This is a genomic window from Occallatibacter savannae, assembly GCF_003131205.1.
Classification (GTDB): Bacteria; Acidobacteriota; Terriglobia; order Terriglobales; family Acidobacteriaceae; genus Telmatobacter; species Telmatobacter savannae.
In genome coordinates, this window is the sequence record NZ_QFFY01000001.1 from 1,498,129 (window position 1) to 1,555,799 (window position 57,671).

Consider the following 57,671-nt stretch of genomic DNA (forward strand, 5'->3'; position numbering starts at 1 on the left):
AGCGCCCTCCGTGCATTCGGCATCGCTTCTTACCTCGGACGGCTGGAGAGCCGCACGGAGCGCCCCTGCGAGTGCGTGCACCGCATCTAGGCGCAGTGCTGAAATCTCCGGGAGGGTTTAAGTTCCTGAGCCAGCCTCGTCGCTTTGCATGGGGTTCATCTGCTGTTTTTTCAGGCATTCCCCACCCCCGTACCCTTGCTCACGGTTCCCACAATCGCCTGTCCGCCAGCTTGGACGGTGACGTGTTCCACGGTCATCTTTTGCTGTCCGCCTCCCCGGTACGTTCTGAGGCATTCAGAAATCATCGCAAACGCCCTTAGGAGCTTCGTGGCCCGATTGACGTTACGATCCACTCCGTCTGTAGTCTGGTCGTCCAACATTCCTCTTCGCATGAACTCCATACTCTGACTGTGCAGCGCAACCAGTTGCGAACACAGCATTACTTCCATCCCATCACGCGGAGAGAGAGCTTCCACCCCATCCAACGCGAGATTCAGTGCCTCTGGAGTCTCGCCTTTGCCGCGTGTGTGCGGCAAGGACCGCACGAGTTGAGCATGCCGAATGTTGTCTAACGACGTGTTTTCGTACGTCGTGGACTCAGACTGCCTATTTGAACCTAGGAACACCTTCTCAACCCTTCGCGCCCCAGCAACGTTTATCGCCAGCTCACCCTGATCGTTCAGAAAGTATCTGGGAGAGGCGGACGAAGCCGAAGTATCACGTGGGCTCAAAGCTGATTTCTTGTCCTCCGCAGACGGCTCACTCGTGCAGACTTTCCGCTCCTCTTTTAGTTTCGATCTCGTCATCGGAGTCCTACTAGCATTTTAGGACAATTGACGTTTCGATACGAAGGCAAATCACTCAGGGCTAGAATATGAGACAACCGGATAGCTTTTGGCTGATCACCTGAAGTGACAAGGTGGGGCGCCTTCCCGCCCCGCCTTCCTGTTTCCTTGCAAACCGGGAAGGTCACGGAAGGGTGACAAATGCTGAGGGTTCCCGACGATAGGAATCCGTTCAAGTGGACTGAAATACACTTGCTGGCAAAAGCTAAGCTGGCATCGCTTGACACGGCGATTCGCAAAGAAATTGATGAGTGCCCCGACGAACTTCCACCCAATCTCGGCGGAGCAAGACACCAGTTTTTCGTTCTCCTCAAGGAGCGCGCGGTTGACTGGACCCTACGGGCCAAAAACGCCTACTTAGATTGCCTTACTGAAGTTGGCCGCGAACCCTCTCAATCCATCCGGCTTTCGATATGGCAGAACGGATTGCGTTGGTTTGTCTCTGAGAATGTGAATGAGTATCTGATCCTTGCCTGCGGGATCACGAAAGAGGAACGGAAACGGGCGATTGGCCCAGAACCTGAACGTAGTACACCCAAGATGAAAGAGGTGATCTTCACGCTCCATCAGATCGGAGGCGTTGTTCAGGCTGTATTCAGTCAGTTTCAGGCGGAGATGAAGAGCACTGGAAATTGGCTAGCTGACACGCAGCAACTCATGATGGACATCCGAAAGAACAATCCTCATCTGAAGGAGGACATCTTTGTAGCCGGACGGGGCCGCGCGTCAGTTCCGCCAGCTCATCCGGAAGCGCGTCTGAACACTCCCGACCTGCCCGCCAGCTCACCGTGGGAACAGCTTTCCCTCGAGTTTTCCAGACTGGCCAGCGTGGAAAAGAGTGTGCGCGTGGCTCCTATGAGCGTAATTGGCATCCCTGAATTGAACGCTTCGAGTGACTTGTCGGAATGGACCTTTAACGACGCACTTTCAGAGCATTTCAGAGCGCAATTCGAAGTTCTAGCTTCGAGAGCGGGAAATGCGCTTGCACCTCTTCCAGTGAATGCGAGTCCCTTTCAGTATTGGCTGCATCGGTTGTATCAGCACCTCCGTCAGCACAGAAGCAAATACAGCCGCTATTACACCAGCTCAGAGATGGAAGCGCCGCTCATCGATAGCGTGTGCGAAGCATCAAGCACGTTCTGCCTTCGGCTTCAACAGCAAAAACTAGAAGGCAAATCAAACAATATGGAACTGGCTGAGTACTTTCAGCAATGGATCGAGAACAATTCGGTCAGCGTGTCAATTCCTTCCAATGTCTCAGACCGTCATCGAATTTCGACGGTCGCACAGTGCGCAACCGTTTCGATTCCCATCCATTTCCTTTCCATTCGACTGCTCAGAATCAGCTTGCCACGCGGAAGTACAGTCTTCCCTTCACCCCGGAGATTGTTCGATCAAATAGCAGAGAATCATGGACTGATTTGGGTGATTACGCGCGATGGCCTTTGGATGGCTCAGCAGCCTCCGAACGAAGAGTATATCGACGCTCATGGAATGCCCAGATGCAGCACTCCCATGGAGAAGCCCACTTTCCAACCACCTCACCGCCCGAAGCCGAAAGGATCGCATTCAAGCTTTTCCCGCAAACCAGCCGGGCGAAAGCCGACGCGAAATCCAGGCTTCGTCATATTCGTTGCGGGATTATGGAAACGGCATCAGGATTCCTCTAGGCGCGTCAGCGATTCTTCGCTCAAACAAATCGCGACAGCGTTGGACCGTTCCCTTTTCTCAGATCCAGCCGAATGGCTTGAAGGAACCGCGGCGAGAAACCTAAGAGAACACAACCGGAACTTCGGCAACTCAAGAAGGTTGATCAAGAACTGGGTTGAACTCGTCGCGAGCAACGAGCCGAACTTCAAACCCGCGATGCGAAAGCTTTTATCCAGATGCGCTAATGCGCCCGGAAATCAATTGCCGGATAAAAAGTGAGTTCCCACCGACAAGTCAGTATTTCGCGGATTTCCGCATGCGTTTTCATCCGCAATTGATTCGCGGATGATCTCGGAGATTTTCAGGACGTATCGCTTTGGAGTCTCGTTTTCTCAAGGCATAGAAAAACCGCCCGCTGCAATGAGGACGGTTCTTCAATTGCCGAACTAAAGTTCCCGCGCTGATCCCTCGACAAGACGGGCGGAAACGGAATCGAGCTTCCAATGCAATTAGACCCCAAATTGAATCGTGCCGCAAGCCTTCGTCTTGCGCGTGCAGTCTCCCACATCCAAAGGGCCGGAAAGCAGCTTTCAGCCGCTACGCATGCCGTCCCCAACCGCTACCATCAAAACCAACTCCGTCGCCTCGCCATCGACTTGCGAAACGTATCGTCACCGATTGCCGGCCTTGCCTCCGTTCTCAAGCGCGGAGGTGATCGATGAGCAAGTTCTGGCGGGAACATCCCGCGACACCTCACCAACAGGCTTTGCCGTTCAACAAAGAACGGAGACGGCGAAAGAGCCTGACCCAGGCAGATGTGCTGATCGGAATGCTTCGAGATACCCGGTCAAAGCGTATCGCCCTCGAACTTCCCGAAATCATGAAAGCCGGAATCGCTCAGCATGGCGCACGGTTCAAGGAAATCAGGGAACAAGGGTTTGAGATTCGCAATGAGATGGAGCGCACCTCGGAAGGGGTCATCCAATCCCGCTATTGGCTCACATTCGACCCGGAGGTGGACGCGCGATGAGTAACCTCTCGGATCGAGTCGAATGGGAGGATTACCCCCGGATCGTACCGGGGGAATACCTCGCCCACTGCTACTGGGGGAAGAGATACCGTGACCCAGGGTTCAAGCGCTGGACGTGCTTGCTGCGTTGGGACGTGCTCTCAGAAGATGCGCAGCGCATCGTTTGCGAGTGTGTACCACTCTGGTTTGCGCTGGGGGTCGGAGAGAAGCCTCGCGCATCTCGACGGGGAAAATACCTCAGCGAGTGGGTTCGCGCGAATGGCGGGCCACCAGCGCGCGGGGATCGCCTGTCTCCGAGCGTATTCACCAAAAGAATTGCGCGCGTCGAAATCGGGGATGCAAAAAGCTCTGCTCCCTATTCTGTGGTGCGCCGCATCATTCATTGGGAAACCGGCCCTTCCCGTCAACTCGTCAGAAAGTCAACCAGTCAAGGGAAGCAAGGGAAAAAGGGCCTAGAAACAGGGGGTTCGCGATGAGGTGCGCAGCGTTTTCCTGTCTCTGTTTCGCTGTCTTCTGTCGATTTGTGCTTCGGCCCTTGCCGGGGTCGAGGGTGAACCTCAACTCAGAACACACCCAAGGGGCAGGCATCCGTTCGCGCGGCGTGCCTGCCAAAGGCAAGATACACAGGATTCAATATCCGCCGTCTGTTTTCAAACCATCAGGCAAGCTGCTCAATTGCGCTACGGTTACGGTAACCGCTGCTCACCTGCAAATCATTGATTTCATAGTTAGTAAAGGAGGCTGCTGCCCGAATGCTGCCCGATAACGAGAAAAGCCGCCCTAAACTTGCGACGGACAAACTTAGCTTCTTTGAGGTAATCGACGCGGCGGAACTTGCAAGTCGCTGGAGCATTCCGAAGACCTGGATCTTGGAGCAGACGCGTTCCCGTGCTTCCGAGCCGATCCCTTGCGTACGTCTCGGGAGATATGTCCGCTTCGAATGGGACTCTCCAGCGCTGTTGAAGTGGTGGCAGAGTAAGCGGAGATAGTTCACTCCAGTTTAATTTTCTTCTTGTCTAACATAGCGGTAAGTTAGATAATGACTACGTGGCAAAGAAACCGAATCCTCACGCAGTAGCCCTCGGAAAATTGGGCGGAAAGGCACGGGCCGCAAGGTTGTCCGCAGAGGAACGCGCTGCAATTGCCAGCAAAGCGGGAAATGCGCGAACAGAAAGTCTCACGGCCGTCGAACGCTCGCGCATTGCAAAGTTGGCAGTGAAAGCCCGAGAAGAAAAAAGAGCAAGAGAGTCAGGAAAGGAGAAGAAATGAAACGCAAGAGAGAGCAATCCGGCCAGATCTTCCAGAGTCATGGAGCTTGGTTTGTGCGCTTCTATGAGAGCCGCGTAATCGATGGCGAAGTAAAGCGCGTTCGAGTATCGAAACAGCTGGCAGAGGTGACAACACGCGGGAAGGTCCCGCCGCACGCCGTTACAGAGCAGGCGAAGGATCTTGTCGCCGAGGTCAACCGTCCGCGGTGCGCTCCTCAGAACGTTGTGAAACTCGGGGATTTCGTGGAAAAGGTCTACTTTCCCAGAGTCGAACAGCGTTTGCGTCCGTCGACGCTCAAAACATATCGCGACATCTGGATGATTCACCTTAAACCCCGCTGCGCGCAGGTCTGGATCAAGGACGTCCGGACCTATAATGTTCAGAACTGGATGGATGACATCGCGCTGCCGAGCCTTCTGGGGCGCCACACTTTGAAACACATCAAGAGTTCCCTTAGCGCTATTTTTAAACTCGCCAAGCAGCAGGGATACTTCGCCGGGGAAAATCCCGTTCGTGACACTGCGATCGACCCCGCCGTGAAGGAGCCGGCAGAAACCTATGCATACAGCCTAAGCGAGATACGCGCAATGCTCGCCGTCCTCCCCGAGCCGGCGGCTACCATCTTCGCTGTCGCGGCGTTTACAGGGCTGCGCCGCGGGGAGATCCGCGGGATGCGGTGGGAGGATCTTCGCAACGGCGAAATCCATGTCAACCAGTCGATCTGGGAAGGACACACGACGAAGCCAAAGACAAACCTGAGCATGGCTGCGGTCCCGGTTATCAAGCCGCTTGGAAGGATGCTCGAAGCTCATCGGATGCGCAGCGGAAGCCCTGAGTCTGGTCCGGTGTTCGCCGCCGTTAATGGCAAGGCAGTGAGTCTCAACAACGTGCTGACGCGCAGTATAAAGCCTGCTCTGAAGGGCGCCGGGCTCGGAGAACTTTGGCACGGGTGGCACGCCGCCAGACGCGGACTAGGCAGCAACCTGTATGCCCTGGGCGTACCGGAAAAGACAATCCAAGTCATTCTCCGTCACGCGAACGTCAGCACCACATCGACGTATTACATCAAGTCCGCACCAGCCGATGCTGTCGCCGCGATGGACCGGCTCGAAACTGCCCTTCCTGAATTGGGCAGCGATTGGGCAGCAGACGAAAGCGATATCCGCGCCTCTGTCGCCGTAAATTAAAGAACAGTAAGTCTTTGGAATGGTGACCCCGGGAAGATTCGAACTTCCGACACGCAGTTTAGGAAACTGCTGCTCTATCCACCTGAGCTACGGGGCCACTGGAGGTCAGCATGTCCAGTCTATCGCGGTCGACACGACCAGAAATACATGGACCCAATGAAGAATGCTGCACGGCTGCCATCCGCGATCCGCGAGAGCCATGAAGGCATGCTTCTCCGGATCACGGCGCTTCCACCGTCCTCTTCAACTGCCCGCAGGCCGCGTAGATATCGCGCCCGCGCGGCCGGCGGAGATAGACCGGAACGCCTTCAGCCCCGAGCGCTCTTCGAAACGTCTCGACTGCATCTTCAGAAGGTGTTGAGTAAGGAACGCCCGGCCCTGGGTTCCACGCAATCAGGTTTACCTTCGCCGGCAATCCTGTCCGTCGCACCAGCCGAGCCACCTCTGCTGCATGCTTTGGCTGATCCGTCACGCCTCCCAGCAACACGTATTCAAAAGTCACGCGCTCCCTCGCCCGCAACTTCACTCCGCGCACGGCATCGACCACCGCCTCGATTGGCCACTTGCGATTGATCGGCATCACCTCGCTGCGCACCTGATCGTTGGGCGCATTCAGGCTGATCGCCAGCTTCGGCCTGATTTCGGCCGGCTCCTGCGCGAACCGTTCAATCCCCGGCACAATGCCCGACGTCGAAACCGTCATTCGCTGCGGACTTAGCCCGACTTCTTCTACCAGCAGACGGACTCCCTGCATGAAATTGTCGTAATTCAGAAACGGCTCGCCCATCCCCATGAAGACGAGGTTCACGCGATCTTTTCCGATCTCGACTCCGTGCCGGTCCAGCACAGCGACGACCTGGCCCGCGATTTCTCCCGCTGTTAGATTCCGCTGCAAACCAAGCTTGGCGGTCAGGCAGAACTGGCAGTTCACCGCGCATCCGACCTGGCTCGAAACGCAGATCGTAGCGCGATCCCAATTCCGGCCACCCCCCTCCCCGCCGGCCTCCTCGCCCGTCGTGTCCCCTGCCTCGCCCTCATCCCCCTCAGGCATCCAGACGGTTTCCACAGTCAGCCCATCAGCTGGCCCCTGAACCAGGTACCTCTCCGTACCATCTACTGAGGTAAAGACCTGCACGAGCGAAGGACGCCCTACCTGCCACCCTTCTTCCCGGAGCTTTTCGCGCAGCGCTTTCGGCAGCGGCGTAATGCCCTCAACATCAACAATCCTTTGGCGATAGATGGCCTCCGCCACCTGCTTTCCGCGCCACTTCGGCTCGCCGAGCGAGCCCAGTACTTCTCCCAATTCGGCAACATTCATGCCGAAAAAACTTCTCAGGCTTCCACCAGCCCGGTTTGTAGCGTCTAATGGGATCAGTTGTGGGTCTGCGGTCACGGCTGGTTTCAGCATAGAGCTTTTCTATATCCCTTGCAGCCTCCCGCAACCCTTAGCTTTCAGCTCTTCTTTTTCGTTAGACCACGGCCGGTGAACGGGCAACCATCTACGCCCAATTCGCCTTACAATCAGAATCCGACTGGATACGATGAACACACAGCGAAATCTTCGCCGTACTGTATTGCCCAATGGCCTGATCGTTCTGACCGAGCGCATGGAACATGTCCGCTCCGTCGCCATGGGTGCATGGATCAAATCCGGCTCGCGCTGCGAGGCACCCGAAATCAACGGCATCTCCCACTTCGTCGAACACATGGTCTTCAAAGGAACCCGCTCGCGCTCCTCGCTCCAGATCGCACGCGAGATGGATTCGATCGGCGGCAACCTCGACGCCTTCACCGGCAAAGAGACCATCTGCTTCAACGTCAAGTCTCTCGCCGATCACGTGCCCATCGCGCTTGATGTTCTGGCCGACCTTGTGCTGAATCCGACTTTCGCGTCCACTGAGATCGAACGCGAGCGCGGCGTCATTCTCGAAGAAATCAAAATCGACGAAGACAATCCCGACGTTCTGGTCCACGAACTCTTCACCCAGAACTTCTGGAAAGACCACCCGCTGGGCAAGCCGATCCTCGGCACCACGCAGACCGTCGGCCGGCTCGATCAGCAGAAACTCTTTGACTACCACGCGGGACGTTTCCGTGGCGGTAACATGATCTTCTCCGCGGCGGGGGACCTCGAGCACGATCAGTTCGTCGAGGCGATTGCGCAGAAGTTCGCTCCGCTGATGCCAGGTGAGCCCGCGTTCGAGTCGCAAACTCCCCAGGCAAGCGCGCGCATCCTGCTACAGAACAAGAAATCGCTCGAGCAGGTTCAGCTCTGTCTGGGCGTGCCGGCGCCGCCCATCACCGACGACAACCGCTTCGCCACGCTCATCCTCAACACCATCCTCGGCGGCGGCATGAGCTCCCGCCTCTTTCAGACCATTCGCGAAGAGCGCGGCCTGGCCTACGCCATCTACTCCGACCTCAGCCCGTACAGCGACACCGGCTCTCTGTGTGTTTATGCGGGAACCTCCGCTGGCAAGGCTCTCGAAGTCGTCGACCTCGTCATGGCCGAGTTCAACAACCTCAAAGAGAACCCGCTCAGCGATGAAGAGCTCCGCCGCGGTAAAGACCAGCTCAAGGGCAACATTCTCATGGGCCTCGAGAGCTCCAATTCGCGCATGGCCAACCTCGCCCGCCAGGAGATGTATTTCCACCAGTTCTTCACTGCGGAAGAGGTCATCGCGCGTATTGAAGCCGTCACAGCCGAGCAGATCCAGACCATGGCAAAGCGTCTCTTCGTTCCCGACCGCATCGCCATCACTCTCCTCGGCCGCTTGAACGGCATCAAGCTAACGCGCGACCGTCTCGTGTGCTGAAGAAAGCTCTCAGCCATTAGCTTTCAGCCCTCAGTTCTAAACGACTGCCGCAAAATCGTCGCTCATTCAACACGCTGAAGGGTGACAGCTGAGGGCTGATAGCTGGCGGCGCCCTCGAGCGCTCCCTTCCCCTCCCGCGTCTATAAGTTGTACGATTTCTCGTGTGGGCGGCCACATCCGTCTGCCTTCAGAGGACTGAGACCAATGAACAGCAAGTTTTTCGAGTCTGCCAGGCAGCGCTTCCGGCGTGCCCGTGTCGAAGAAGACGGCTTCACGCTGATGGAACTTCTTATCGTCATCTCCATCATCGTCATCCTGATGCTGATCGCCATACCGACCGCCAACACGATCCGCAAACATACCGACGAAGTGTCCGCTCAGAAATCTCTCCAAACCATCGAGCAGGCCGAGTCGATGTACGTCACGAACTATCCGGTGCAGGGCTACGCCTGCTCGCTACAAGCCCTGGCCGGCGAGCCCAATGCAGGACCGCCGAGTCCTACCAGCGCCCAGCTTCTTAACGGACAAATCGCCACCGGCATCAAGGATGGCTACATCTTCAACATCACAAATTGCGTGAAGTCCACCTCGAATAACAGCGAACGCATCACCAGCTACACCATCACGGCGACTCCCGCCACCGTAGGGAAAACCGGCGACCGTGGCTTCTGCGTTGAAGCCGGCGGCGCTATCAAAGCCGACCCTGCCGGCGGCACTAACTGCACCCAGACGGTGCAATGACAAAATCGGCACAACTGCTGGTCAACAAGAATCATGGGTGTCCCATCCTAAACGCGCCTTTTGCGTTTAGGGTGGGATACAAAACACTCATCCTCTCCGTCTTTCTTCTTTTCGGACTCTCCATCTCCGCCCAGCAACCCTCCACCCACGACCTCGCCCAGCGCGTCGACCGTCACTACAACAACCTCAAATCCCTCAAAGCCGACTTCACCGAATCCTACGAGGGCCTCGGCCGGATGCGGAACGAATCAGGCACGCTCCTTCTGCAAAAACCGGGGCGCATGCGCTGGGACTACTCCCGCCCCGCCGGCAAGCTCTTTCTTCTCGACGGCAAGTACGCCTGGTTCTATTCCAAAGGCGATCCGCAGGTGCAGCGCATCGAAGCCAAAAAGCTCGATGACCTTCGTTCCCCGCTCCGCTTCCTCCTTGGCCACACCCAGCTCGAAAAGGAAATCGACCACCTCGCAGCAGCGCCCGCTCCCAACGGCAACTTCACGCTCACGGGTATCCCACACAATCAGGAAAACCGCATTCAACACCTCTCACTGACGATTACTCCGGAAGGCACCATTACCGGCATCGAGATCCAGGAGACCGATGGTGCGGTCACCCGTTTCGCCTTCTCGAACGAACAACCCAACGTCCCCATCCCTCCCTCCACCTTCCGCTTCACCCCACCACCCGGCATCCCCGTAATCAACGCCATGGGGCCTGCGTAGAGCATCTCCCCCAGGAATTGCCTGTCCCGCACCCCGCAACGCGTGATATGTTGCACCCATCCCCGGCAGTTCGATGGCAACGCACGATTGCCTGCAAATCGGAGAGGTCCATGGCAACCGACGCAGTTCTCTCATCCGCATCCCCGCGGCCCCGCACATACAGACCCGTCAATCGAACGCTTGAGCGCGTCTTCTATTCCGGCATGGCCGCCCTGCTATGCATCTGCGTCTACATCGGCTTTGGCCCGACTTACTTCCGCGCGGGAATGATGCGCGCTCCTCTTCCCAGTCCGATCCTGCACATCCACGGCGCGGCCTTCACACTCTGGATGCTCCTGTTCGTGGTTCAAGTCGCGTTCATCTCCGCGCACCGCGTCAGGTGGCACCGCTCCCTCGGCACTGTCGCTTTCTGCCTTCCGCCCATCATGATCGTCCTCGGAGTCATCGCCGCCATTGACGCCCTGCATCGCGGAGTCCGCATCGGCCCACTCGACCCCGCCGTATCCTTCGCCATCCCGCTGATCGGCATCTCAGGTTTCACGGTCGTCATCTTCGCCTCTTGGCGAGCCCGTCGACGCCCCGACGCACACAAGCGACTCATCCTTATCGCTACGATGGGACTCGTCGCCGCCGCCTTCGGCCGCTTTCCGTGGGATCGCGTCGGTTTCCCGCCCGCCGCCGGCGCTGTCACCGGACTCGGCGTTCTCCTCCTGATCCTCATCGCATTCGAGTTGATGACACTTCGACGCGTTCACCGCTCGACCATGTGGGCAGCACCTCTGATGTTCGCCTCCGTCGCACTCGCCGTTCCCATTGGAATGACGCACGCCTGGCACGCCTTCGCCGCGCTCCTGTGAAACGGCACGGGCCTCCACATCTCAATTCTGAGATGCGGGATCGGTGCTCCGTTCATAGCGACAGTCTCGCGATAAGCGGGCGAGAAATCCACCTACATTGATCCCCTGCTACAATCCCCGCATGACCGATGAGTACCTCGCGAAGATGCTTGGCGTCGCATGCGAGCAGGCTGAAGCGCAAGGTGCCACGCTGTTCGTAGTAGATCAAGACGTTCTCAAGCCATACATCATCTACAACCTTCCTGCCGAGTACACGAAGGGAATCGGAACCGTTCGCGTAGGCGAGCAGTGCTGCGGCCGAGCCGTAGCCCACAAGCGTCCTTGGATCGTGACCGACATGCTCACCGATCCGCTCTTCACCGACGGGCGCAAAGGAGCCACCGACTCCCCCATTCGCGCCGCCTTCTCCGTCCCCGTGATCGACGGTGACGACGTGATTGCCTCGCTGGCCTGTCACTTCACCAAGCCGCACACGCCCTCGCCCCTCGACATCGAGCGCAACGAGGTTTTTGCCAATCTCTTCGCCATCTCCCTCCGCGGCCGCCGGCCCTTCGTCATTGAAAAGCCGATTCACGTGCAGTCACCTGATCGCCCAGCGATCGCCGCGGACTGATTCCTATCTCATGCCATGCTCTTCATCGCAGCATCCTCGCAATGAGCGGGATCCGAGCCGATCGCTTGCGTCATTCGATCGTTCGGACTCCCCTCCCGCGAGTCATACCGCTTTCGGAGTAGAATGACGTTCTATCAATAGAATCAATTCTGCGGATCGCAAGTCACAATCGCTCGGATGACCTCAGTTCTGCAAAAGCGAGCATCGCGAAGAATCGGATCGTGGTTGAAGCGAATGCTGGCTTCGCTTTTATGGACGCCGATCTGCGCCGCACCGGCACGCGCTGATTCTGTATCCCCTGAATATCGCAACCCCCTCCCCGTTCAGCTCGTCAGCTACATCGACGTACACCATTTCCATGCCGGTTCCACCTTCTTCGTGAAAGTCCTCGACGACTGGTCGGGACTGGGTTGTTCCTTCAGAAGCGGTCAGATCCTCGAAGGTAAAATCGTTCTCGCCACCCCGCGGCGCAAGCACGAGAATCCCTCGCAACTCGCTGTCTCCTTTGATAAAACTCCCTGCCTTTATGACAAGGTCACGATCGATCTTGTCCTCGCCGCCGCCTTCTTCGACGCGAGTGCAAATACTTCCACCTCGTCTTTCCCCATCATGCGCTCTGGCGTGGCTCAAGGATCAGGGAGCGTCGCCCAGAAGACCTACAACATCGGTGCGCTCGAGCTGGCCTCAGTAGGCAAGGGTCGTGAGCGTCCCAATCTGAAGGCGGGTGACGTCAAAGGACTGAAGGGCATCACTCTCCGCATGGGCGCCGGTCCCGGCAGGAGTTCTATCCTCGAATCAACCACAAGCGATGTATGGCTCGACAAAGAAGCTGTATTGATTCTCGTACCCCCGTCTGTCGCGTTCCAGCGCGCCTCTGCTCCGAATGACGAAGTGAATCGCTCACCGGCCAGCACCCCGGTCGCTGAACCCGGCGAGGGCCACAGCGTCAGCAATATCGCGACTAGCATCGCCTCGAAGGCACCGGAACCTCCTGCGCCCCCGCGCGAGTTCCTGCCATGCAATCCGCCAGAATGCACCGTCGACTTGCCGCTGACTCCATCAGAGGGCAGGGCGTCTCAATCCATCGCGATGCAGCCGCTGGGATACGGCCCTCGGCCACAAATGGAGATCGGAGAGCTGGACAACGACGATGCGCTCGCATGGCTCGGCGACCATCAGCTCATGGTGGCCTTCAATCCGCACAAACTCATTCAGCGCGATCCCGCGAAGGCCTGGTCAGATACGCTTCGGCGCATCCACGCCGTTGTCTTCGATCTGAACACCAGAAAGGTCGTCAGCACCGCCGACTGGAGCCTCTCCGATCGCCAGCCTTATCTTTGGCAGCTGTCCTCCAATCGCGTCCTCGTGCACGTCGAGAACGAACTCCGCATCCTCGACGAAGAAATGCAGGTAAAGGCGCGCATTCCGCTCGACGGTCCGCTGGCCTTCGTACGCGTATCACCGAACGGCGAGTTGATGGCCTTTGCTGTGACGCACGAGCGCCACACGCCCGAACTCCATGCAAAGCTGCGGGAGGCTCTCGCGAGCGATCCGGATGAAGACGTCTCCATTCGCATCCTCGACAAGAACTTCGAGACAGTAGCTCAGGCCGCGTCGTCTCGGGCAATCATGCCGCCCATCCTCCTCAACGAAGGCCAGGTCCGCATGCTCGCTGCCCCTGGCGCGAAATATCGCCTTGAGATGATTCCGTGGCGGGGCGAGGCCAAAACGATCGCGCGCTTCAGCTCAAGCTGCCTGCCTTCCGTGTCGAGCTTTGCCCCTGATCTCCTCTTTGTCGGCACGTGCTCGCCGCAGAATCGCGAGCATGAGTACCGCGTGCTCCGGCCGAGCGGAGAAGTAGTTCTCCGCGGCAACTCCGATCTGCAGAACTTTGGCCAGACAGTGATCGGAACAGATCACATGTTCGCCGTTAAAGTCCTTCATGCCGGCCGCACCATCGTCGATGGCTCCGCATTTCGTGGCGACGATCTCGATTACGCGGAGGTCCGCATCTTCAGCCGCGACGGCCGGAACCTTAAGTCAATCCAGATCGCGTCGCCGCCGCCAAGCCGCGGAGCGTTTGCGCTCTCTTCCGATGGAACGCAACTGGCTGTTCTCGCTAACTCGGCCGTCAGTCTCTACCCGGTACCGTAGAAATTTGCCTGCCCAAGGCTTTTGCCATAGTTAGCCTTACCTCTGCTTGCTCCAATCCATCGGCCCTTCGACAAACCGCTTATGCAGCGTAGCCAGCAACTGCGCATTCCCTGCAAGCAGATATTCGTACGCCTTCGTCCACTCATCCCCGCTCTTCCATCCTGATTGCGTCAGGCGGACCACCGTTCCGCTTCCGCGTGGTTCGAAACTGAAGACAGCACGCGTTCTCTGCGCCCGTACCGCCGGAAACTTCTCGGGCGCCAGAGCGGCGATCACTAATTCCTTTTCCGGCACAAAGCTCTCAATGGTCCCCCCACCTGTCCCTCCGCCCGGGAAGTGCACCATCCAGTCTCCACCCGGTTTCAAATCGACCGTCGCGTTCGGAAATAGCCACGAGCTTAACCCCTCGCTCGTGGCAAACGCATGCCAGACGTCGCCAACAGACGCCGGAACCTCCACCTCGATCGCAAACTTCTGCGGCGGTTCGCTCACCTTCGCCTTCGCATCCTGGGTCAAGGCGAACTGGGCCGGAACAACGCTGATCAACAGCAACATGAGAAGAATCTTTGTTTTCATCATGGCACTTAGTTGAACGATCAACTAAGATACTGTCAAGAGAAAAGTCATGGGAGCCCCTAAAAACGCCGCCACCCGCGATCGGCTCATCGACTCCGCCCGGTTCCTCTTCTGGGAGCGTGGCTACGCCGGCACCAGCATGTCAGAGCTTCTCGCCCACGCCGAGGTCAACTCCGGCAGCTTCTACCACTTCTTCGACAGCAAAGAAGCCCTCCTCCGCGCCGTTCTCGAGCAGTACATCGAGTTGCTCCGCCCGGTGGTCGTCAATCCGGCTTTCTCCGCGAGTCCCCGGCCACTCGAGCGCATTTTCGCCATCCTGGCCGGATACCGTGAGAGCATCCTCACAACCAAGTGCACTTTCGGCTGCCCGCTCGGTCGCCTCGCTCTCGAAGTCGGCCCCGAGAACGCGCCGGCACACAAGCTGATTGCACAAAACTTCCAAGGCTGGATCGAGGCGGTCCGCGAATGTCTTGTCGCGATGAAGCCCTCACTGCCCCGGGGCACCGACCTGGACGCGCTCGCCACGTTCATCCTCGTCACCATGGAAGGCGGCGTCATGCTCTCGCGCTCCTACCGCTCCGTTGATCCTTTCGATCGTGCCGTTGAACAGCTCCGGGAGCACTTCCGACTGCTGCTGGCGGCCGCAAAAACAAAGAAGGCGCGCTGAGCATCAGCACACCTTCTCGTTTTCGCAACACCTGAATGAATCAAGACAACTCTGCCTCAGGTCCCCGGCTTTCGGGAACCTGGATGCAGCGAACTGCGCAGTTAGTACCCATACCCGTACGGTCCGTAAGACCCAAACGGCCGGTAAGCCGCAATCGTGTTCGGATAATACGTCACCCGCGGCGGCGAATACACCGACACTGCCGGCTGCGTGTACATGTACACGTGCACCGCCGGGGGAGGCGGCGCTGAGTACACATAGACCGTTTGCGGTGGCTGCGCATACACCGGCATCACCGGCACGTAAACCGGCTGCACATAACTCTGCTGCGGAGGCGGAGCGTATGCCTGCTGCTGAGGTGGCGCATATTGCGGCTGCTGATACTGCTGCGAGGGCTGATATTGGGGCTGCTGGTACTGCTGAGGAGGAGCATACTGCTGCTGTTGCTGATACTGCGGTGGCGGAGGCATCTGGTTATCGGAGAACCTCTGCTGGGGCTCTTCTCTAGGAGCGTCGTCATAGGCGCTCGGCCTGCGATACAGCCCTGAAGGATCGCGATCCGGATCGTCCACGATGGGAACCTCTGTATCGTCCATCACCTTCAGCGTCAGCCGCGTCTCTGCCTTCAACGTCGGCTTTGGACCGCGTCCCGGAAGCATCAGCAGATCGATCGGCCACAGAATCGGAAGCGACCACAGCACGATGTCCCGTGTCGCGTGTCCCTTGCCCAGGATCCGTCCCTCCCGGTCCACCTTGAACCCTGGCGCATCCACGACCCGAGCCGAAAGAGGAAGAACCGTTCGGGGCTCGATCACCATGCGATCGAACTTCAGCTCCATCCATCCCTTGCCCACAAAGTGCCCGGGATCCTTGTAGTCTTCAAACCGTCCCTCAAGATATGTGTTGAACGGCAAACGCGCGCTACTGTTCCTCGTCATGATGCTGGCCTGGCAAAGCACGGGATCGCCAACTGCCGCCGTTCCCGAAGACAGCCTCGTCTCGGAAACCGTGCAGTTAATCAGTGCGCCGGCAGGTAGAATCTGCCGCGCTGCGTATGCTGCAAACGCTGGAGACAGCAACAGCGCGCAGAGAGCCAAATGAGCGCTCCTCATCGAAAGCCTCCTGGTACGAAAGCTCGCGCCCGGCGGGCAGACTCGCTCCTCCGGCGGGAGCCGGCTACGTTTCTATGAATTTGCTCACCGCAACAGCCGAGCAGTCTTGCCCGCGCGTTGATACGAGAAGTCGTCCCGGATCGTCGCGATCCGGCCTCGTCAAAATAGAGCGCCGCTCAACAGGTGAGTGCCGAATTGATCAGTCGAATTTGAAATCGATTCCGAAGTGAGTCAGTGGTTCTGGCCGCAGAAGACCTCTGCCCGCCAGATCGGAAGAGAGATGATCCGTCGCGCTCGATGCGTCTGTGGCTGATACCGGATCCACATGCGCTCACGCAAACCCGGTTCCCTCCGCAGACCCCGGTACTTTTCCAAAGTTGCGCCGGCCACCAGAATTATTTCCGCCCCCCGCTCACTTTCCGCACTCAAACCAGTCCGCCTTGCCCCAGACGCCTGTTCTACGGCGCAAGCTTTCCATCAAATGTCGGGCAGCTGTTCACTTCTCCGCCATCGAGGCCGCGCTTGAACCACTCCTGCCGCTGCGCGCTGGATCCATGTGTCCAGCTCTCGGGGCTCACCGCTCGCCCGCTCATCTTCTGCAGATGATCGTCTCCCACCGCGGCAGCCGCTCGTAGAGCTCCAGCGATATCCTCTTCGTGGACAATGTTCCGCTGCTCTGTGCTGTGGCCCCACACGCCCGCGAAGCAATCCGCCTGCAACTCCAAATCCACCGAGAGCGGATTCTGCTCGCCCTCATCCTGCGAAGCCAGCCGTCGCATCCTCTGTTCAATCCCCAGCAGCTTTTGTATGTGATGTCCAAGCTCGTGGGCAACGACGTAGGCCTGCGCAAAGTCGCCCGTGTCTCCGCCAAACCGCTTCAGGTCTCGCCAGAAGCCCAGGTCGATGTAGACCTTTTCATCCTCCGGGCAATAGAACGGCCCGGTCGAAGCTTGCGCGGTCCCGCAGCCTGACGACGTGATGTCGCGGTAGAGGACGAGTTTGGCTCGGCGGTACTCACGGCCATGCGCCGCGAAGATCTGGCTCCAGGTTTTCTGAGCGTCATCCAGAACGAAGCTGATGAGATGAACGTCGCGCTCTTCTCCCGCAGACTGTTCGACGGGTCCTGCCGAGGGCCCCGGCTCTGGCCCCGCGTCCGACGATCCACCGCCGGAGGAGAGAAAATTCCGCCCCGTGACTACACTGAGAATCAGCAGAAGGATGAACCCGCCGATTCCCATGCCGCCGCCGAATCCAAACCCGCCGCCACCACCCCGGCGGTCTTCAATGTCTGAACTTATCCCGTTATCCTGCCATTCCATGGGTCGTACCTCTATCTCTCAGATGCAGTTTGGCATATCCACCGGCCCTGGTGCGCTGCAAGACGATTAACTTCGGAATTGATATTCTTGCTGGCAGGTGATCTCCTCAGTTTTCAAGCGTCGCAGCATGCGGAATACTGCACTCGCCGCGACAGGTATCTTCGGCCTTCTTGCTTCCGCACACGCCGCGTGCAATGGCCCCGCTCCCCTGGCTTCCAGGCTCAGGGCGCACCCCACAACTGACAACGCGGTTGCACTGGGCAGTTGGTTTGCCGGGCACAAGCAGTTCGCATGTGCGATCGACACCTTCCGCTCCGCACTAACCAGAGATCCGAAATCGGCTCAGCTACATTACCTGGATGGTCTGGCTTTGCTCGCGCTCAGGCGGACAGATGAAGCGCTGGCTGAGGTTGAAAGCTCCGCCCGCCTGGAGCCGGGCGTCATCAAGCCCCATCTCCTGCTCGCTTCCATCTATCTGGAGACGGGCAAAGCGCAGGCCGCGGAAGACCAGTGGCACCTCGCACTCCACATCGACCCGAACTCGGAGGCCGCTCTCGAAGGCTTAAGCTCCGCTCTTCTCGCCCGCCAGGACTACCCGCAAACCATCATGCTTCTCCGCGATGCTCCCCGCGCCGAGCATCTGGCCATCAACCTTTCGCGCGCTTTTGGACAACTCGGCTATCTGAATGACGCGGAGAGAGTGCTGCGAGAGGCGCTCGCCAGCCACCCGGAGTCGATCGCCTTAACCAAGGCTCTGACCGTCGTGCTGGTCCGCATGCATCGTAATTCCGACGCGATCAAGCTGGTGACTGATACGGCCAATGCGCATCCCGGCGACATCGAAGAGCAGATCGAACTTTTCCGGGTGCTTGTCCTACTAAGCCAATATGAAAAGGCTCGTCCCATGGCGGCCAAACTGCTGGCGGCAAGGCCGCATGATTCCGAAGTGCTCTATCTGAGCGGAATCATCGAGAACGAAGACGGCAATCCCGAGCAGGCCCGAACCCACCTGGAAGAGGCGGTAAAGCTCGATCCCGATAACAACAACGCGCACTATCACCTTGGTGTCGTCGAGGTGCAGCTTCATCAATGGAAAGAAGCCGTCGAGAACCTCCAGAAATCGATCGACCTGCAGATCCCCCTTCCGGAAGCCCACTTCGAGTTGGCCAAAGCTCTTCGCGGTTCCGGCGAGCCCGCCCGCGCCGCGGAGGAGATGAAAACATACCAGCAGCTGAAAAAGGCCCACGACGACTCAGTGGCAGCGGAGGCGGCCATCGCCCTCGCGGACAAGGATCTCGATGCGGGCAAGACTGACGAAGCCATCGCGAAGTATCGCGAGGCGCTACAGACTCAACCCAACGATGCGCTCGACCACTACAAGCTCTCTGTCGCGCTGCGCAAGGCGGGTGACTCCGACGGCGAGCGCACGGAACTGGAGACTGCGCTCAAGCTCGATCCAAAAATGGCCGCCGCTCATAACGAACTGGGGTTTCTGCTGGCGCGCGCCGGAGATGCTTCCGGGGCTGTCGACCACTTCCGCCTTGCAGTGCAATCGGCTCCCGCCTGGACGGACGCTTGGGTGAACCTCGCCGCTGAACTCGCCGTGCTGTCCCGCTTCGCAGAGGCGCGTGACGCCGTCGGCCGCGCTCTCTCGCTCGATCCCGACAATGCAGAGGCGCGAGCCCTCAGCGATCAACTCGCCCGCGACCCGGCGGCACAGAGGCCCGAGGGAACGGTACCGCCCTCCTAAAAAGCAGCGTCCTTATCGCTGGCAAATACGCGGGCCGGTCCTCCGGCTCGTGATCCAGCGCAGACCTATACCTGACGTGCAGTGATCCGAATCACTTCTGAACATCCACGCTGGGCGTATTGTTCTGTGAGTCGAACTCCATCTTTCGATGGAGACCGATTTCAGACCATGGTAGTAGAGCCTTGATCATGTGGATGGCCCGAAAGAGTGATCTGAATTAAAGGTTGTCGAATCTTGGCGATAGCGAATAAACGGTTTAGTAGGGTCTTTTGGAACCATTTAGCCACTTGCCGACGATGTATTCCGTATGTTATCGATACCGAGGTTCCACTAAATGGGTTTCTGGCGTCGGCTACCACCAAGACGTTGGTGTCAGGCCGAGTCAGAGTAACAAAAACAAGAACAACAAACGCTTCAGGAGGCTGGTCAATGTATTCAAACCAACTGGTGGCATCCTCAGTGATGTCACGGTGGGTTAGGCGTGTGTCATGGCTGGTAATTCCAGTCATGCTCCTGTCCTTTTCCATCGCCTACGCGCAGCAGCTCACGGGTACTCTGAGCGGTATCGTTACCGATCAGACAGAAGCCCGCGTGCCCAGCGCGCAGGTTGTTGTGAAGAACGATGCGACAGGCGATACGCGTACAACCACCGCGGACAGTTCGGGATTCTGGTCGGTAACGGCCCTTATCCCCGGCAACTACACGGTTCACGTCAGCGCAACCAACTTCGCTCCATGGGAAATCAACGGCGTGGTCCTGAACCAGGGCGACAGCCGTACGGTTCCCAACATCCGCCTCAAGATCGGTGGAGAGCAGACCGCGGTTACCGTCATCTCCGGGCAGGACGCGGAAATTCCCGTAGATACCGCTGAAGTCAGCGCAACCCTCAATAACGAGCTTGTCGACACAGCGACCCTCACCGGTCGCAACGCTGCTGAGCTGATCAAGATGATGCCTGGTGTCGTGTTCAGCGGCGCCACGTCGAGCTACGGCAGCAGCCAGGCAACTGGCACCAACAACGGACCCGCAGGACAGTTCTCGGCAAACGGAACCCAGCCCTACGGCTCCACCGACGTCTACCTGGACGGCGCCAACCTGATCGATCCGGGCAATGCCGGAACGCAGGTCGCCAACATCAACCAGGACATGACGGACAGCGTCAAGTATCTGTCCGCCTCCTACGGCGCTGAATACGCCAAGGGACCTGCTGTTCTCCAGGCCTTCTCAAAGAGCGGCGGCCAGAAGTTCCATGGCGAAGGATATCTCTACGCCCGCGACTCTGGTGCTCTGTTTGCGAATGACTGGAACGGTAAGTCACAACAGATCGCGAGCAAGAAGCCAAACGCCGTCTCTCCATCGTACTTCTATTACATCGGCGGAAACATCGGTGGCCCGGTCTTCTTCCCGCACTTCAACAAGAACCGGGACAAGCTCTTCTTCTGGGGCGGCTACGAGAACATGATCCAGCACCCCTACAACTCCCCGTACAACATCAACGTCCCGACCACGGCTCAGCTCGCCGGTGACTTCACGAACGCGGGAGTTGATCCGGGCGTTCTGAATGCCTGGCCGAATGCCTACAAGACGCCCAACGCAACGAGCGTCGGCACTGCCCCTCTCTCAAACCTTACTTCGACGTTTGATCCCGATGGAGTGAAGGTCAACAACCTCAATCCGAAGCCGAACCAGACGCCAAACAGTGCGAATGGCTGGGCCAATTATGGCTTTGTTCCGAATACGCCGACCAACCGTTGGGAAGCGACCGGCAAAGTCACGTATGCGTTCAGCGACAACACCAAGATTTGGGGTTCGTACGCGTATCAGAACGAGACCGACAATCACCCCCTTTCCATCTGGTGGGAGCCTTCATACGCGATTCCGTATCCTGGCAAGCCCTCTGGAAAGGAAACGGCCAACGTCTACCTCGCTAACGTCACGCACGCCTTCAGTGCGACTACGACGAACGAGTTCGTCTTTGCCTACTCCAAGTTCGTCAACGCCAACAAGCTGAGCGATCCTGCTGCCGTGAGCCGTACAGCTCTCGGTGTCGCGACAACCGGCATCTTCGGTGACGCGCACAAAATGAATCAGATGCCCGACTTTTTTGATTCATGGGCTGGCGCTGGAACTACCGACATCCGTCAGTTCAGCTTCGACGGAGGCATCTACGGCCCGAATAGCTTCGGCAAAACCTCCAAGGCACCATCGATTGCTGACACGTTCACCAAGATCGTCAAGTCGCACAGTGTGAAGGCCGGCTTCTACTGGGATGCCCAGGAGAACCTGCAGTCTTACAGCAGCTGGGACGGCAACGGTGAGTTCAACGTAAACCCGTGGGGCAACAACTCCAGCGGAAACCTGGTGCTCGATCGCTTCCAGGGACGCAACAATTCCTACAACGAATCGATCTCTCAGCCGGTTCCTGACGAACTCTGGCACCAGTGGTCGATTTGGGCGCAGGACTCCTGGAAAGCGACCCGCAAGCTGACCATTAACGCCGGCCTTCGTGCCGACCATATGGGTCAGTGGTACGACAAACTTGGCGGCACGCAGGTTTGGGACGCCTCTTCCTACGACAACGCACCGAATCCGGCTCCCAACACCGGCCTTGCATGGAACAAGATCAATCCCAAGGTTCCGGTCTCCGGCTGGGGCAGCAAGCTGTTCACCTACAACCCGCGCCTGGGCGTTGCCTATGACGTGCGCGGAAACGGCAGAACCGTTGTTCGCGCCGGCTTCGGCACCTATCGCTATCAGGTGTCGGATAACGACGCAGGCTCCGCAATGAACGGTCCGCTTGGCTCGTTCCAATACAACACTGCTGGCTCGCTCGGTGCCGGATTCTATGGCTACAATGTCGCCAACGGACTCGTGTACACGGACGCAGCTCGCACCAAGACAACGCAACTTACTGTTCCAAAAGCCCTCAATCAGGTCGGCGGCACCATCAGCGTTGACAAGTTCGGCGACAAGGAAGTCCCCTATGCGGACACCTACAGCTTCGGCGTCGCTCAGGCCCTGCCTGCGCACACGGTGGTGGAGGTTTCCTATGTGGGCAGCGCAAGCCGCAACCAGCTCCTGAATGGCAACAGCAACCTGTTCAACGTCAATCCTGTTGCGCTCGGGGCCTTTTTCAAGCCAAACCCGAATCCATACAGCGCGAACTACGGCAAGCTGGAGAACCCCAACCCGATCAACGGCAGTGGGGATATTTCAGCAAACGCCCAGGATTTCCGGCCGCTGCACAACTATCAAACCATCAACCTCTACCAGCATGGTGGGTACGCGAACTACAACTCGCTGCAGGTTTCCGGTCAGAAGCAGTCCGGCAATCTGTACCTGTTCTCGAACTTCACCTTCGGCAAGGTTCTTGGTACACGGGACGGAAGCACCTCAAACGGCAACGGCAATGGAGCTCTCGTAGATCCATTCAACCTTGCCAACAACTACGGACCTCTCGGTTACGATCACACCAAGGTCTTCAACCTTTCGTTCACCTACAAGCTGCCAAGGCCGATTCACAACAATTGGGCGCTCGGTCAGCTCATCAACGGTTGGGAACTCTCCAACTACACAACCTACCAGGATGGTGCGCCTTACCAGTCGAATACGGACCGCAGCATGCGTGCCCAGTATAACTGGAACAGCAGTCAACCTGATATCACGATGCCAAGCGGGTTGAAGACTGAATCGATCAACGCCAGCACCTGGTTTGGATCGGGCGAGGCACCTGCGCTTCTTCCTCTGATTGTTTGCGATCCTCGCAAGCACCTCTTGAAGAACCAGCAGTTCAACCCGAACTGCTTCGCAGCTCCGCTTCCGCCCACTGCGAACTCCGTCGGGCAGCAGGGTCAGTTTGTTTGGCCCTACATCCGTACGCCGCATTACTTTGGAAGCGACCTGGCCGTATTCAAGGCCTTCCGCGTCAACGACAGCCAGCATTTCGAAGTTCGCATCTCGGCAACCAACTGGCTCAACCACCCGAATGCTTCGTTCAGTATCAACGGCAACTCCGACAACCAGCTGAGCTTTAATGGTTACTCAACTGGACAAAGCTATTCGTATAACACCAACAGCGCAACCACCGGTATCCCCGCTGCCAAGCAGGGCTATCGTTGGGTCCAGTTCGCGGGCAAGTACTACTTCTAAACGCGAACAGCCTCAAACTCGGAGGGCGGCTTCGGCCGCCCTTCACTTTTTCCCGCTCCTCGTTTTTGCTCTGGTTCATCAAGCCGCTCGAGCGCTGCTTCGCCTGGAGCCTCTGCTCGCGCCCTGAGAGAACCGGTTCAAACCGCAAACAAGATAGACTACTCGTAGCTCCTCCGGTCCGATCTTCCTTTCTATGCCGAAGCCCCTGTCGATCGCAGTTTTCGTATTGCTCCTGCTTTCTGCTGTCTCCGAAGCCACCCGGATCGTGGCCCAGCAACAATCCCCTTCCCCCATCAAATTCGAGCTCAAGTCTCTTCCCTTCCGTCTGGATAGCGACGAAAGCAGCACAGCAAGAAATGTCCCGGAGACGATGGCTGGCGGCGTAGCCGTCTTCGACTACAACAGCGATGGCCGCCCCGACATCTTCTTCACCAACGGCGCCAGCCTTCAAACCCTGAAGAAAACCTCGGACAAGCAATCCGACCGCCTTTACCGCAATGACGGGAACGGCGTCTTCACTGACGTCACCGCACAGGCCGGTCTGCACGGCCGCGGCTTCGATTCGGGCGTTGCCGCCGGCGACTACGACAATGACGGTCATCCCGATCTCTTCGTCATGAGCGTTCACGGCAACACCCTCTACCACAACAATGGGGACGGCACCTTCGCCGACGTGACGAGGAAAGCCGGCCTCGACAAATCGGTCGATCCTGACTTCGGTCCCCTCTACGGCGTCGCTGCCGCCTGGGTCGACGTAAACAATGACGGACTCCTCGATCTCTTCGTCGTCAACTACCTTCAGTGGACCTGGTCAGACAAACCGCTCTGCACAATCAACAACGTCGCTGAGTACTGCCACCCGCGCTACTACAAGGGCCTCCCCGACCAGCTCTTCCTCAACAACGGCGATGGCACCTTCAAAGACGTATCCAAAGAGTGGGGTATCCGCGACCATGTCGGCAAAGGCATGGGGGTCGGCGTAGCCGACTTCGATCTCGACGGCAAACCCGATCTCTTCGTCACGAACGACGCCGGCTATAGCTTCCTCTTCCATAACCTCGGAAACAAGTTTGAAGAGATCGCGTTCCAGGCGAACATCGCGCTTCCGGAGGAGGGCGCCTTCATCTCCGGCATGGGCCTCGATTTTCGCGACTTCGATAACGACGGCTATCCGGATGTCGCCTATGTCGCGCTCAACCGGCAAACCTTTCCGCTCTTCCGCAACACAGGCAAAGGCGACTTCACTGAAGTCACCGCGCCCAGCGGCATGACCTCAGAGAGCCTTGGAATGTCCGGCTTCGGTCCCGCACTGTACGACTTCGACAACGATGGCTGGAAAGACCTCTTCGTCTCACGCGGCCACGTCTCCGCCACGCACCCTCCGGGAGCAGAGGTCAAGCAGCCGAATTCCGTCTTCCGCAATCTAGGCGCAAACGGCAAATGGCAATCACTGACAGAGCAGGCAGGCTTCGCGCAATCGACCGCAGCACGTCATCGCGGCTGCGCACTCGGCGACTTTGACGGCGACGGGCGCATCGACATCGTCGCCACGTCCATGGACGCCAACGCCGAGCTCTGGATGAATCGCAGCCCCGCAGGACATTGGCTGGACATCGCACTCCACGGAACCAAAAGCAATCGAGATGGCATCGGCGCCCGCATCAAGGTCGTTACAAAATCAGGCACACAGTACAACCACCAGACCTCAAGCGTCTGTTACGCCTCGTCGAGCCTTGGCCCCGTACACTTTGGTCTCGGCCCGGAGTCGAAGGCCCAGACAGTTCAGATCACATGGCCCAGCGGAGTCGTGCAGACACTCGAAGACGTCGACGGTGATCGCATTCTGAAGGTCACGGAGACCGCGCCGGCAGCGACGCCGAAATAGCTAGTTGTTTGTCGGCCCTGCCTGCTGCTGCTTCGCCTGGATGTCATCGACAAGCTTGCGCTCGCGTTGACCATCGTCGGCGCGATGAAGCTTGTAGTAGAGCGGCGCCAGTTCCACGTGCGGCTCAAGCCAGTTCGGATCCGCCTTCTCCAGGGCTTCCAGCAGCGTGACAGCATCGGCATTTTTGCCCAGCATCGCATCCAGCTTCGCCATCTGCAGCTGTGCCTGCCGATTCTCCGGCTGCAGCTGAAGTGCCAGTTCCAGCAGCGGCTGCGCTTTCTGCACCTCGCGCTTCTTTAGCAGGATCGCACCGAGATACAGGCTCGCGACAGGATCGCGCGCATCAGCCTGCAACGCGGATTTAAACGCAGCCTGGGCAGCGTCGGTATCCCCGAGAGCATCTCGGGCCTGCCCCGCCATCGTATAGAGGCCGGGAATCTTTGCATCGAGTCCGAGCGCAGCATCCAGATCCGTCCTGGCCTGCTTGAACTCTCGCGAGTGCAGCCGCGCCGACCCCGCAATCGCATACGCCTCTGCAGACCGCGTCGTCTCCGCAACGCGCTCCATACGGGTGCACCCTTCCGCTTCCTTGCCCGACTGAATCATTGCGGATCCGAGCACGTACTCGAAGTCCATGTCGTTTTGATTCGCCTGCTCGAGCGGCTGCAGCAGAGCCACGGCCTTCTCTGCGCGATTCAGCTTCAGATCGCAGTAGCCCAGCAGCATCGTCGCGCTCAAGTCGCCAGGCCGTGCGGCATGCACTGCTTCAAATTCCGAGCTCGCGTGCTCGCAATCACCCTTCTTGTAATAGGCAAGCGCGAGGTTCTTTCGCACCGCTGTCTTGTCGGGCGCGTTCTCCATCGCAAGCCGGTCTTCGCGAATCGCCGCGTCAAAATCGCCCGCAGCGGCAAGCGCCGCTCCAAGATTTGCCCTCGCCTCCGGAAAGCGGGGGCGAAGCGCCAGTGCTTTTCGATACTCCTCGATTGCGGCCTTCACATCACCGTGCTGTTGTGCATCTACCCCCTTGCGCATATGCTCGTCCGCATCTCCCGCCGCCGGAGGACGAGATTGCGCAGCCGCAGCACCGACAGCACAAGCCAGAAGAATGAACGCAGAGAACCGCATATTGAAAGGATAAAGCAGAGTCGGTCTATTCTCCGCCCGGGCCCGGCGCAGCTCCCGCCTCCGGTGTCTCTGGCAGAATTCGGACGCTCGATCCAAACCGTCGATAGTTTCTGAACTCGATGTTGTTCATCACCGCCTCATGCCGTCCCTGCTTTAGTCTCAGCTGCGCGCTGCTCGGCATCAGGTAATCGTGGTTATTGATCGAAACATAGTCGTAGTCCACGCCGATGCTGGTGTAGTGCGTTGGGAAATCCTTCGGCATGTCATCGGCGATAAGGGTAATTCGCCGCACGTTGTGCGCCGCCGCATCGATGTACGCCTGCCCGTGAAAGCCAACCATCACCTGCCGGTTGTCCATTCCAACCACGGAGAACTCTGAGTTCTTCTGTTCCACGTGATAGTCAAACACCTGCACAGTAGCGGCTCCCAAGGTGTCCGTTTCTTTCCACTGGAAATCCGCGTTCGCTTTATCGGCAAACACCGCGCGCAGCACGCCACCCAGCTCGCCAGACGAAAATGTTCCTTTCATCCCTTCGCGCGCATTGCTCGCCGGCTTTCCGTCAATCTCAATCATCGTTCGCGTTTCAGACTTGTCGTGATACCGGAGCAGTTCAGTCACCGTATCTCGCAGCTTCCACCGCCCGGCCCCGGTCGGATCGTACGACCTGCTCGTCACCTCGATACACACGAAGTTCGGCAACGAGTCCACGTAATGCAGAGCACGTTCTCGCGTGTCAGCAACCAGTTGTTTCACCTCTTCCGGCGAAGGTGCCTGTACGGCATTCGTCGCGGGGACGATAGCGAGCGCTCCCTTGGGCAAGTCGCCAGCCGGCATCGCCGTGTCAGCGGCGTCAGAGTGCAGCCCGGCAACCGGGTTCTCCGCCGCAGCGTTCTCCTCGCCCTCCACCGTGAATGCCAACTCGCGCGTTGCCGTGCTCGCACCCTGCGTGACAAGGGCCTTCACTTTGTAGTCGCCCGGCGCAAGACCAGAATTGAAGCTGGCTAGATAAGGAACGGCAGCCTGCGCAGTATCGAAGTGAATCGGCAACACCGTTCGTTTGCCTGCCCGCCCGTTCCTGCCCACTTCCATCTCTACTTTGACCGGGTCCTTCGACGTTCCGTCCGGGTGCACGATGAAGAACAACGAAACCGATTTTGCTCCCTCCGGAACATCGCCGACAACGTTTGGCGTCACGAGCCCTTTCTCGAACGTCAGTGGCTCGTCGGGATCTTCGCTGGAGCGTCCTCCCTCCACCTTGCGCACCAGCACCACGTCGCTGATGGAGGGACCGCTTGGATTTGGCGGAACCTCGAAACTCATCCGCTGAGCGCCCGCTTTGTCGCTCAAGCGATCCAGCACCGCGACTTCAAGCGTGTACTTTCCCGGCGTAACCGGAAAATGCCGCGTCACATTGATCGTGGCATTCTTGTCCCGCTTGATGGTCTCCACTGCAGCACGGTGCGCAACATCTTCCGCAAAGTGCTCAACCACAGTTCCGTTCGCGTCCTTCACCTGGCCTACGACGCTGACGTGTGCTGAAAACAGATTGGTGTGCTGATCGGTTTTGGTTTCAAGCTGATCGATCGGAATCTCGATAGCCGCGGAATTGGTATTTCCCTCCGCCATCTCACCAAAGTGCAGAACCGCAGTCTTGAATTTGACCTCGGTCGGGAGCTTCTCTTCGGCCAGAATCTTCAAGAGCGGTGCTTCGAATGCCCGAACGCCACCCGACGCACCGGGATCAACCGCGTAGTATCCGGTCCTGCCGTTCACCGTAAGTCCCTTGCGCCGAGGCCGGAACTCAATCGATCGAAACGTGCCATCATAGCCGTCGATCGGCGGGACATACGTCGCGACGTAATACGTGCTCATGTCATCGATGAGCTGCTGCAGCGGATTCTTCACGTTGTCCTGCGCGTCGATGTAAGCGCCGCCGGTCTCGCGCGCCATGTCGGCCATCGGGCTGTGCACATCTCCGAAGGGATTTCGATCTGATTGCCGCAGCCAATCCACTGCCATTCCGGCGTTCGAACTCGGTCCGCCGGGGCCTCTCTGCAGGCTGGGCGTCCTCATTGCCAGCCCGCCACTCCCCTCCACCGGAACCGGCGCAGGATTGAATGCGACATTCTGCGCTGCGAGCGCATTGTCGATCTGGTGCCGCCCTCCCACGTCCAGGGCATCCATGTCGACCACATACAGAGTCACGCCCGCTTGATTAGCAGCCTCCGCGATCGAACGAATCATCTCCTTCGCAGCAGAGTCCATCTGCATGTTTTGAGTGAAGTAGATGATACATTTCCGCGCCGCGATCTTCTCCTGCGAACGGACCAGCGCCATCAAGGCTGCTAGCGATGGCAGGGTGTGCCGGTCCTGCTGAACCTGTCGCGACGCCTGCATCGCATCCAGCAATGTCTTGTAACGCGCCCGCGTTGTCGCATCGAAATGCGTCCCGTCGGAGTCCGCCCCGGTGCGCACAATGGAAACCAGATTCCTTTCAGCCTTTTTGGCCGCCAGCGAGCTAGCATCGTCGTCATTGACGATTGCCTTCTGATAAACGGCGTTCGACGCGGTCAACTCAATCACCGGATTCTTATCGCTCTTCGGCCCCTCGGTCACCGCCCGCATCGCGTCTCTGACCGCGTTCCGATCCGTTGTAAATGCCTGAATCAGCCGAAGGCGGGGCACCAGGTCGAGAACAGCAAAGGAGTAGCCCTTCGCCGGCAATTCCTTCAGGATCTTGCCCGCGATCGATTGCTCATTCTTACTCAGTGTGCCGCCGAACCGGTCCGATACAAACGTGACCACGTGTTCGGAGTTCCCTTCCGCCGTCACGCGGCGCAGGTCCTTCAGAGTAACCGGCTTTTCGTTGTCGAGGATCTGGATGTCTTCGGGCCTGAGGGATGCATATGGCTTATGGCTCTTGTCGTGGACTACAAGATCGACGGAAATCGGTTCGATACTGGTCGTTGCGGGAGCAACCGAATCATCCTGGCCATTTGGGCCGGTTACCTTCGCACCCTGTCCCCATGCCATGCACGCGCTCAAAGCCAAAGCCAGTGCAGCCGAACCCGATACTGCGTCTACAAGAGCCCCTATGCCCGCGATTCTGCCGCACCGAATCCCACCGACAACAACATCCTGCATACGATGGCTCTCCCCAAGGCGCTGTGTGAGCCCAGCCTCTTGTCCTAGCGAGGTCGTTCTTGCGAGCTCTTTTAGCTGCCAAAATCTTACTCTCTCCGCGCCCTCTCCCGCAGGGACACGCTTAAGTACATCGTCCTGTACGGAGTCTTCGTTCGGGAGACGTCCCCTTTCGGAATCTGGACGCAACTCAGTTCAGCCGGTGATTGGAATCACATAATCTGACGGCTCGTTCCCTAAGAATTGGAGGTGAATGCTCCGGATCCGCGCTGAAAACCCAGCTTCGGATGAATCTCGGCCGCTCGGAGCTGTGACAGACACCTCGATGCAACGAATCTTGCTTGCGATTATTGGTTTTGCGGCAGCCGCCGGAATCTGGCTCGCCGGCGCGGTCCTGGCCCAGCAGGACTCGACCGCCACTGACCCCAGCGTCGTCCCCGAATACCTCCGGGCCGTCCCCATGTACCGCACCCACCCCGGCCTGAATATCGATATCCCGCTCGACGGCACCATCTATCCACCCGAAATCATTCCTCCCCAGTTCCAGTGGCGCGATGACAACCCGGCCGCAACCATCTGGCGTATCGAAATCATCTTCGGCGACCGCAGCAAGCCCATCCGCTTCTGGTCCAATGGCGACAAGATGCAGATCGGCCCGCTCGACGAGTCGCTCAAGGGCTATGTGCCGCCGACTCTCACGCCTGAAGAAGCCATCGCTCACGTCTGGCGTCCCGACCCACAAACATGGGACGAGATCAAGAAGCATTCGGTCAATGCCCCAGCCACCATCGTGATTAGCGGCTACACCAGCGGATCCGCAGCCCACCCCGTCTCTCGCGAGCAAAGCACCATCCAGACATCCCGCGATCCCGTCGGCGCTCCCCTCTTCTATCGCGACGTCCCCCTGATCCCGCCCGCACCAGAAACAGCCCAGCGCGGCGTCATCAAACCCCTGCCGGACTCCGTCCTTCCTAAAATCAAGTGGCAGCTCCGTTACATCAACGAGGCCCAGCCTCGCACCATGATGACCGGCCTGCCCACGTGCGGCAATTGCCACTCCTTCTCCCGTGACGGCAAGACCCTCGGCATCGACGTCGACGGTCCCGCCAACGACAAAGGCCTATACGCGCTCGTCCCGCTTCATAAAGTCAGCACCATTTCCAACGACTACCTCGTGCGCTGGAGCGCTTTCTCCGAAGAAGGCGGCCAGAAGCGTTTCGGCTTCATGTCCCAGGTCTCGCCCGGCGGCAAATACGTCATCAACTCCATTGATGTCCCACACACGCGCGGCGCCCGCGTTCTCGATCGCCTCTACAACGGCTTCTACTGGTTTTACGGATTCGGCCAGGTCTTCTACCCGACCCGCGGCGTCCTCGCCTGGTACAGCAAAGAGACCGGCAAACTCCAACCCCTGCCTGGTGCCGACGATCCCAACTACGTTCAGACCTCCGCCTTCTGGAGCCCCGACGGCAAATACCTCATCTACTCCCGCGCCGCCGCACGCGATCCCTACCCGCCCGACTATAAAAAGTCGAACTACGCCAACGACCCCAACGAGACCCAGATCCGTTACGACCTCTACCGCATCCCCTTCAACAACGGTCGAGGCGGCACCCCCGAGCCCGTCCGTGGCGCCTCAAACAACGGCATGAGCAACAACTTCCCCAAGGTCTCGCCCGACGGCAAATGGATCGTCTTCGTCCAGTGCAAAAATGGCCTGCTCATGCGCCCCGACAGCAAGCTCTACATCGTGCCTTTCGAAGGCGGAGAAGCGCGCCCACTCGAGTCCAACCTTCCGGTCATGAACTCGTGGCACACCTTTTCGCCAAACGGCAAGTGGCTCGCCTTCTCATCGAAGACACCCTCTTTCTACACGCGCCTCTACCTCACCCACATTGACAACAACGGGCACGCTAGCCCTCCCGTCGTCGTTGAGAACGCCACCGCCTCCAACCGCGCCGTCAACATTCCTGAATTCGCAAACATTGGCGCCGACGGGCTCGACCACATCGATACACCCGCCATCGACTTCTACCGCGAGTTCGACATCGCGCAGCAGCTCCAGGACGACCGCAAGTGGAACCAGGCTCTCCCTGCCTGGAAAATCGCCGCCGATAAAGACCCCACCGACTCACGCCCCTGGAACAACATGGGAGTCGCCCTCGCAGCCACCGGCAAAACCGCTGAGGCAATTACCGCGTACGAGAAGGCTCTGTCCATCAACAACGACAGCTCCCAGACGCACAACAATCTCGGCAGCGCCCTCGCCGAATCAGGCCGCCTCAAAGAAGCGATGACCGAGATCCAGAAAGCCATTGAGCTGAACCCGGATAATGGCTCCGCGCATATCAACCTCGGCCATCTTTTCGAAGTCGACGGTCATCGCGATGACGCCATTCAGCAACTCACCACTGGGATTGAACTCGCCCCTAAAAACTCCGACGGCCACAATATCTACGGCGTCATCCTCGCCCGCCAGGGCAGGCTCGACGAGGCCATGGACGAGCTCCGGAAAGCTGTCGCCCTCGCTCCCAACTCCGCCGAGTGCCACTACAACCTCGGCCGCGCATACGCCGCGAGCAGCCGATTCACCGACGCTCTCCCCCAAATTGAGTCTGCCGCTGAGCTCACCAATCGTCGAGAGCCTGAGGTTCTCCAGATGCTGGCCGCGATGTATTCGGAAACCGGCAACTACAACCAGGCAATCTCGACAGCCCGTCAGGCCCTTAGCCTGGCTGAAAGTCAGCAGAACGCGAGCCTCGCCTCAGACCTCCGCGCCAACCTCGCCCACTACCAGCACCAATCCGAACAGACCCGCTGAAACAGCTACTTCGATACGTCCGTCTCGTTATCGTCGCCGTTGCGATCGATGAGCTTATTGAGCGGATCGATGCCGGCGCGGGATGGCATTTTGTCTACAACCACCTCGAAGGTCTGTTTGCCGTCGTGCACCCACTGCTTCTGCAGATACAGCGGCTTCTCCTCGTCCTTCGAGCCGGTAAACACGCCGATATCGACGAGATCGTTCACCTTCATCGGAGTTTCGTTTCCGCTGCCATCCGACTTCATCTTGTGCGACTCAACCACCATCGTGACCTTGTACTTGTGGTCCGCCGTGGGTGTCACCTTCGCTGACTCGATGCGATTGTCATAAAGCACAATATTTTCGAATGAGTCATCGATAAAGTAGTGCAGGTTCTCAGGCGTCTGCGCCCTCAGCTCGGCTATCAGTTGTCGCGTATCAGGATAGGGCGTCGATTGCGATGTTCCAGCATTGGCGTAGCGATACTGCATGAGGAAATTCTTCAGCGCCAGATTCAGTTTGTCTTCGCCAATGTAGTCAGAAAGCGCGTACATGATTTGGCCGCCTTTCTGATACCAGACATAGGCCTCCTGCTGCACCTGGCCCAGCGCCTCCTCGCGGCGCGATTCCGTGCCGCGACCGCGAAGATACCGGTCGAGTTCGTATTTCAGGAACTTGTGCATGTTGTCGTCCCCGTACTTATGACGCATCGTCATCAGCGCGGAGTATTCGGCGAGAGTCTCCGACATCATGTTGGACCCGGCGACACGGCCACCGATCAGCTGGTGCCCCCACCACTGGTGCGCGAGCTCGTGCGCCGTCACGAAGTAGGTGAAATCAATATCGGTCGGCTTCTGCATCCGCTCAATGAAGCCGATGCTTTCGGAGTATGGAACGGTGTTGGGAAAGGACTGAGCGAAGCCGCGATAACGGGGGAACTCGATGATGCGGAACTGGCGAAACTGGAACGGACTGAAGGCCTTCTCGTAAAAAGCGAGCCCTGCCTTCGAGGAGTCGATCATGTCCTGCACATCGAACTTGTGCGACGGCAAGTGGTAGATCTCGATCGCAATTGGCCCCTGCGCGCCCTGATAAGTATCGCGCGTCACCTCGTAGGCCCCGGAGATATAGGCAAAGAAGTCTGCCATCTCCACCTCACCCATGTCATAGGTGAAGTAATGCCGGCCATTCGCCTTCCAGTCTTTGACGAGATACCCGGGAGACAAAGCGATCTGATCGCCGGATGTACTCACGGTCGTTCGATAGTGAATCCAGTCCGCCTGCGGCGAAAACAGATTCACGAGACTCGCCTCCTTGTCTCCGCGCGCGGGCAGCAATTCCAGTTCTCCCAGGTGCTCTTCGCGGCGTCTGCGCGGATCGGTGATCTCGACGCCCTGGTCGTAGCCAATCGTCGGGAAAAATCCGGCGTCAATGAAAGTGCCGTTGTAAGCCAATTCCGCGCGCTCATGTCCATCGTTGAACCCGCGGCTGAGCTTACTGACCTTGAACGTCATGTTGATCGTTTCGCCAGGAGCAAGCGGCTTATCTAACGCGTAGATAACGTAAAGATCCCGCGGACTCCGTGACTGGACGTGAAAAGGCCGATCGAACGCGACGGCGCTCACAGATTGCTGCTGGTTCGTGATGTGGATCTCGCCGATCGGCCCAGACGTCTTGTTTTCGAGAAGATAGTGCCCGGTGCCGGTGAATGACCGGCTCTCAGGGAGGAGATCGATTTCTGAATCGACCTCCAGCACCTTCGGTTGAGGCAGGTGCTCGTAGCGCTTGAAGCTCTTCTCGTAGTCAGCTTGAATTTCGCGACGCTGCTTGTTGTTCAGATACTCATTCAGAACATGCGTGTTGTAGTAGAACCAGCTGCCGCTACCAATCGCCAGCAACAGAAAAACCGCAGCGGCGGGAGCAATGTGCACGGCATTTTGTCGCAAAAGATGCAGGCGCGCCTTGAGCGACGTCTCGGCTCCTCTCCGGGCAAGCCCGATCGACAGCACCCCTAGAAAAGCCGAGATGCTCACCCAGTACACGGTGGCCCAGAATAGCGGCTTCACAAAATGGCCGTAGCCATTCATGTCGGAGTAGGTGTACGGCGGGATGGCGCCGAACAGATAAAGCGTGTTCTCCCAGCCGTAGTTGAACAGCAGGATCTGCGCCAGGAAGGCGCCGACTACGATCGCGTGCCCGATGAACTTGTTGGTGACGATCGTCTGCACGAAGAGCGCGAACAGAACGAAGATCAGCACCTGCGAGAACGTGATCAGATACAGCTCTTCGAAATACTGCAGTAGCTCATAGTGGAAGTAGCCCGCCACCGTCTGCATCACAATCCCGCAAAGTCCGGCTACGGTTAACATCGCGAGTTCAACAAGCGACAAAGCAGTCAGCTTCGAAAGCCAGTCTGTCGCCTCCGCCATCGGCAATGCATCATGGATTCCCTCGAAGCGCGTATCGCGCTCGCGCCAGATCAGCTCGCCCGCATAGAAGGTGGCTACGATGAAGAGAAACAGCATCGCGTTACCTTCCACCGACTGCAGCATGAGGTAAGTCACCGGCCAAACGTCGATGCCCTCTACCCGGCCGGCAAAGTGACCGTTGACAAGCGCGAAACAAGCCAGCAGAACACACAACACCCAAAACGGGATATCGCGAACCACATTCAAGATTCGCAGACGAGTCAGGCTCTTGAACTGCGCGATCGAAGTTGAAGAGCCGAACGCTTGATGCACCGCCGGGATGCGCGCAACCGCACGGCTGCGAACGGGCTGAGCATCATCTTCTTCAGCCAGGGCCTGTCGTGCTCTTCGTCGGCTGCTACGCGCCGTAAGAGCTTCGAGCGACATCGGGAAGAAGCGCCCCAGAAGCCCAAGACAAACCAGGCCGACGCCGATCCATAGCAGGCGGTTGTAGACGAACACCCCCCCGGCCGGCTGAAGCGACCAGGAATATAGCTGTGAATTCTTCTCGACCACGGTCCAGTAGCGGGTGATCGAGTCATTCAGGATTACGCCGATGGGATCGAAAACTCCAGGCCAGAACAGATGCACCGCCCGCGTCGTCGAAAAAGCGGCCATTCCCATCAGGTAAAGCATGAACAGAGCCGCGCCCTGCAGATAGACGATGAAGATGCGGCGCGTAAGAGCCGCTACGGTGAAGAACAGTGTCCCGGTCAGAAAGATCTGAACGATGACGATCGAGAGGAACGGCTGAAAATACCACCAGAGGTGGGTGGGGGCGAGTCTCGTTGGATCAGCGGGCCGCAGCGTACCTGCCATCTCTCCCAGAATCAGCCCGGAGAAAATGCATACGGTCGTAACAAACGAGCCCGCCCACCTGCCGCCCAGGTATGCGAACTTCGTAATCGGCTTCGTGAACACGATCTGTGTCGTATCCCTTTGGAAATCCCGCAGGATCGAGGTTCCAAAGATTGCCGCGATCACGATCAGGCCAAAGAAACACGCGAACGTGTCGTTATAGACATTCGCGAACGGCCCGTTCAGTAGCACCTTACCGTTGCCCGCCGCAATCGGACCGAAGTTCTCTGATGCGATGCAGAAGAAGCTGAAGAAGAACCAGATCGCGAAGTAAACATATGTGGAAATGCTTTTCAGGCGGAATCTGATTTCGAATCGGAAGAACTCCCAGAACAGTCGCATCGTCGTCTCCCGGTTTCAGTTTTTTGCGCTACGGGCGAGGCTGAGGAAGTACACGTCTTCGAGGCCCGACTCAACTGGCTTGAACCCATCGCCGGGGTTTGAATCGGAGTAGATGCGGACCTCATGCTGGCCCGCGATGAGATGGGTCGAAATGACCTGCATCTCCGATTCCAGAGCCTTCAGTTCCTCGTCGTTGGCGACGACCTTCGACCAGATCTTTCCGTCAAGCGCACTCAGCGCCTCCGATGGCGCCCCTTCCAGCAGAACCTTTCCCTTGGCGATGATCGCCATACGCGGGCACAACTCTCGGACATCGTCCACGATATGCGTCGAGAGAATGACAATGACCTCCCGTCCGATCGAACTCAGCAGGTTCAGGAACCGATTGCGCTCCGCCGGATCGAGCCCCGCTGTCGGCTCGTCCACAATGATCAGCTTGGGTTTTCCCAATAGCGCCTGAGCGATCCCGAACCGCTGCTTCATCCCGCCTGAATACGTTCCAAGCGATTTCTTTCGCGACTCCCACAAGTTTGTTTGCTGCAGCAGAGCGTCAACGATCTCGCTGCGCTCCTTTTTGTTGGTGATGCCCTTCATCACCGCCAGATGATGCAGCATGTCGAGCGCCGACACTTTGGGGTACACCCCAAACTCCTGCGGCAGGTAGCCCAGAATCTGCCTAACTTCAGCCTTCTTTGCAAGCACATCGATGCCGTCCAGATGGATGGACCCTGTGTCAGGTGCCTGCAGGGTCGCGATGGTCCGCATCAACGTGCTTTTGCCGGCGCCGTTCGGACCGAGCAACCCGAACATATGATTTCCGATCGTGAGCGAGATGTCCTGGAGTGCTTTCACTCCGTTCGGATAGGTTTTCGAAAGACCCGCAATGGTCAGAGCCAAGGCCGTGAACCTCCTGGTTCATCATGGGAACTTTTGTGTAGGCTGGGGAATACTGGTCGGAATGCTATCACAGCCTTGGTTCGCTGGGCACGGTAGTAGTGACGGGCTTCAGCGGCGTGCATTGCCGATCGCGGAAGGAATCTTGGGGCGATGAACGGTGTTGAATTCAGAGATGATTCAAGCGCTGTCGCGCCGGTGCGTGGCTTTCTGCATCGGGCGAAACGCAGCAATGCGGACGGGCTGGTGCTCACCCATGGCGCCGGAGCCAATTGCCGCTCGCCGCTGTTGACAGCGCTCGCCGAGGCATTCTGCGAGGCTGGCGTCACCGTGCTGCGCTGCGATCTGCCTTTCCGGCAATCCCGGCCCTCGGGCCCCCCAATGCGCGGCAGTGCCCAAAAGATCAGGCCGGCTTGCGAGCGGCAGTGAATGCTTTGAGGCGAGAGACAACAGGACGGATCTTTCTTGGCGGGCACTCCTACGGAGGTCGTCAGGCCTCAATGCTGGCGGCAGAAGAGCCGGACCTCGCGGCGGCGTTGTTGTTTCTCTCCTATCCGCTGCATCCTCCGGAGAAACCCGCCAACCTGCGCACTGAGCACTTCCCTTCTCTCCGAACGCCGGCTTTATTCGTAAGCGGAGATCGCGACGGCTTCGGAACGCCCAAAGAACTGCAGGCAGCCGTCGCCATCATCCCTGCACGCACGCACTTGATGATGGTCACAAGTGCGGGGCATGAGTTGCTGAACAAGAAGACTCAGGACGATCTCCCTCCCCGAATTGTTCAGGCCTTTCTCGGATTCATCAAGCAAGCATAGCTGCGGCGAATTATGGCTTGAATCCACAAAAAGCTTCGCTATACTGGCTGCCTTCGGCGTCCCCGTTCGATTCACCATTCGACCGAAGGATCTCAATTCAGCAAGGAGGCTTGAGCTATGAAAGTGATGGCTACCTGGAGCATCCGCCCGGGCGCGTTCAAAGAGGCCGTGAAGCACTTCCTCGAAACCGGGGGGAAGCCGCAAGAGGGTGTCACGATTCTGGGTCGCTGGCACAGGACTGACCTGAGTGGTGGTTTCGTGCTCTTCGAGTCAAACGATCCAGCAGCGATGTATGCAGGATCTGCGGCATGGGGCCCACTGGTCGAGTTCCACGGGCACGTTGTGGTTGAGGATGCTGAAGCCGGAGCAGCTCTGAGCAAGCTGTTCAGCGCCTGACTCGCAGAAGCACCGGCAATGCACCAAAGAGAAAAGCGGGCGCAACGCGCGCCCGCTTCGTCTTGCGTGATCCGCTTTATTGCTCGTCGAAGTGCAGGTTGACCCCGGGCAGAGTTCCGGTGCCTTCCAGTCGAACGCCGTCGAGTTTCGATGGATCGAGACCGAGAGCCTTCAGGATCGTGGGAGCCACCTGCAGCGTTCCCACTTCGCTGAAGACCGTGCGCGGACGGAAAGCTGGATTGGAGAGCAGCAGCATCACGTTGACATCATCATGCGCGAATCCCCCGTGCTCCATCACCTTCTTGCCGCTGCCGGTGTAAATGACGCCGACGTTTGGCTGGACGATGATGTCCGGTGTGCGCGGGTCACCGTTGGGCGGCAAGCCAGGCCAGTTGTAATTCAGGGCGAGCGACGATCCGTAGAAGATCTGGCCGCCGCCTGTCTGACTCCTATTAGCCTCCAGCAGCGACACTGCAGAACCGGTATAGGACGGATTGGTGAGCCAGATCAGCGAGATGTCATCTTCAGTGGAACCGATCCCGCTTCCGTTCGGATCTTCTGAAGCCGGCATTGCATTGTGCAGCTGGTTCGAGATCAAGGTTGCCGGTGAAAGCCCGTTGTTCGTCTTGCCGGGGATCTTGTCGAGTGCGCTGGGGTCGATCGGGGACTGCCCGTGCTTTGCGGTGATGATGACGAGAGTTGACTCGTACAGGCCGTGATCCTTCAACTTCATGATCATCTGGCCCACCGAATCGTCCACGTACTCGATCTCGTTCAGCAAACTGTCGGTCGGAGTTCCAGCCGCATCGAGATAGCCGCCCTTGACACCATTTTCGACAAGCTTCTGTCCCACGCTGACCGACTGAAAGTTCATGCCGAAGAGGGTTGGAGTCTTTGCATGACCGCCGCTGTGCGTCTTGCCGTCGATCTCGTTCAGGATGGCGTTGACTTTCAAAGTGTCGTAGCACTGAACGTTCTGGAAGCTGTTCGTCCACGAAGTGAGATCGGCTGCGCCGTCTCTGACCGAGGCGCACGAGACGCCGCCGGCCGTAGTGACACCGGGAAGGCCGATCACGTTGGAGTTGATTTCGGGCGAATAGAAATCGTCGAGAACGCCCACACCATCGCGGCCTGCGACAGACGAGTAGGCAGGATGCTTGTCCGACCAGGCAGTGTATCCGCCTGCTTTGTGGATCACTCCGTAAACGGTGTTGACCCGCACGAACTGCCACGGATAAACCGGCGCGCAGCCCGCTGCGGGATCGCGATTCATCTTGGTTGGATCAAGCGAGGCCACTCCGCCATCGGTGAGCGACGCTCCTGGAGCTCCGCCGTTCAGCTTTGTCTGATCGATGTCGATTCCTTCTTCATATTCGGTGGTGAACCCTGTCGGCGCCGCGCCAGCTGTGCAAGGCCCGGGGCCGTTGCCGTTTCCGGTCTGTACCTGCGGACCGTCGAGGGACCGGTCGTAAGCGACGTCATAGTAGACGCCCATGGTGCGCGGCGTGGCTCCCGACACGATCGTCATCAGGCCGGGGAAAGAGTCAGACGGCTTCGATGCACTGGCCGCAACGTAGTTGACGCCCGTCGTGGCGAGCGATGCCAGGTTCGGGCAATAGGGCTTGCCCCCGTTGGCGCCAGCAATGCCGTGAGCACAATTCCTAAAGTCGATGGCATGCATGCCATCGATGCTGATCAACAGAACGTGCTTGATCTCGCTTTTATCCCAATCGCGATCGTGATCCTCTGCGACCGCTGTGACTGAGAGCAGCGCAGCAAGTGCAGCTGCTGCGGGAGCTAGTTTGCGCATTTTTCCTCCTGAAATTGATGCGTCTCATCTTGGGGAAAGCGAGAGACGCACAATGCGCAGACTAGTGCGCCGAGTCTTAATCTCGGATTAAGGGAGGATACGATTCACAGGCAATTCATAGATTATTCATCGGGCGTTCGCAGAGCCCGTCCGGGCTGAAAGGAACCCGCTTGCCGTGCCGATTATGTGAGTGCTGCAACCGAAGCTGCGACGACAACACACATGTGAAGTTTCATCCGCTCTTGACAGTCGCAGTTCCGCGTCCTATTTTCGTTCGAAGCTGTGTACGAATATCTTTGAGACCTACCTCTGCTCGTCTGTCCGCAACGCTTTCCAAACCAAGTTCGAGAAAGACAAAGTTCGACGAAAATTTCAGGAGGTTCTGATGAGTCGCCCCCTCTGGCTTCTCTCCACGGCAGCTTGCGCCTCGCTGCTCAGCTTTTCGCCCGTCATCTCAGCTCAGTCACATGTGATCGCCCCACCGTCGACGCAGACACAAGGCGTCGACGCTGACGGCAATCTGGTCGCCCGCACCCATCTCCGACTGGTCGCTCCCTCAGCGTCGCAGATGCACTTCCCCTCAGTGTCAGCCCAGCCCAGCGAGTTGCCGCCCTTTAAGGGATATCTGTACGAAACGCCAGCTTCAATCGCCTGCGTCTATCACCTCGTAGATACGATCGTGCCCGGCTGTAACCCGAATCTCACGACCGCAAACCCGACCGGCGGAAGCCGCGCTATCGCAATCGTGGATGCCTACGACGACCCGACCGCGGCAGCCGATCTCACCAAGTTCTCAACCCAGTTCGGGCTTCCGCCTGCGGACTTAACAGTGGTCTATGCGCAAGGCACTCAGCCCAAGCAGGACCCTACAGGTGGATGGGAGATTGAAGAATCGCTCGACATCGAGTGGGCGCATGCCATGGCTCCGAATGCCAAGATTTTTCTGGTGGAAGCGGCGACCAACAGCTTCAACAATCTCTTCAACGCAGTCATCACGGCTGCCAACCTGGTGAAAGCTGCAGGAGGCGGCGAGGTTTCGATGAGTTGGGGCGGCGGCGAGTTCAAAGGCGAAAACAGCCTCGACGCAGTGTTCACCACACCAGGCGTGGTTTACCTGGCATCCACAGGAGACGCACCGGGGACGTCGTACCCCGCGGTCTCTCCCAATGTTGTGGCAGCGGGAGGCACGACGCTCTCGCGGGACATCAATACGGGCGCGCTGATCCTTGAAAACACCTGGCAGGACGGGGGCGGCGGCACCAGCGCTCTTGAACCGATCCCGGCCTTCCAGAAGCAGGTGAAGTCCGTCGTAGGTGGCATGCGCGGCACGCCTGACCTCTCGTTCGACGCGAATCCCAACACGGGTGTGTGGATCTATGACACCAACGCGGTTCTGGGAACCGGCTGGTACGTTGTGGGCGGCACGAGCGTGTCATCGCCTTCTCTGGCCGGAATCTTGAATGCGGCAGGAAGCTTTGCTCCCAGCAGCCAGGCAGAGAACGAGATGCTGTACTCCGGAAAGGGCGCACGGTTTAACAACATCAACTATGGCAATTGCGGGTTGTACATCGGCACGTTCGCTCGAGGCGGGTATGACCTGTGCACTGGCCTTGGTTCGCCGAAGGAGTTGAGAGGAAAGTAGGACAACACCTCGTACACATGCACAAGCAAAACGGGGCGCGAGATCGCCCCGTTTTGCTTTCTGTCTCACGACGCACTCAAAAATCTCCGCCTCATTCGCGCGTGACTTTGAACCCTTGCTTCTCAAGCATCGAGGGGACGCCGTCCTTCCCTACCAGATGCCCAGCGCCCACGGCCACGAAGCTGACGCCATCTCCCTTGAGCAGATCCTGGATCTGAGACGTGAAATTCTGATTCCGCTTCACAACCAGCAGTTGAAACAGGTCGGGATACTTTTCGCGAAACTCGGCGTTGTTGAGCGCATCGAGCTTGGCGACATCTCCCGAATACCAGGCAGCAACAAGTTCCTTGAACTTGTCCACCGCGCTATCGGAGTCGTCGAGTTCGGAAACGAGGAAGTCGAGCTGCGCCTTGTCGCTCATGTCCGCGAAGTAGTGGATCTGCTGCTCCATCGTCTCGAAGCCCTTTACAGGCTTGTTGGCTTTCGTGAATTCGGGCTTAAGCTGCAGTTCGACTCCGGTGTTCGGGTCGTAGCCGGCCTGCATGACTGGAGCGAGACTGAGCATCATCCCGGCCAGCCACGGCTTCATCATGTCGAGCATGCCGGAGCCGCCCGGAAGCGATGCGGCAGCCTTATTAAGCTTGGTCATCTGCTCGGGCGTGAGCTTCGATGAGAGTGGATGGGCCATGTCGAGCCCGAGCTGCATGATCAGCGGCTGCATGGAAGCCGCGTCGTCGACATTCGGCACTTCAAGCCAGAGAGACTGGCTCTGCTGAATCGCTGCGTCAACCTTCGCGGAATGCCACGGATGGTTCTGGTCCAGAGCATGAATCGTGCCGAACAGATAAACCTTCGCGTGCGGACCCTTGACTACCCAGATTGCCGGCTCCGCGGCTGCGCGAAGAGCGCCACCGGCCACAGCACAAAGGAGAAGCAGAGATGAGATTAGCCTTCGGAGGAGGTTCATGCGGATCCTTTCACGTTGCGATCAGGATTGCAGAATTAGACACGATGGGCAATCTCTCGACGTCGAGCCCGGGCAGCAGATACAGCCTAAAGTACCTCGGCATGCCCCATGTCGCCCCCGAACAGATCAGACGCTGATAAGAAAGCGTCCGTTCTCCATAATCTGCTCTTCTCCGTCTGCATATTCGAGCCAGATGTTGAAGCCGAGCCCCACGACATCGATGTGTGTCGTCGAGCGCCAGGGAGCTCCGGTGTGTTCCCCGTATGGGTTGCCGAAGGCAATGTGAATCCCGGGAAACTTCTCGTCCTGGAGAATGTTGCCTATCACGCGCGAGACGCCGATGTTTGTGCCGATGGCGAACTCGCCGACTCGGTCCGAATTCTCGTCAGTGTGCGTGTATGCCCAAAAGTCCTGCTCAAGCTGCTTGTTCGCGCTGGAGCACGAAACGATACGGTTCTGCGCGATCTGGATCGTGAGCGGAGCAGCCTCGAGCAATCCATAGCGCGCGCAAAGCCAGTCGCCAACAACTCCGTCGACAACAAAGACGCCGTTGACCTCGCCCGGCGATGTGAAGCATTCGCCACCGGGAAGATTCCCCCACTTCTCCCGAGAAATGATTCCGGACGTCTTGAACCACTTGTATTCGGGATTCATGCCAGACACGATGTCGGTTCCCGCTGCGGTGGTTGCGCGGATCCGAACTGCGCGCCGGACTCGCTCGAGCACCTGCTGCGACAATCGATCAACAGCGTCGTAATCGGCGCGCATGCCGTCGCACATGATCTCCGGCGTAATGTTCACCATGTGCGCATGGCGCATGTGCCGGCGGTTCACAACGTCGGTCATCTGCATGCGCGAGCGCAATTCGTTCGGCTGAACCTGAACGGCAAAGATGGAGACGGCGGATGTTTCCATGTCTTCCAGCACTGGTGCGGGCATGTCGGTCAGCGGCCGCGGCGCAAGATCTTCGAGGATGAAGGCATTGAACGTGCACCCGCGCTCCTTCAGTTGCGCAGCAATCGAAGCCGCGATCGGCTCGGTCACGCGGTCGGTGATGAGCGTGACCTTCTCGTCGGGCAGGATCCGCAGACAAGTGAAAACCGCCGAGCGCGCGCCGGGAGTGAATTCCGCAGGAAATGGCTGCGCAAGAAGATGGGAAGCGGTAGCAGTGAAGCTGGCGATGGCGGTGCTCCGATGAGGGGATGAGCCTTGCCTGCCACACGGATGCAGAGCCTGGGACAGGCACAAGGCTATCCATTCAGGGTAGCAAATATCCGCACTGCGGCCCCATCGCGTGGGCGCGATTTCAGCCGCTCTTCTTAACCGGCCAGACGTAGGGAGCGGCCTTCTTCGTCCAGGGGTTCGTGGCATAGCGCTGACGCATCAGGGCTCCCACTTCACGAGCGATCGTCGGCACACGGCTGCCGTCGGGCCTGTTCGTGTCTACTTCAGACACACCGTGGTAGCAGCCGTAACGAATCATGCGAAGCGTCAGATAGAGTGCTTCGGGAACGTCGGGATCATCGGGATGAGAGTGGGCATAGTCGATCACCTGCGACCCGAGGTACTCATCGGCGCTCCCCAATGCAAGCAGCGCTGCGTTCTCCTTCTCGGCCACGGCTTTCGTTGACGGCGTGAGAAATGCGACAGACTGAGCTGAGTTTGGAGCAGCCGATGTGGAGCCGGCCATGTTCCAGCCTCCACACCACCAGTTGTCGGCGAAGCTCTCCACGAAGTCGTACGATGCGGAGCGCTGAACTCCTGGGTCGAGGAACGGGCGCAGGCCCGGATTGCGGAGAAGCGCCATCTGCGCTCGGAAGCCCGGATGCGGGCCGGCCTGCTGCTGCAGTTTTTGCGGCAAAAGCGGCAGCATCTTGTCGGCTACCTCTTCATTTTTCAGCATGACAGCCCGGACCCACGTCATCACGGCGACGGACTGGCTGAGTGGCGGCGGGAGCGCCTTCGACTCCGCGGCTTGCGCGAGCGTGTCCAGGGGTACCGACTTGTTGAAGACATCGGTAGCATCTTCGCTGAATTCAACGGCGCTCTTTCTGTCTTTGCAGTCGTACTTGCGCTTGGGGTCCTGCATCACGCTGAGGCATTGATCCAGTGCTGACTGCTGCTCGGACGAGCGATCGAGGATCTTGCGCGGCGCGTCGGACAGAGCGGCTTCGAGCGTAGGCGCTGAGTGCATCCTGAGCCCAGTGAAGAGGTTCAGCGCTGACTCATTGCCGGTGGCCTCAATGTTCGGAAAGTCCCTTTCGAGTTCACGGCGAGCGTCAGGGGCATGGCCGGTGTCGATGAGAAGGCGGAGTCGGTGGAATGCGATGGTGGGCCAGGCAGGCGACGACTGCGGAACTTGCGCGGATGCCGTAATGAGCGCGGAAGCTTCCGGATCGGTGGACGAAACTTTAGCCATCGCGGCAACAAGCCAGGGAACGCTCGTGTTGTGCTGCTGCCACTCGAGGATGGCATGCTTCTTCGCCGCGTCCGCAGGAGACTGGAACGTGATCAGCCAGTCAATCAGAGGAGAGGTGGCGCTGAGCTCGTCGGCGTTGGTGAATGCCTTTTCAAAATCGGATGCCGGCCGGTTGGGCGATTCCATCGAGTCAAAGTCTTCACGAAGTGCGGTCGAGTCCAGCTTGCTGTTTAGATACCAATCGAGATCGGCGAGATCCTGCTTGTATTCGGGGTCAGGCTTGGGCCCGGCGAGCGCCGAAGAAATTTCGCGCAGGCGTTCAGCTGGCTCGGTGCGCAGGCGGACAAAGTTAAGTATCGATTGCACGCCGTGCGGGGAGATGCCTTTCAGGTGCTCACCCTGCAGCGACTCAAGCTGATGCTGCGCCTGCTTCATCAGGTCGGAATTAAAATTGGCCATTCCCTGCTGCGCGTCGTTCTTGGAAGAGAGGAAAGCTTCGCGGATGAGCGTGCGAGCCACCAGGTACCGTGCGATGTTGTGCCAGGGCGAAGCGGAATCCTGGGAGATGGCCTGGAAGCCGGCGCGAGAGGACTGGAACTGCGCTGCGTAGAATTGCGCTGCGGCCTTCTGGTAGGCCCGGTCCTGGCGAAGCAGCAATGGCACCCCGGCAGGTTCGTCCTTCGGCTGAAGGGGATGGATGACCGGCTTTGCTGACTCCGGGTAGAAGAATGCCTGACCTGTTCCCCCACAGTTGGAGAAGACCGCGTCCTGGCCCTCGATCCAGTCGGCGAGTTCAAGGCTGTGCGGACCCCAGGCTTTCGCCCGGTTTTCGAGTGTGCTGACAGCGGTACGGAACGCGTCCGTCTGGCAGTTTTCATATTCGCCCGCGAGAAAGAACCCGGCGCGATAGGTGATGCTGAATTGCTTGACGGGATGAACGTCGGGTGGAGGCGCAGCGTAGTGGCCGCGGGCTTCGAGCCAGAGATCGGCCGGGCCCTCAGGTTCGTTAAATTGGATGGCTTCAGCGGGCTGTTTCGTCCCGACCGTCTCCGTCTCTCTGCCCTGATCAATCACGGAGACGGTGGGCTGATACGCTTTCTGCTCTTCGGGCGAGAGACTTCCTCCGTTCAGGTAGCGGTAGGCGACGGAGAGATCGGTGCGACTGTAGGTCGGCAGCAGCACTCCAAGCCTGCCCGCGACAAAGAGGCTGGGATGATCGGCGCCGAGTTTGCGCACGAACACGTCGTCAGAGAACCCCGGGCTGCATGCATCCACAGAGATGAAGGGGAACATTGAGGCAACGAGAAAAGACAGCATCGAGGTGACCCGTTTCATGGCTCGGTCCTTTGTGCAAAGTTCTTGTCGCTCAGCAGCGGAAGGTCCTGCTGCCATCCACGATCCGGAAAGATGTAGACGCGCCTGCCTGCGAGCAAATCGGGGTGTCGTTCATGGGTGGAGATCCCGATGCTAGCGCTGCAGAGGGGCTCGCGCATCTCGAGCTGCGGCAGTACAGGCGGTGCGAAGCGGCGCTCCGGCTCCATGCGAAAAAACATAGGAACGGCTTCGTCAACCGGCAGACCGCGCATCCAATCGTCGGAACTGCACCAGGATGCAAGTGCTGTGATCGATAAGGGCAGTGCGGGCGGCAGACTGCGGCGAAGATCGTGGAGAAGACGCGTGTAGAACGCGCGTTGCGAACGCCGCGCGTCAAAGTCAATCTGCAGTGCTGCGATCGAGGAGTCGGCCATTGCAGCCTGGACAATCGCCGCGGCTGTCGCGGCTTCCAGCCCGGACGCAATTTCTGCCGGCGCTTCGATGCGGACGACCGAAATGCGCCTGACTCCTTCCGGGTAGAGGACAGGCTGACGGCGTGGCAACACCTTCAGGTTGCGCCCGAGAAGGATCGTCCGATCCAGCACGGCAATTGCCGTGGTCTGCGGATCGATGCCTGTGAGGTCCTCGCGGCGTTCCCAAACCCAGAGAATTCGCGCAGGCAATATACGCATACGGCCCGCTGGCGGCCTCAGGTTCAGAGCGTCAGGTTTGAGACTCAGGCAGCAGAGGAGTAGCGAAGTGAAGCCCAGAATCTTGCCGGCGAGCACATGCATTTTGGTGGACGAGATGAGGATGGACTGAACGGAGCGTCGCGTCAAGCCTGCGAGATCTTCGAGAACCGATTCAGTACACGAGACATCGAATGCCGATCACGGCATAGCGTCGATGCCATCCTGAGGGAAAAAGATCCGGAACACTGTGCCGTGGCGCTGCGCGTCGGTGGACGTGCGAACCGAAATGCGGCCGTGATGCTTGCGCACGATGCTCTGCGTGGCCCACAACCCGAGCCCCGTGCCGGTCTCTTCCTTGGTTGTAAAGAAGGGTTCGAAGAGCCGTTTCTGCATGGCATCCGGAATGCCGTGGCCGTTGTCTGCAACCGTGACAATGATGCCCGGCCGTAAAGTTTCACCCCAGCTGCACCCTCTGCGGATGCGGAGTCGGATGCGCCCTTCACTCCGAAGCGCGTCGAGTGCGTTGCCGACAAGATTGGCAAACGCGTGGCGCAGATCGTTGTGAAAGCAGAGCAGCGGAGATCCCGGCTTGAATTCACGGATGATTGTCGCGTGTTGCTGGTGGAGCCTGGAGGCGAAGAGCGGGATCATCGACTCCATAATCTCGGCCAAGTCGGCGCGCAAAGGAGCGGTGAGCTGTTTGTGAAAGCGCAGGGTCTGCGTCACAACACGCGAAACCCGGGAGAGTTCCTTGTCGGCAGACTCGAGGAACTCGCGCGTCTGCGGATCGAGGCTGCCATTCGAGAGCGCCAGGTAAATCAGATTGGTCACGGCACCCAACGGGTTATTGATTTCGTGAGCCATGCTGGCTGCGAAGCGGCTGGCGGTGGCGAGCTTCTCCGCCTGTCGAAGCGCCTCTTCGCTTTTGCGCAGTGCAGTGAGGTCCTGGATGAAGGCGATGTACTGGTCGCTTGAACCCTCGAGCAGCGTGTATCCGCACATGATCGGAACACGGCTTCCATCTTTGCGGATATATTCCTTCTCGTAAGGTGTGCACGATCCGCGCGCGGCGGCTTCCGCGATATGAGCCTGGTCGAGGGGGCCATACTCCGCCGGCGTCATCGTGTCCCACCGAACCTTACCCGCCTCTAGATCGGCGCGCGTGTAGCCGGTGATGCGCAGGAACTCATCGTTGGCTTCGGTGATAGCGCCGAACCGATCGGGTATGTGAATGCCAAGCAGATCTGCGGCAAAGAGCTTTTGAAAGCGAGACTCCACGGCTCGCGCTTTCATTTCTGCGATTCGGCTGTCGGTTACGTCGCGGGACACGCCAACAGTACCGATCACCCGGCCCGATGCGTCCAGCCAGGGCGCCTTGACGGTGTGCAGGTACGCGGGCCTTCCGTCGAGGATGAGTTCCTGTTCGATTGTGATGGACCGTCCGCTTTGCTGTACGCGCAGATCTTCATCCCTCCATCGCGCTGCAGTCTCGGGGGGAAAGATCTCCATGTCTGTTTTACCGACGATCTCATCCGGCTCAAGGTCGAGCGCATGAGCCCCCGCCGCGTTCATAGCAATGTAAGTGCCGCTTAGATCTTTGATGTACACAAAATCAATGCTGGCATCGAAGAACGCGCGCAGCAGATCCTGCTCGTCAGGCAGCACAGAATGCGAAGTGTGACTTTGGTCGGACATAGGTCGAGCGATGGAGCGGTATGCCTTCCAGCGCAACAATCCCAGGTCCCAACGGAAGGGTGGTTCGGCCCGAGTACAACTTCGAACGGTCCGCTTAGTGTACGGGGCCAAAAATAAGAAGTCCACAAGGATCCTGCAAACAGCATCAGAGGTGCAGGTTAGCTTCGATTCCAGTTCGATTTCGCCCTTGCGGCAACCTAGAATGGAACAACGCGGCGTCAGGCTCGATTCGGCTGCGCGAAAAGGCATCCCTGGAGGAACGATTTGATGGCGGCACCTGCGGCAACGAAACGGACTCATGAGCAAAAGCTGGATCTGCTGGCAGAAGTGGCAGTCAAAGTCGGGCTGGGATTGAAGGAAGGCCAGGAGCTCCTCATGACTGCGTCCCTGGATTCGGTTCCTCTGGCGCGCCGCATCACGGAGCATGCCTATCGAGCAGGCGCGCACCTCGTGACTGTGCTCTATGTCGACGATGACGCGGCACTCATGCGTTATCACTTTGCCCCAGATGCGGCCTTTGACAAGGCTGCGAAATGGCTCTACGACGGCATGGGCGAGGCTTTTCGAAGCGGCGCGGCGCGTCTGGCAATCACCGGTGGCAATCCTTCATTGCTGTCGAACGAGGACCCAGCAAAGGTCGGGCGCGCGAACCGCGCGGTATCGCAGGCATACCGGCCGGCGCTGGAGTTGATTACGCGCCACGAAATCAACTGGACCATCGTGTCGAGCGCGACGCCCGCGTGGGCAGCGCAACTGTATCCGAATGACAGTCCGGAAGTGGCTCTGGACAAGCTCTGGGACGCAATCTTCCAGACCACACGAATCAATGTGGACGACCCGGTGAGCGACTGGAAGAGACACGATGCCGGACTGCAAAAACGTGCCGCGTATCTCAATGAGAAGCGCTACTCTGCGCTGAAGTATCGCGGGCCGGGCACGGACTTCACGCTGGGCCTGGCCGACGATCACGTGTGGATGGGTGGAGGAACGACGGCAGGCAATGGAGTCTACTGCATCCCGAATATGCCGACAGAAGAAGTCTTCAGCATGCCGCACAAGGATCGCGCAGACGGAACCGTAACAGCAACCAAGCCGCTGTCGCATCAGGGCACGATGATCGAAGGCATCCAGGTACGTTTTGAAAAAGGCCGGATCGTGGAAGCTCACGCGAGCCGCGGCGAAGAGGTGCTGCAGAAGCTCATCGATACCGATGACGGGGCGCGTAGATTGGGCGAAGTGGCACTGGTTCCGGCCTCGTCTCCAATTGCTGCAAGCGGGTTGGTGTTTCTGAATACGCTCTTCGATGAAAATGCCGCGTCGCATATTGCGTTGGGTCAGGCCTACTCCTCCTGTGTAAAAGACGGCGACAAACTGAGCAAAGATGAACTCGCTGCCAAGGGCGCGAATGACAGCTTGATTCACGTCGACTGGATGATCGGATCGGACAAGCTCGACATCGATGGAGTGACAGCAACTGGAACCGTAGAGCCGCTGATGCGCAACGGTGAATGGGCGTAGAGCAGGAATTAGGGATTGGGGATCAGGGAACAGGGATTAGAACCGGTAATTTGAATCTCGCGGGTCGGGCGAGGGACGCATGGGAAAGATTGGGATCATTGGTGCGGGAAGCGTCGGGGCAACTATCGCCTATGCGGCGCTGATTCGCGGAGTAGCGCGAGAGATTGACCTCTTCGATATCGCGCGAACGAAGGTCGATGCTGAGGTTCTGGACCTTAACCACGGGCTTCTGTTTCTGCCGCAAGCGTGCGTCGAAGGATCGGACGACGTCGAGGTTTTGCGCGGAGCAGATGTAGTGGTGATGACCGCTGGCGCAAAGCAGAAGCCGGGGCAGACGCGCATGGATCTGGCAGAGGCGAATGCGGGCATCTGCAAGAAGCTGCTGCCTGAGGTCATGCGGGTGGCTCCGGATGCGCTGCTGCTCATGGTGACCAACCCGGTAGACGTGGTGACAGAGATCGCCCTCAAAATTACTGGACTGCCCTGGCAGAGCGTAATCGGCTCGGGCACCGTGCTGGACAGTTCGCGATTCCGGTACCTGGTAGCGAAACACTGCAACGTGGCCGTGCAGAACGTTCACGCCTACATCGCAGGCGAGCACGGCGACTCCGAGATTCCGCTGTGGGCGAGCGCGACGATCGGTTCCATCCCCCTGAGCCAGTGGAGCGTGCCGGGCCACGGGCGACTGACCGCCAGCGATAAAGACGCGATCGTTAAGAACGTGAAAGAAGCTGCGTACCAGGTGATTCAGGGCAAAGGCGCGACAAACTACGCCGTGGGCCTGGCCGTATGCAACATCCTCGAAGCGATTCTGCACAACGAGCGGCGCGTGCTTCCGGTGAGCGGACAGCTTTGTCAGTTCCGTGGCATGGAGGAGGTTTGCCTGAGCCTGCCGCGGATCGTGGGCCGCAGCGGCATGGAGGCTCCTCTGCCGATTCCAATGACGGTGGACGAAGAAACCGGGCTGCAGGAGAGCGCGGAGCGGATTCGAAGCGTGGTTCGCGGGCTTGGATATTAGTGCTGAAGCTGAAACTGGTAGTCGCTATAGTCGATGTTCACCGCGGTACGACCGAAGAGGAAGCTTGAAGATTCGGCATGGGCGTGGGTAGCCATCGCATAGCCCGTCATCTTCACATAGCGGCGCATCATGGATGTTCTCCCAGCGAACACGGACGGCTTCTTGGAAGCCACGCCATCGACTTCGACCAGCGTGTGATCGCGCGCGTCTACCCATAGTGTTCCTTCGACCATGTTCGGAGCTTTGCGATGCGGTGCGATCGCAACGGCTACGCAGTTGCGGCCATCGATAACGCGTGTTACTCCCGGCTTCAACTGCATGTCGTAATTCGCAGTGGTGAACCAGGACTGCGCAACGCGCGACGGATCGTTGATGGCCTTCTCGTTCTCGAGAAGAGGGTAGAGGCCAAACTTCAGCACGACGGCTGAGCCTGACTGCTTAAGAACCGTGTAGCTCTTCCCTGCCCCTTTCTTGTAGGTAACGCGAACCGTCATCTCGGCTGCAGGATGGGTCTGGTCTTCGCCACGATAGACAACATAGCGCTCGATGTTCGAGTACTCAAGAACGTTGTTGTGGCGCGAGATGTTGGCGGCGTCGAGATCGCGAATAATGGCAGAGGGATCGGGCTGCTGAGCGCGCGATGCGCAGAGGCCGAGGATCGGCAAGAAGCCGATCGCGATTGCGCCTGCTGTATGAAGTCTTCTCAACTCGCGTCCAACCGTCACGCCGTCATTCTTGCATCTTCAGGGTTCGATGCAGTGTGACGCGATCGCGGCACTTTCGAAAAGATTACGAGCGATCAAGGGTCAGCCGCGTCATGTGTGTATGTAGATGAACGGCGGCAGAACTGGCGCCGCGAAATCCACGAAAACACTTCAGATCGAGAGGCTTGCAATGAGTGCTTACAAACAGAAGTGTGTCTGGCTGGGGGCGAGTGCCGCCGCTGTGTTCACGATGTGCGCGGCCGGCGCGATTGCCCAGGGGCCTGAAAAATCTGAGCAGCGCTATGAGACCTTTACGCTGAAGAACGCGACCAATCAGCGCACGGCCAACGACATACAGACGGCACTCAGGAACATGATTCCGGCCGCAAAGGTTTATTACGCCGCCACCGAGAATACGCTATCCGTCAGCGGGCGTGCAGAGGATGTGGCGCTGGCCCAGAGAATACTCGCAGATCTGGACAAGCCGCAGAAACTCTACCGCGTGACGTACACGATCAACGACGGGCACGCCGCTCCGAGGAGGCTGACCATGCTTGTTTCACCAGGGCGAAGAGGAATTACGAAGCAAGGTACGCGGGTGCCGATCATGACGGGGTCATACAAAGAGAGCGGCGCGCACGACGCAAATACGCAGTTTCAATACCAGGATATCGGGCTGAACGTGGATGCGGACATCGAGGGATACGGGGATGGGCAACGGCTCACCTCGAAGATCGAAGCGACGAGCGTATCTGACCAGAAGTCGAATGTCGGAATTCAGGATCCGCTGGTGGACCAATCTGTGCTGGAAGCGCAGTCGTTTGTAAACTCTTCGAAGCCTGTGATGCTGGGATCGATCGATCTGGCAGAAGGCAAGCACATGGATGTGCAGGTGGCAATTGAAGCAGTGCAGTAGCGTAGGGGTTTGCCGGCCGGTGCTTCGCATGAGAATCGAAAGCAACCGGCCGGGGTCAACTTAGTTGGGAAGGAAGACAGACCGGACACACTGGTCCGTCTTGTTCTTGAACATCTCGTAGCCGCGAGCAGCTTCTTCCAGCGGGAATCGATGCGTGGCGAGGAACGAGAGATCGAACTCGCCTTTTTGAGCGTGCTCGATCATGCGGCGCATGTACTTTTGCCCGTGCTGCTGCGCCGTACGAACTGTGAGTCCCTTGTTCATGATGACGCCAATGGGAAATTTATCCATCAGCCCGTAGACGCCGAGAATCGAGAGCGTTCCGCCCTTGCGCACGGCCATGATTGCCTCGCGCAGTGCGCCGCCGCGATCGGTCTCCATCCGCATTGCCTGCTTCACGCGGTCGTAGGCGTATTGGACGCCGGTACCGTGCGCTTCCATGCCGACGGCGTCGATGCAGGAGTCCGGCCCGCGGCCGCCAGTCATGTCTTTGAGAACTTCCAGGACGCTGTCGACCCCTTCGTAGTTGATAGTGACGGAGCCGACGTGCTTGCGCGCCATCTCCAGCCGTTCCGGGAACCGGTCAATTCCGATCACGCGCCCGGCGCCCATCAGGTATGCGGCTTTCTGCGCGGCAAGGCCAACCCCGCCACATCCCCAGACGGCCACGGTGTCACCCGGTGCGATGTCGCAGAAGTCCGCACCCATATAACCCGTCGGTCCCGCATCGGAGAGGAAGATGACCTGCTCGTCCCGAAGCCCTTCGGGTACCTCGAAGCAATCCGTATCCGCGTGGGGAATGCGCACGTATTGCGCATGCGCTCCTGCGTATCCTCCAAACGCGTGCGTGTACCCGTAGATTCCCGCTGTCGGATAACCGAGCAGCGGCTCCTGAAGATTCGCGTTTGGATTCGTGTTGTCGCAGAGCGACCAGAGGTCGTGCTTGCAATACCAGCAGCTGCCGCAGCAGACGAACGACGGGATAACGACGCGGGTTCCGCGCTTGATGCGCTTGACCTCAGGACCGGTCTCTACGATCTCGCCCATAAATTCGTGACCGATGATGTCGCCGGCGCGCATCGTCGGTATGTATCCATCGATAAAGTGCAGGTCTGACCCGCAGGTGGTCGACATGGTAACTTTCAGGATTGCGTCGTGCGGATTCACGATACTCGGATCCGGCACCGATTCGACGCGGAGATCGTTCACGCCGTTCCAGCAGAGTGCTCTCATACCAGGTCTCCTCTCCAGCGGTTGTTGACCTGCGACTCGTTCTGAGAACGGGCCGAAGAATTGCGCTCGAGCGTGGGGATCTCGCCGGTCTCCGCCAGTGCCTTGAAATTGTGAAGCACCTTGCCGATTACCATGTGCGGCGCTTTATCGAAGAAAGAAGAGATCGCGCGGATGGTGCGGCCGCCCTGAAGACGCGAGAAGTCCACAAGGTATTCGAGAGTCACCTCAGTTCCACGGTTCTGCGGAGCGGGATTGAGATGGAACCACTCGTTGATCTGCAGGCCGCCGTCGGGCATCGTAGACCAATGCACCATTTCGTTCGGTCGCTCTTCCACCATCACGGCTTCACCCGAGACAGCCGGTCCGATGGGCAGGGGAACAGACCAGCGGATGTGGTTCTGTCCTGCAATATCGATGTCGGCCCATGGGCGCATGAGACGCGTCATGGTGTCAGGGTTGCGCCAGAGCGCATAGAGTTCAGCCGCATCTTTCCCGATTGTGATGGACTGATGGATGCGCTGCGTTGCCGGAGATCCGGCGCTGAGCCCGAGTTTCTGCGAGACCGCACAAGCGCCCGACACACCGTCGTAGATCAGGGCGCCTCCGGCCGCGGCGGCTGTCCACGCAATGATGGATCGCTTTCGCAGCACGGGAGCGAGTAGCAGAGCTCCAGAAGCAATTGTGATGGCGCGCTCTGTTGTACCTGAGCGCTGGGCGGCGCGCGATCGTCCGTTGCGTCCGTTGGTGAACGAATTTGACATGGAAGTACTCCGAAGACAATTTTGGTTGGCGCAAGTTGAGTTCTGGCCACGATCTTTATGTGTGCTGCGCAGAGTGGAAGCGCTGATCGCCGACCGCATCACAGGGCATGGATGGCGCACTGCTTAAGCGTGTTGCTTTAGAGAGCGGGTCGGAAAAGCAAACAACAGAGAACGTCAAATACGCATTCGAGTTCTCATCCACCCTGCGAGGAGTTCAGCTCATGCGCAAGGCTCCCGATCGCATAAACAAGGCAGTTCTGCAGCAACGAACCAGATAAGTCCTCAGCAGAGTCGCGCGTAAAGTTGAATCGGATCGCCTGAGACCGAGGGACTTTCTGTTGCGGTTTTCTTCGTTCTCCGACGCTGTCGTTCCATGCAGTTTCTTAACCCCGGAGAGCCAATCGATTTAGCAGCCGAATTAAGCCTAACTTAAGGAAAACCAGCCATTTGACACACGAGCCCGCGAAAGGATTCAGCTATTTATTTCGCACCGGAAACCGCAACCTTGCGGCCCAGCCGTGTTTTTACTGGACATGAACGGCGCAGCAGGAAGCAGCAAGAGCCAAGCTTCCAGAGCTGGTCAGCCGGTTCGGATTAAAGTCCCGAAGGGACGGAGGTATTTATGAAGAACGTAGCGAAATGGGTACTTGGAGCAGCAGTGTTGGCCGGCGGTTTGGCGATGGGTGCTCCGAAAGCAGATGCGGCCCAGTGGAGAGTCTCGGTAGGTGTTGGAGATCAGGCCTACGTTCCTCCTTGCCCCGGCCCCGGATATTCCTGGGTGAACGGCTACTACGACGGTGGATATTGGGTACCGGGATATTGGAACTATGTGGGCGGCGTTAGCTACACCTACTATGGCGGCGGATACCGTCACATCGACCGCGATGACTATCGCCGGTACGATCGCGACCATGATCGCCGCTGGGATCGAGATGGCGATAGGCGCTTCTATGACCGCGACGATCATCGCCGCTTCGATCGAGATGACCATTTCCGCGGCGGCGACCGGGATCACGACCACTGGCGCAGGTAAGCTGCCCGCGATGGATCGCTTATAGATAAAGTTCGTTAAATATAGTTCGCTGGTTCATCTGTCCCACTTGCCTCGCGGCCTCTCCTCAACAGAGAGGCCGTTCTTTCTGCACTGGTCCCGCAGGCGAGGGAGGCGATTAGTTTGCCGTCGGCTCTTCGACGTGATCGACCACGACAACATCGATCGGATCTTTTGCAGAGGCCAGCCTCAGCCCGAGTTGCTCGCGAATAAGCGTCAACAGCGACGGACCGTTCGGATCGCGAACCGCGGCTGCCGCTGACTTCAAAGTGATGTTGTAGACGCCACGAATTCCGGTGCGGTCTATCACCGGCAGGTCGATTCCCCGGATCTCCGTCAGCTGCTGCGCAAACTCAGACATTGAAGTGTTTGAGAAGACGAAGCTCCCATTTACGACGCGGGGGAACGTCTCGCGCGGGTAGGAAGCGGGAAGTTTATCCGACTTGTCCGGAGAAAGCTTGGGGCCACCCTTGTCCACGACGAGTTCGTAGACGGGGGTCAACTTCTGCTGATGATGGAGTCGGAGGCCGAATCTGGAGGCAAGCAGGCTCTGGAGCATGAGACGCACGTCGGCTTCAGACGCGGATCCTGCAGCGCGAGCGCGCACATCGTAGCGATGATTGTGCAGCAGGCCCGGGTTAGCGAGTTGGTAGTGCTGCAGGCCGTAAGCCCACTCGATCATCGCATCGACGTCTATGTTGCGCAGCGTCAGCCCGTCGGGCGTGGGCTGGATTTGAGAACGCGTGCTTCCCTCCCCTCCGGGAGTATCCAAGGCGGCGGGACGAATCGAAGCGACCTCGAACGTGAGCCGCTGGGAAGGGGTCTGGCTGGCAAGAACCACCGTGTGGCAAATGCCGGCTGCAACGATCCAGAGAGACGAAGCAAATGCCGGGCGGAGAAGCCGCATCAACATGGACGCCATGCTAGCGCAGAACCTCGTCAGCTGGTTGAACTTCGTGCCGGTACCGCAACTTATTCCGAGAATGATTGTTCAAATAAATAGCAGCCGGCAGATCGGAGAAGTGGCCGGCTAGTGCTGAGGTAAACGATCCTGGACTGCAAGAGGATCGAACAGCACGGGAAGACGACAAAGTTTATGAAAACCTTAAAGTTAGGCCTATTCGCGCTGATTCTTGCTCTGCCCTTCGTCGCCGTGAAATCGACTGAAGCGCAGGTCTCTGTAGGCATCGGCATCGGTCCGGAAGTGGTTCCAGCGCCAGCGGAGTACGTGGATTACGGTCCGCCGGTTTGTGATTGGGGCTACTACCCCTACTATCCTTACGCTTGCGCGCCCTACGGCTACTACGGACCTAACTGGTTTGTCGGCGGAGTCTTCCTGGGTGCGGGCCCCTGGTACGGATGGGGCTGGCGGCACGCCGGCTATTACGGCGGACGCGGTTACTACGGCGGTCGCGGTTGGTACGGCGGCCGGGGCTGGTACGGCCATGATCACGACTGGGGCAGAGGCGGCTATCGAGGCGGGTACGGCGGTGGATACCGCGGCGGCTACGGAGGCGGTTATCACGGCGGAGTTGCTCCGCGTGCCTTTGGCGGCGGCGGAGGATTCCACGGTGGTGGCGGATTCCATGGCGGCGGTGGAGGTTTCCACGGCGGTGGCGGCCATCGATAAGAGATTGAGCTAGATTAGAGTTCTACCGGCCCGGGTGCTCAGGCATCCGGGCTTTCTGTTTTCGGGATCATTATCTGCCCAGCGAAACGAGGCGCTCGGCGATTGTCTGCGCGGCTTGT

44 protein-coding genes and 1 tRNA gene (2 of these 45 only partly in view) are annotated in these 57,671 nt (G+C 58.6%); 23 read left to right on the forward strand and 22 right to left on the reverse strand.

Annotated elements, in window-relative coordinates:
* Nucleotides 1-178: the 5' portion of an HGGxSTG domain-containing protein gene (locus DHV10_RS28175; protein WP_420818736.1), read on the reverse strand. It extends 161 nt beyond the left edge of the window; only the first 178 of its 339 coding nucleotides appear in the window; its start codon is at nucleotides 176-178; its stop codon lies beyond the left edge, outside the window.
* Nucleotides 171-545: a hypothetical protein gene (locus tag DHV10_RS26950; protein ID WP_162601261.1), complete on the reverse strand. Its 375-nt coding sequence runs from the start codon at nucleotides 543-545 to the stop codon at nucleotides 171-173. The genes DHV10_RS28175 and DHV10_RS26950 overlap by 8 nt, the downstream gene beginning before the upstream one ends.
* A 441-nt stretch (nucleotides 546-986) precedes the next feature.
* On the opposite strand from DHV10_RS26950, the gene DHV10_RS06620 reads away from it, so the two are divergent.
* From DHV10_RS06620 to DHV10_RS06635, 3 genes are all read left to right on the forward strand, one after another.
* Nucleotides 987-2,774 carry a hypothetical protein gene (locus DHV10_RS06620; RefSeq protein ID WP_109485459.1) on the forward strand — a complete coding sequence of 596 codons (1,788 nt, stop codon included), beginning with the start codon at nucleotides 987-989 and terminating at the stop codon, nucleotides 2,772-2,774.
* Between the two features lie 439 nt (nucleotides 2,775-3,213).
* On the forward strand, nucleotides 3,214-3,525 hold the full coding sequence (locus tag DHV10_RS06625; RefSeq protein ID WP_109485460.1) for a helix-turn-helix domain-containing protein: 312 nt from the start codon (nucleotides 3,214-3,216) through the stop codon (nucleotides 3,523-3,525).
* A 1,265-nt stretch (nucleotides 3,526-4,790) separates the two neighbouring features.
* Nucleotides 4,791-5,981 (forward strand): tyrosine-type recombinase/integrase, encoded by a 1,191-nt coding sequence (locus DHV10_RS06635; protein WP_109485462.1) that lies wholly within the window; start codon nucleotides 4,791-4,793, stop codon nucleotides 5,979-5,981.
* A 20-nt stretch (nucleotides 5,982-6,001) separates the two neighbouring features.
* On the opposite strand, the gene DHV10_RS06640 is transcribed toward DHV10_RS06635, so the two are convergent.
* Nucleotides 6,002-6,078 (reverse strand) — tRNA-Arg (locus tag DHV10_RS06640).
* Nucleotides 6,079-6,201: 123 nt separating this feature from the next.
* Nucleotides 6,202-7,299, reverse strand: a complete 1,098-nt coding sequence (rlmN, locus tag DHV10_RS06645; protein WP_109485463.1) for a dual-specificity RNA methyltransferase RlmN — start codon at nucleotides 7,297-7,299, stop codon at nucleotides 6,202-6,204.
* Between the two features lie 223 nt (nucleotides 7,300-7,522).
* Here rlmN and DHV10_RS06650 point away from each other — a divergent pair, with 223 nt between their 5' ends.
* The 6 genes from DHV10_RS06650 (at nucleotide 7,523) to DHV10_RS06675 (ending at nucleotide 13,881) form a co-directional block, all read left to right on the forward strand.
* Nucleotides 7,523-8,797: a M16 family metallopeptidase gene (locus tag DHV10_RS06650; RefSeq protein ID WP_109485464.1), complete on the forward strand. Its 1,275-nt coding sequence runs from the start codon at nucleotides 7,523-7,525 to the stop codon at nucleotides 8,795-8,797.
* A gap of 204 nt (nucleotides 8,798-9,001) precedes the next feature.
* Entirely contained in the window at nucleotides 9,002-9,538 is a 537-nt protein-coding gene (locus DHV10_RS06655) for a prepilin-type N-terminal cleavage/methylation domain-containing protein (protein ID WP_239461308.1), read from the forward strand.
* On the forward strand, nucleotides 9,535-10,257 hold the full coding sequence (locus tag DHV10_RS06660) for a LolA family protein (protein ID WP_109485465.1): 723 nt from the start codon (nucleotides 9,535-9,537) through the stop codon (nucleotides 10,255-10,257). The genes DHV10_RS06655 and DHV10_RS06660 overlap by 4 nt, the downstream gene beginning before the upstream one ends.
* Nucleotides 10,258-10,367: 110 nt before the next feature.
* Nucleotides 10,368-11,114, forward strand: coding sequence for a hypothetical protein (locus tag DHV10_RS06665; protein WP_109485466.1), 747 nt, complete (start codon nucleotides 10,368-10,370; stop codon nucleotides 11,112-11,114).
* A 121-nt stretch (nucleotides 11,115-11,235) separates the two neighbouring features.
* Nucleotides 11,236-11,727 (forward strand): GAF domain-containing protein, encoded by a 492-nt coding sequence (locus DHV10_RS06670; RefSeq protein ID WP_162601262.1) that lies wholly within the window; start codon nucleotides 11,236-11,238, stop codon nucleotides 11,725-11,727.
* A gap of 234 nt (nucleotides 11,728-11,961) precedes the next feature.
* Nucleotides 11,962-13,881 carry a hypothetical protein gene (locus DHV10_RS06675; protein WP_109485468.1) on the forward strand — a complete coding sequence of 640 codons (1,920 nt, stop codon included), beginning with the start codon at nucleotides 11,962-11,964 and terminating at the stop codon, nucleotides 13,879-13,881.
* 36 nt (nucleotides 13,882-13,917) lie between these two features.
* On the opposite strand, the gene DHV10_RS06680 is transcribed toward DHV10_RS06675, so the two are convergent.
* The gene (locus DHV10_RS06680) at nucleotides 13,918-14,457 is read right to left on the reverse strand and encodes an SRPBCC family protein (protein ID WP_109485743.1); all 540 of its coding nucleotides are present in this window, start codon (nucleotides 14,455-14,457) and stop codon (nucleotides 13,918-13,920) included.
* Nucleotides 14,458-14,506: 49 nt separating this feature from the next.
* Between DHV10_RS06680 and DHV10_RS06685 the strand changes: the two genes are divergently transcribed.
* Nucleotides 14,507-15,124, forward strand: coding sequence for a TetR/AcrR family transcriptional regulator (locus tag DHV10_RS06685; protein ID WP_109485469.1), 618 nt, complete (start codon nucleotides 14,507-14,509; stop codon nucleotides 15,122-15,124).
* 101 nt (nucleotides 15,125-15,225) lie between these two features.
* On the opposite strand, the gene DHV10_RS27510 is transcribed toward DHV10_RS06685, so the two are convergent.
* Nucleotides 15,226-16,236, reverse strand: a complete 1,011-nt coding sequence (locus DHV10_RS27510; protein ID WP_204101339.1) for a hypothetical protein — start codon at nucleotides 16,234-16,236, stop codon at nucleotides 15,226-15,228.
* Nucleotides 16,237-16,694: 458 nt separating this feature from the next.
* On the reverse strand, nucleotides 16,695-17,555 hold the full coding sequence (gene ypfJ / locus DHV10_RS06695; protein ID WP_109485471.1) for a KPN_02809 family neutral zinc metallopeptidase: 861 nt from the start codon (nucleotides 17,553-17,555) through the stop codon (nucleotides 16,695-16,697).
* A gap of 127 nt (nucleotides 17,556-17,682) precedes the next feature.
* Here ypfJ and DHV10_RS06700 point away from each other — a divergent pair, with 127 nt between their 5' ends.
* The 3 genes from DHV10_RS06700 (at nucleotide 17,683) to DHV10_RS06710 (ending at nucleotide 25,339) form a co-directional block, all read left to right on the forward strand.
* A complete protein-coding gene (locus DHV10_RS06700) occupies nucleotides 17,683-19,305 on the forward strand; it encodes a tetratricopeptide repeat protein (protein ID WP_162601264.1) in 1,623 nt (540 codons plus the stop codon).
* 507 nt (nucleotides 19,306-19,812) lie between these two features.
* Nucleotides 19,813-23,454, forward strand: coding sequence for an outer membrane beta-barrel protein (locus DHV10_RS06705; protein WP_162601265.1), 3,642 nt, complete (start codon nucleotides 19,813-19,815; stop codon nucleotides 23,452-23,454).
* Nucleotides 23,455-23,647: 193 nt separating this feature from the next.
* Nucleotides 23,648-25,339: a CRTAC1 family protein gene (locus DHV10_RS06710; RefSeq protein ID WP_109485474.1), complete on the forward strand. Its 1,692-nt coding sequence runs from the start codon at nucleotides 23,648-23,650 to the stop codon at nucleotides 25,337-25,339.
* On the opposite strand, the gene DHV10_RS06715 is transcribed toward DHV10_RS06710, so the two are convergent.
* Both DHV10_RS06715 and DHV10_RS06720 read right to left on the reverse strand, forming a co-directional pair.
* Nucleotides 25,340-26,371, reverse strand: a complete 1,032-nt coding sequence (locus tag DHV10_RS06715) for a tetratricopeptide repeat protein (protein ID WP_162601266.1) — start codon at nucleotides 26,369-26,371, stop codon at nucleotides 25,340-25,342.
* A gap of 118 nt (nucleotides 26,372-26,489) precedes the next feature.
* A complete protein-coding gene (locus DHV10_RS06720; RefSeq protein WP_109485476.1) occupies nucleotides 26,490-29,609 on the reverse strand; it encodes a VWA domain-containing protein in 3,120 nt (1,039 codons plus the stop codon).
* Nucleotides 29,610-29,931: 322 nt separating this feature from the next.
* On the opposite strand from DHV10_RS06720, the gene DHV10_RS06725 reads away from it, so the two are divergent.
* Nucleotides 29,932-32,427, forward strand: coding sequence for a tetratricopeptide repeat protein (locus DHV10_RS06725; RefSeq protein ID WP_162601267.1), 2,496 nt, complete (start codon nucleotides 29,932-29,934; stop codon nucleotides 32,425-32,427).
* A 5-nt stretch (nucleotides 32,428-32,432) separates the two neighbouring features.
* Here the strand turns inward: DHV10_RS06725 and DHV10_RS06730 are convergent, their stop codons facing one another.
* A complete protein-coding gene (locus tag DHV10_RS06730) occupies nucleotides 32,433-36,077 on the reverse strand; it encodes a M1 family aminopeptidase (RefSeq protein WP_109485478.1) in 3,645 nt (1,214 codons plus the stop codon).
* A 15-nt stretch (nucleotides 36,078-36,092) separates the two neighbouring features.
* On the reverse strand, nucleotides 36,093-36,974 hold the full coding sequence (locus tag DHV10_RS06735; RefSeq protein WP_109485479.1) for an ABC transporter ATP-binding protein: 882 nt from the start codon (nucleotides 36,972-36,974) through the stop codon (nucleotides 36,093-36,095).
* A 150-nt stretch (nucleotides 36,975-37,124) separates the two neighbouring features.
* Here DHV10_RS06735 and DHV10_RS27695 point away from each other — a divergent pair, with 150 nt between their 5' ends.
* The 3 genes from DHV10_RS27695 (at nucleotide 37,125) to DHV10_RS06745 (ending at nucleotide 38,182) form a co-directional block, all read left to right on the forward strand.
* The gene (locus tag DHV10_RS27695) at nucleotides 37,125-37,400 is read left to right on the forward strand and encodes a hypothetical protein (RefSeq protein WP_239461309.1); all 276 of its coding nucleotides are present in this window, start codon (nucleotides 37,125-37,127) and stop codon (nucleotides 37,398-37,400) included.
* Entirely contained in the window at nucleotides 37,397-37,786 is a 390-nt protein-coding gene (locus DHV10_RS27700; RefSeq protein WP_239461310.1) for an alpha/beta hydrolase family protein, read from the forward strand. The genes DHV10_RS27695 and DHV10_RS27700 overlap by 4 nt, the downstream gene beginning before the upstream one ends.
* Before the next feature lie 117 nt (nucleotides 37,787-37,903).
* Nucleotides 37,904-38,182, forward strand: coding sequence for a DUF3303 domain-containing protein (locus DHV10_RS06745; protein ID WP_109485480.1), 279 nt, complete (start codon nucleotides 37,904-37,906; stop codon nucleotides 38,180-38,182).
* 76 nt (nucleotides 38,183-38,258) lie between these two features.
* Here DHV10_RS06745 and DHV10_RS06750 read toward each other — a convergent pair whose 3' ends face one another.
* Complete coding sequence (locus DHV10_RS06750) at nucleotides 38,259-39,992, reverse strand: alkaline phosphatase family protein (RefSeq protein ID WP_109485481.1); 1,734 nt, start codon at nucleotides 39,990-39,992, stop codon at nucleotides 38,259-38,261.
* Between the two features lie 385 nt (nucleotides 39,993-40,377).
* Here DHV10_RS06750 and DHV10_RS06755 point away from each other — a divergent pair, with 385 nt between their 5' ends.
* Entirely contained in the window at nucleotides 40,378-41,634 is a 1,257-nt protein-coding gene (locus tag DHV10_RS06755) for a S53 family peptidase (RefSeq protein ID WP_109485482.1), read from the forward strand.
* Between the two features lie 91 nt (nucleotides 41,635-41,725).
* Here DHV10_RS06755 and DHV10_RS06760 read toward each other — a convergent pair whose 3' ends face one another.
* The 5 genes from DHV10_RS06760 to DHV10_RS26960 all read right to left on the reverse strand — a co-directional run bounded on the left by DHV10_RS06760 (nucleotide 41,726) and on the right by DHV10_RS26960 (nucleotide 48,721).
* Entirely contained in the window at nucleotides 41,726-42,601 is an 876-nt protein-coding gene (locus tag DHV10_RS06760; RefSeq protein ID WP_109485483.1) for a TraB/GumN family protein, read from the reverse strand.
* 126 nt (nucleotides 42,602-42,727) lie between these two features.
* Entirely contained in the window at nucleotides 42,728-43,783 is a 1,056-nt protein-coding gene (locus DHV10_RS06765; RefSeq protein WP_239461342.1) for an aminopeptidase, read from the reverse strand.
* A gap of 124 nt (nucleotides 43,784-43,907) precedes the next feature.
* On the reverse strand, nucleotides 43,908-46,355 hold the full coding sequence (locus tag DHV10_RS06770; RefSeq protein WP_109485485.1) for a hypothetical protein: 2,448 nt from the start codon (nucleotides 46,353-46,355) through the stop codon (nucleotides 43,908-43,910).
* Nucleotides 46,352-47,173 (reverse strand): DUF3142 domain-containing protein, encoded by an 822-nt coding sequence (locus DHV10_RS06775; protein WP_109485486.1) that lies wholly within the window; start codon nucleotides 47,171-47,173, stop codon nucleotides 46,352-46,354. The genes DHV10_RS06770 and DHV10_RS06775 overlap by 4 nt, the downstream gene beginning before the upstream one ends.
* Nucleotides 47,174-47,224: 51 nt before the next feature.
* A complete protein-coding gene (locus DHV10_RS26960; RefSeq protein WP_162601268.1) occupies nucleotides 47,225-48,721 on the reverse strand; it encodes a PAS domain-containing protein in 1,497 nt (498 codons plus the stop codon).
* 267 nt (nucleotides 48,722-48,988) lie between these two features.
* Between DHV10_RS26960 and DHV10_RS06795 the strand changes: the two genes are divergently transcribed.
* Nucleotides 48,989-50,239 carry an aminopeptidase gene (locus DHV10_RS06795; RefSeq protein WP_109485487.1) on the forward strand — a complete coding sequence of 417 codons (1,251 nt, stop codon included), beginning with the start codon at nucleotides 48,989-48,991 and terminating at the stop codon, nucleotides 50,237-50,239.
* A gap of 79 nt (nucleotides 50,240-50,318) precedes the next feature.
* Nucleotides 50,319-51,257: an L-lactate dehydrogenase gene (locus tag DHV10_RS06800; RefSeq protein ID WP_109485488.1), complete on the forward strand. Its 939-nt coding sequence runs from the start codon at nucleotides 50,319-50,321 to the stop codon at nucleotides 51,255-51,257.
* Here the strand turns inward: DHV10_RS06800 and DHV10_RS06805 are convergent.
* Nucleotides 51,254-51,982, reverse strand: a complete 729-nt coding sequence (locus tag DHV10_RS06805) for a hypothetical protein (RefSeq protein WP_109485489.1) — start codon at nucleotides 51,980-51,982, stop codon at nucleotides 51,254-51,256. The two genes, DHV10_RS06800 and DHV10_RS06805, sit on opposite strands and share 4 nt — an antisense overlap.
* A 169-nt stretch (nucleotides 51,983-52,151) precedes the next feature.
* On the opposite strand from DHV10_RS06805, the gene DHV10_RS06810 reads away from it, so the two are divergent.
* Nucleotides 52,152-52,877 carry a secretin N-terminal domain-containing protein gene (locus tag DHV10_RS06810; protein ID WP_162601269.1) on the forward strand — a complete coding sequence of 242 codons (726 nt, stop codon included), beginning with the start codon at nucleotides 52,152-52,154 and terminating at the stop codon, nucleotides 52,875-52,877.
* A 60-nt stretch (nucleotides 52,878-52,937) separates the two neighbouring features.
* Here DHV10_RS06810 and DHV10_RS06815 read toward each other — a convergent pair whose 3' ends face one another.
* Nucleotides 52,938-54,110, reverse strand: a complete 1,173-nt coding sequence (locus DHV10_RS06815) for a zinc-dependent alcohol dehydrogenase (protein WP_109485491.1) — start codon at nucleotides 54,108-54,110, stop codon at nucleotides 52,938-52,940.
* Nucleotides 54,107-54,871, reverse strand: coding sequence for an SRPBCC family protein (locus DHV10_RS06820; RefSeq protein WP_162601270.1), 765 nt, complete (start codon nucleotides 54,869-54,871; stop codon nucleotides 54,107-54,109). The genes DHV10_RS06815 and DHV10_RS06820 overlap by 4 nt, the downstream gene beginning before the upstream one ends.
* A 622-nt stretch (nucleotides 54,872-55,493) precedes the next feature.
* On the opposite strand from DHV10_RS06820, the gene DHV10_RS06825 reads away from it, so the two are divergent.
* Complete coding sequence (locus DHV10_RS06825) at nucleotides 55,494-55,904, forward strand: hypothetical protein (RefSeq protein WP_109485493.1); 411 nt, start codon at nucleotides 55,494-55,496, stop codon at nucleotides 55,902-55,904.
* 136 nt (nucleotides 55,905-56,040) lie between these two features.
* On the opposite strand, the gene DHV10_RS06830 is transcribed toward DHV10_RS06825, so the two are convergent.
* Nucleotides 56,041-56,844, reverse strand: a complete 804-nt coding sequence (locus DHV10_RS06830; RefSeq protein WP_109485494.1) for a TIGR03435 family protein — start codon at nucleotides 56,842-56,844, stop codon at nucleotides 56,041-56,043.
* A 174-nt stretch (nucleotides 56,845-57,018) separates the two neighbouring features.
* Between DHV10_RS06830 and DHV10_RS26965 the strand changes: the two genes are divergently transcribed.
* On the forward strand, nucleotides 57,019-57,552 hold the full coding sequence (locus DHV10_RS26965; protein WP_162601076.1) for a hypothetical protein: 534 nt from the start codon (nucleotides 57,019-57,021) through the stop codon (nucleotides 57,550-57,552).
* Between the two features lie 70 nt (nucleotides 57,553-57,622).
* Here the strand turns inward: DHV10_RS26965 and murG are convergent, their stop codons facing one another.
* Nucleotides 57,623-57,671, reverse strand: partial view of an undecaprenyldiphospho-muramoylpentapeptide beta-N-acetylglucosaminyltransferase gene (murG, locus tag DHV10_RS06840; protein WP_109485495.1) — the final stretch only. 1,070 nt of this gene lie beyond the right edge of the window; only the last 49 of its 1,119 coding nucleotides appear in the window; its start codon lies beyond the right edge, outside the window; its stop codon occupies nucleotides 57,623-57,625.

Excerpts from the sequence above, each read along its gene's own strand:
- DHV10_RS27695 (WP_239461309.1), top strand. The coding sequence starts at position 37,125 with ATGAACGGTGTTGAATTCAGAGATGATTCAAGCGCTGTCGCGCCGGTG.
- DHV10_RS06635 (WP_109485462.1), top strand. The coding sequence starts at position 4,791 with ATGAAACGCAAGAGAGAGCAATCCGGCCAGATCTTCCAGAGTCATGGA.
- DHV10_RS06750 (WP_109485481.1), bottom strand. The coding sequence starts at position 39,992 with ATGCGCAAACTAGCTCCCGCAGCAGCTGCACTTGCTGCGCTGCTCTCA.
- DHV10_RS06720 (WP_109485476.1), bottom strand. The coding sequence starts at position 29,609 with ATGCAGGATGTTGTTGTCGGTGGGATTCGGTGCGGCAGAATCGCGGGC.
- DHV10_RS06680 (WP_109485743.1), bottom strand. The coding sequence starts at position 14,457 with ATGAAAACAAAGATTCTTCTCATGTTGCTGTTGATCAGCGTTGTTCCG.
- rlmN (WP_109485463.1), bottom strand. The coding sequence starts at position 7,299 with ATGAATGTTGCCGAATTGGGAGAAGTACTGGGCTCGCTCGGCGAGCCG.
- DHV10_RS06715 (WP_162601266.1), bottom strand. The coding sequence starts at position 26,371 with ATGCGCAAGGGGGTAGATGCACAACAGCACGGTGATGTGAAGGCCGCA.
- DHV10_RS06815 (WP_109485491.1), bottom strand. The coding sequence starts at position 54,110 with ATGAGAGCACTCTGCTGGAACGGCGTGAACGATCTCCGCGTCGAATCG.
- DHV10_RS06700 (WP_162601264.1), top strand. The coding sequence starts at position 17,683 with ATGCGGAATACTGCACTCGCCGCGACAGGTATCTTCGGCCTTCTTGCT.
- DHV10_RS06660 (WP_109485465.1), top strand. The coding sequence starts at position 9,535 with ATGACAAAATCGGCACAACTGCTGGTCAACAAGAATCATGGGTGTCCC.
- DHV10_RS06820 (WP_162601270.1), bottom strand. The coding sequence starts at position 54,871 with ATGTCAAATTCGTTCACCAACGGACGCAACGGACGATCGCGCGCCGCC.
- DHV10_RS06710 (WP_109485474.1), top strand. The coding sequence starts at position 23,648 with ATGCCGAAGCCCCTGTCGATCGCAGTTTTCGTATTGCTCCTGCTTTCT.
- DHV10_RS06625 (WP_109485460.1), top strand. The coding sequence starts at position 3,214 with ATGAGCAAGTTCTGGCGGGAACATCCCGCGACACCTCACCAACAGGCT.
- DHV10_RS27510 (WP_204101339.1), bottom strand. The coding sequence starts at position 16,236 with ATGAGGAGCGCTCATTTGGCTCTCTGCGCGCTGTTGCTGTCTCCAGCG.
- DHV10_RS06795 (WP_109485487.1), top strand. The coding sequence starts at position 48,989 with ATGGCGGCACCTGCGGCAACGAAACGGACTCATGAGCAAAAGCTGGAT.
- DHV10_RS06705 (WP_162601265.1), top strand. The coding sequence starts at position 19,813 with ATGCTCCTGTCCTTTTCCATCGCCTACGCGCAGCAGCTCACGGGTACT.
- DHV10_RS26960 (WP_162601268.1), bottom strand. The coding sequence starts at position 48,721 with ATGTCCGACCAAAGTCACACTTCGCATTCTGTGCTGCCTGACGAGCAG.
- ypfJ (WP_109485471.1), bottom strand. The coding sequence starts at position 17,555 with ATGGAATGGCAGGATAACGGGATAAGTTCAGACATTGAAGACCGCCGG.
- DHV10_RS06665 (WP_109485466.1), top strand. The coding sequence starts at position 10,368 with ATGGCAACCGACGCAGTTCTCTCATCCGCATCCCCGCGGCCCCGCACA.
- DHV10_RS06800 (WP_109485488.1), top strand. The coding sequence starts at position 50,319 with ATGGGAAAGATTGGGATCATTGGTGCGGGAAGCGTCGGGGCAACTATC.
- DHV10_RS06830 (WP_109485494.1), bottom strand. The coding sequence starts at position 56,844 with ATGGCGTCCATGTTGATGCGGCTTCTCCGCCCGGCATTTGCTTCGTCT.
- DHV10_RS06810 (WP_162601269.1), top strand. The coding sequence starts at position 52,152 with ATGAGTGCTTACAAACAGAAGTGTGTCTGGCTGGGGGCGAGTGCCGCC.
- DHV10_RS06685 (WP_109485469.1), top strand. The coding sequence starts at position 14,507 with ATGGGAGCCCCTAAAAACGCCGCCACCCGCGATCGGCTCATCGACTCC.
- DHV10_RS06650 (WP_109485464.1), top strand. The coding sequence starts at position 7,523 with ATGAACACACAGCGAAATCTTCGCCGTACTGTATTGCCCAATGGCCTG.
- DHV10_RS06675 (WP_109485468.1), top strand. The coding sequence starts at position 11,962 with ATGCTGGCTTCGCTTTTATGGACGCCGATCTGCGCCGCACCGGCACGC.
- DHV10_RS06755 (WP_109485482.1), top strand. The coding sequence starts at position 40,378 with ATGAGTCGCCCCCTCTGGCTTCTCTCCACGGCAGCTTGCGCCTCGCTG.
- DHV10_RS06725 (WP_162601267.1), top strand. The coding sequence starts at position 29,932 with ATGCAACGAATCTTGCTTGCGATTATTGGTTTTGCGGCAGCCGCCGGA.
- DHV10_RS06655 (WP_239461308.1), top strand. The coding sequence starts at position 9,002 with ATGAACAGCAAGTTTTTCGAGTCTGCCAGGCAGCGCTTCCGGCGTGCC.
- DHV10_RS06730 (WP_109485478.1), bottom strand. The coding sequence starts at position 36,077 with ATGCGACTGTTCTGGGAGTTCTTCCGATTCGAAATCAGATTCCGCCTG.
- DHV10_RS06770 (WP_109485485.1), bottom strand. The coding sequence starts at position 46,355 with ATGAAACGGGTCACCTCGATGCTGTCTTTTCTCGTTGCCTCAATGTTC.
- DHV10_RS26965 (WP_162601076.1), top strand. The coding sequence starts at position 57,019 with ATGAAAACCTTAAAGTTAGGCCTATTCGCGCTGATTCTTGCTCTGCCC.
- DHV10_RS06825 (WP_109485493.1), top strand. The coding sequence starts at position 55,494 with ATGAAGAACGTAGCGAAATGGGTACTTGGAGCAGCAGTGTTGGCCGGC.
- DHV10_RS06760 (WP_109485483.1), bottom strand. The coding sequence starts at position 42,601 with ATGAACCTCCTCCGAAGGCTAATCTCATCTCTGCTTCTCCTTTGTGCT.
- DHV10_RS06670 (WP_162601262.1), top strand. The coding sequence starts at position 11,236 with ATGACCGATGAGTACCTCGCGAAGATGCTTGGCGTCGCATGCGAGCAG.
- DHV10_RS06620 (WP_109485459.1), top strand. The coding sequence starts at position 987 with ATGCTGAGGGTTCCCGACGATAGGAATCCGTTCAAGTGGACTGAAATA.
- DHV10_RS06745 (WP_109485480.1), top strand. The coding sequence starts at position 37,904 with ATGAAAGTGATGGCTACCTGGAGCATCCGCCCGGGCGCGTTCAAAGAG.